General features: G+C 61.4%; 52 protein-coding genes (2 of these 52 running past the window's edge). 25 read left to right on the top strand and 27 right to left on the bottom strand.

Translation table 11 applies throughout. From position 1 onward, the window contains the following. Nucleotides 1-351: the 3' end of a LysR family transcriptional regulator gene (locus tag C6V82_RS11130; protein ID WP_102587269.1), read on the top strand. The gene continues 564 nt to the left of window position 1, outside the view; the window shows 351 of its 915 coding nt (coding positions 565-915); the start codon falls outside the window, past its left edge; the stop codon is at nucleotides 349-351. Nucleotides 352-362: 11 nt separating this feature from the next. Here the strand turns inward: C6V82_RS11130 and C6V82_RS11125 are convergent, their stop codons facing one another. From C6V82_RS11125 to C6V82_RS18120, 3 genes are all read right to left on the bottom strand, one after another. Further along, nucleotides 363-1166 (bottom strand): M90 family metallopeptidase, encoded by an 804-nt coding sequence (locus C6V82_RS11125; RefSeq protein WP_102587077.1) that lies wholly within the window; start codon nucleotides 1164-1166, stop codon nucleotides 363-365. A gap of 4 nt (nucleotides 1167-1170) precedes the next feature. Continuing rightward, nucleotides 1171-2742: a bifunctional GNAT family N-acetyltransferase/carbon-nitrogen hydrolase family protein gene (locus C6V82_RS11120; protein ID WP_102587076.1), complete on the bottom strand. Its 1572-nt coding sequence runs from the start codon at nucleotides 2740-2742 to the stop codon at nucleotides 1171-1173. A gap of 64 nt (nucleotides 2743-2806) precedes the next feature. Beyond that, nucleotides 2807-2959: a hypothetical protein gene (locus C6V82_RS18120; RefSeq protein ID WP_180978230.1), complete on the bottom strand. Its 153-nt coding sequence runs from the start codon at nucleotides 2957-2959 to the stop codon at nucleotides 2807-2809. A 160-nt stretch (nucleotides 2960-3119) separates the two neighbouring features. Here C6V82_RS18120 and denD point away from each other — a divergent pair, with 160 nt between their 5' ends. Next, nucleotides 3120-4121 carry a D-erythronate dehydrogenase gene (gene denD, locus C6V82_RS11115; protein WP_102587075.1) on the top strand — a complete coding sequence of 334 codons (1002 nt, stop codon included), beginning with the start codon at nucleotides 3120-3122 and terminating at the stop codon, nucleotides 4119-4121. Further along, nucleotides 4121-4999, top strand: a complete 879-nt coding sequence (locus C6V82_RS11110) for an NAD(P)-dependent oxidoreductase (protein ID WP_219724475.1) — start codon at nucleotides 4121-4123, stop codon at nucleotides 4997-4999. Before denD ends, C6V82_RS11110 begins: the two co-directional genes overlap by 1 nt. A 1-nt stretch (nucleotide 5000) precedes the next feature. Here C6V82_RS11110 and C6V82_RS11105 read toward each other — a convergent pair whose 3' ends face one another. From C6V82_RS11105 to betC, 3 genes are all read right to left on the bottom strand, one after another. After that, nucleotides 5001-5891 carry a DMT family transporter gene (locus C6V82_RS11105; RefSeq protein WP_102587073.1) on the bottom strand — a complete coding sequence of 297 codons (891 nt, stop codon included), beginning with the start codon at nucleotides 5889-5891 and terminating at the stop codon, nucleotides 5001-5003. Nucleotides 5892-5999: 108 nt separating this feature from the next. Next, nucleotides 6000-7643 (bottom strand): BCCT family transporter, encoded by a 1644-nt coding sequence (locus tag C6V82_RS11100; RefSeq protein ID WP_102587072.1) that lies wholly within the window; start codon nucleotides 7641-7643, stop codon nucleotides 6000-6002. A 142-nt stretch (nucleotides 7644-7785) separates the two neighbouring features. Beyond that, nucleotides 7786-9309, bottom strand: coding sequence for a choline-sulfatase (betC, locus tag C6V82_RS11095; RefSeq protein WP_102587071.1), 1524 nt, complete (start codon nucleotides 9307-9309; stop codon nucleotides 7786-7788). Between the two features lie 112 nt (nucleotides 9310-9421). Here betC and C6V82_RS11090 point away from each other — a divergent pair, with 112 nt between their 5' ends. Beyond that, nucleotides 9422-10327 carry a choline sulfate utilization transcriptional regulator gene (locus C6V82_RS11090; protein ID WP_102587070.1) on the top strand — a complete coding sequence of 302 codons (906 nt, stop codon included), beginning with the start codon at nucleotides 9422-9424 and terminating at the stop codon, nucleotides 10325-10327. A gap of 51 nt (nucleotides 10328-10378) precedes the next feature. Here C6V82_RS11090 and C6V82_RS11085 read toward each other — a convergent pair whose 3' ends face one another. From C6V82_RS11085 to glcD, 4 genes are all read right to left on the bottom strand, one after another. After that, on the bottom strand, nucleotides 10379-10780 hold the full coding sequence (locus tag C6V82_RS11085; protein ID WP_102587069.1) for a GlcG/HbpS family heme-binding protein: 402 nt from the start codon (nucleotides 10778-10780) through the stop codon (nucleotides 10379-10381). 59 nt (nucleotides 10781-10839) lie between these two features. Then, the gene (glcF, locus tag C6V82_RS11080) at nucleotides 10840-12117 is read right to left on the bottom strand and encodes a glycolate oxidase subunit GlcF (protein WP_102587068.1); all 1278 of its coding nucleotides are present in this window, start codon (nucleotides 12115-12117) and stop codon (nucleotides 10840-10842) included. A 62-nt stretch (nucleotides 12118-12179) separates the two neighbouring features. Next, nucleotides 12180-13274: a glycolate oxidase subunit GlcE gene (gene glcE, locus C6V82_RS11075; protein WP_102587067.1), complete on the bottom strand. Its 1095-nt coding sequence runs from the start codon at nucleotides 13272-13274 to the stop codon at nucleotides 12180-12182. A 17-nt stretch (nucleotides 13275-13291) separates the two neighbouring features. Further along, a complete protein-coding gene (gene glcD, locus C6V82_RS11070; RefSeq protein ID WP_102587066.1) occupies nucleotides 13292-14791 on the bottom strand; it encodes a glycolate oxidase subunit GlcD in 1500 nt (499 codons plus the stop codon). Nucleotides 14792-15007: 216 nt separating this feature from the next. Here glcD and glcC point away from each other — a divergent pair, with 216 nt between their 5' ends. Continuing rightward, nucleotides 15008-15787 carry a transcriptional regulator GlcC gene (glcC, locus tag C6V82_RS11065; protein ID WP_102587065.1) on the top strand — a complete coding sequence of 260 codons (780 nt, stop codon included), beginning with the start codon at nucleotides 15008-15010 and terminating at the stop codon, nucleotides 15785-15787. Between the two features lie 18 nt (nucleotides 15788-15805). Here glcC and C6V82_RS11060 read toward each other — a convergent pair whose 3' ends face one another. Beyond that, a complete protein-coding gene (locus tag C6V82_RS11060; protein ID WP_102587064.1) occupies nucleotides 15806-16489 on the bottom strand; it encodes a GntR family transcriptional regulator in 684 nt (227 codons plus the stop codon). A 287-nt stretch (nucleotides 16490-16776) separates the two neighbouring features. Between C6V82_RS11060 and C6V82_RS11055 the strand changes: the two genes are divergently transcribed. The 10 genes from C6V82_RS11055 (at nucleotide 16777) to C6V82_RS11010 (ending at nucleotide 29231) form a co-directional block, all read left to right on the top strand. Next, entirely contained in the window at nucleotides 16777-17238 is a 462-nt protein-coding gene (locus tag C6V82_RS11055; RefSeq protein ID WP_102587063.1) for a GlcG/HbpS family heme-binding protein, read from the top strand. A gap of 517 nt (nucleotides 17239-17755) precedes the next feature. Then, on the top strand, nucleotides 17756-18736 hold the full coding sequence (locus C6V82_RS11050) for a TRAP transporter substrate-binding protein (RefSeq protein WP_102587062.1): 981 nt from the start codon (nucleotides 17756-17758) through the stop codon (nucleotides 18734-18736). A 78-nt stretch (nucleotides 18737-18814) separates the two neighbouring features. Next, the gene (locus C6V82_RS11045; RefSeq protein ID WP_102587061.1) at nucleotides 18815-19405 is read left to right on the top strand and encodes a TRAP transporter small permease; all 591 of its coding nucleotides are present in this window, start codon (nucleotides 18815-18817) and stop codon (nucleotides 19403-19405) included. Between the two features lie 9 nt (nucleotides 19406-19414). After that, on the top strand, nucleotides 19415-20701 hold the full coding sequence (locus C6V82_RS11040) for a TRAP transporter large permease (RefSeq protein WP_180978229.1): 1287 nt from the start codon (nucleotides 19415-19417) through the stop codon (nucleotides 20699-20701). Between the two features lie 74 nt (nucleotides 20702-20775). Then, nucleotides 20776-21579, top strand: a complete 804-nt coding sequence (locus C6V82_RS11035) for an enoyl-CoA hydratase (protein WP_102587060.1) — start codon at nucleotides 20776-20778, stop codon at nucleotides 21577-21579. Between the two features lie 89 nt (nucleotides 21580-21668). Continuing rightward, nucleotides 21669-22856 (top strand): CaiB/BaiF CoA transferase family protein, encoded by a 1188-nt coding sequence (locus C6V82_RS11030; protein ID WP_102587059.1) that lies wholly within the window; start codon nucleotides 21669-21671, stop codon nucleotides 22854-22856. A 78-nt stretch (nucleotides 22857-22934) separates the two neighbouring features. Next, the gene (locus C6V82_RS11025) at nucleotides 22935-24143 is read left to right on the top strand and encodes a pyridoxal-phosphate-dependent aminotransferase family protein (RefSeq protein ID WP_102587058.1); all 1209 of its coding nucleotides are present in this window, start codon (nucleotides 22935-22937) and stop codon (nucleotides 24141-24143) included. 35 nt (nucleotides 24144-24178) lie between these two features. Further along, nucleotides 24179-27175, top strand: a complete 2997-nt coding sequence (locus C6V82_RS11020) for an FAD-binding and (Fe-S)-binding domain-containing protein (RefSeq protein WP_102587057.1) — start codon at nucleotides 24179-24181, stop codon at nucleotides 27173-27175. 147 nt (nucleotides 27176-27322) lie between these two features. Then, nucleotides 27323-28339, top strand: coding sequence for a low-specificity L-threonine aldolase (ltaE, locus tag C6V82_RS11015; protein WP_308430828.1), 1017 nt, complete (start codon nucleotides 27323-27325; stop codon nucleotides 28337-28339). Between the two features lie 238 nt (nucleotides 28340-28577). Further along, entirely contained in the window at nucleotides 28578-29231 is a 654-nt protein-coding gene (locus C6V82_RS11010; RefSeq protein ID WP_102587056.1) for a GntR family transcriptional regulator, read from the top strand. Nucleotides 29232-29310: 79 nt separating this feature from the next. Here C6V82_RS11010 and C6V82_RS11005 read toward each other — a convergent pair whose 3' ends face one another. The 10 genes from C6V82_RS11005 to C6V82_RS10960 form a co-directional block, all read right to left on the bottom strand. Further along, nucleotides 29311-30231: an amidohydrolase family protein gene (locus tag C6V82_RS11005; protein WP_102587055.1), complete on the bottom strand. Its 921-nt coding sequence runs from the start codon at nucleotides 30229-30231 to the stop codon at nucleotides 29311-29313. Next, on the bottom strand, nucleotides 30228-31124 hold the full coding sequence (locus C6V82_RS11000; protein WP_102587054.1) for an NAD(P)-dependent oxidoreductase: 897 nt from the start codon (nucleotides 31122-31124) through the stop codon (nucleotides 30228-30230). The genes C6V82_RS11005 and C6V82_RS11000 overlap by 4 nt, the downstream gene beginning before the upstream one ends. A 48-nt stretch (nucleotides 31125-31172) precedes the next feature. After that, complete coding sequence (locus tag C6V82_RS10995; RefSeq protein ID WP_102587053.1) at nucleotides 31173-32447, bottom strand: TRAP transporter large permease; 1275 nt, start codon at nucleotides 32445-32447, stop codon at nucleotides 31173-31175. A 10-nt stretch (nucleotides 32448-32457) separates the two neighbouring features. After that, complete coding sequence (locus C6V82_RS10990; protein ID WP_102587052.1) at nucleotides 32458-32925, bottom strand: TRAP transporter small permease; 468 nt, start codon at nucleotides 32923-32925, stop codon at nucleotides 32458-32460. 75 nt (nucleotides 32926-33000) lie between these two features. Next, nucleotides 33001-33990, bottom strand: a complete 990-nt coding sequence (locus C6V82_RS10985; protein WP_102587051.1) for a TRAP transporter substrate-binding protein — start codon at nucleotides 33988-33990, stop codon at nucleotides 33001-33003. 263 nt (nucleotides 33991-34253) lie between these two features. Continuing rightward, nucleotides 34254-34778, bottom strand: coding sequence for a TRAP transporter small permease (locus tag C6V82_RS10980; RefSeq protein WP_102587050.1), 525 nt, complete (start codon nucleotides 34776-34778; stop codon nucleotides 34254-34256). 1 nt (nucleotide 34779) lies between these two features. Continuing rightward, nucleotides 34780-36075: a TRAP transporter large permease gene (locus C6V82_RS10975; RefSeq protein WP_102587049.1), complete on the bottom strand. Its 1296-nt coding sequence runs from the start codon at nucleotides 36073-36075 to the stop codon at nucleotides 34780-34782. A gap of 75 nt (nucleotides 36076-36150) precedes the next feature. Further along, on the bottom strand, nucleotides 36151-37125 hold the full coding sequence (locus tag C6V82_RS10970; RefSeq protein WP_181247810.1) for a TRAP transporter substrate-binding protein: 975 nt from the start codon (nucleotides 37123-37125) through the stop codon (nucleotides 36151-36153). A gap of 285 nt (nucleotides 37126-37410) precedes the next feature. After that, the gene (locus C6V82_RS10965; protein WP_102587047.1) at nucleotides 37411-38418 is read right to left on the bottom strand and encodes a 4-hydroxythreonine-4-phosphate dehydrogenase PdxA; all 1008 of its coding nucleotides are present in this window, start codon (nucleotides 38416-38418) and stop codon (nucleotides 37411-37413) included. 26 nt (nucleotides 38419-38444) lie between these two features. Further along, complete coding sequence (locus C6V82_RS10960; protein WP_102587046.1) at nucleotides 38445-39749, bottom strand: L-fuconate dehydratase; 1305 nt, start codon at nucleotides 39747-39749, stop codon at nucleotides 38445-38447. Between the two features lie 159 nt (nucleotides 39750-39908). Here C6V82_RS10960 and C6V82_RS10955 point away from each other — a divergent pair, with 159 nt between their 5' ends. After that, a complete protein-coding gene (locus C6V82_RS10955; protein ID WP_102587045.1) occupies nucleotides 39909-40853 on the top strand; it encodes a LysR family transcriptional regulator in 945 nt (314 codons plus the stop codon). Between the two features lie 52 nt (nucleotides 40854-40905). Here the strand turns inward: C6V82_RS10955 and C6V82_RS10950 are convergent, their stop codons facing one another. Together C6V82_RS10950 and C6V82_RS10945 are read right to left on the bottom strand one after the other, a co-directional pair. Continuing rightward, nucleotides 40906-41790 carry an NAD(P)-dependent oxidoreductase gene (locus C6V82_RS10950; protein WP_102587044.1) on the bottom strand — a complete coding sequence of 295 codons (885 nt, stop codon included), beginning with the start codon at nucleotides 41788-41790 and terminating at the stop codon, nucleotides 40906-40908. 34 nt (nucleotides 41791-41824) lie between these two features. Next, entirely contained in the window at nucleotides 41825-43276 is a 1452-nt protein-coding gene (locus C6V82_RS10945) for an NAD-dependent succinate-semialdehyde dehydrogenase (RefSeq protein ID WP_102587043.1), read from the bottom strand. 601 nt (nucleotides 43277-43877) lie between these two features. On the opposite strand from C6V82_RS10945, the gene C6V82_RS10940 reads away from it, so the two are divergent. From C6V82_RS10940 to C6V82_RS10915, 6 genes are all read left to right on the top strand, one after another. Continuing rightward, nucleotides 43878-44849, top strand: a complete 972-nt coding sequence (locus C6V82_RS10940; RefSeq protein ID WP_102587042.1) for a Bug family tripartite tricarboxylate transporter substrate binding protein — start codon at nucleotides 43878-43880, stop codon at nucleotides 44847-44849. 115 nt (nucleotides 44850-44964) lie between these two features. Beyond that, nucleotides 44965-45435, top strand: a complete 471-nt coding sequence (locus C6V82_RS10935; protein WP_102587041.1) for a tripartite tricarboxylate transporter TctB family protein — start codon at nucleotides 44965-44967, stop codon at nucleotides 45433-45435. A gap of 15 nt (nucleotides 45436-45450) precedes the next feature. Beyond that, nucleotides 45451-46962 (top strand): tripartite tricarboxylate transporter permease, encoded by a 1512-nt coding sequence (locus C6V82_RS10930; protein WP_102587040.1) that lies wholly within the window; start codon nucleotides 45451-45453, stop codon nucleotides 46960-46962. A 44-nt stretch (nucleotides 46963-47006) separates the two neighbouring features. Then, the gene (locus tag C6V82_RS10925) at nucleotides 47007-47795 is read left to right on the top strand and encodes an enoyl-CoA hydratase/isomerase family protein (RefSeq protein ID WP_102587039.1); all 789 of its coding nucleotides are present in this window, start codon (nucleotides 47007-47009) and stop codon (nucleotides 47793-47795) included. A 29-nt stretch (nucleotides 47796-47824) separates the two neighbouring features. Then, the gene (locus tag C6V82_RS10920) at nucleotides 47825-49009 is read left to right on the top strand and encodes a CaiB/BaiF CoA transferase family protein (RefSeq protein ID WP_102587038.1); all 1185 of its coding nucleotides are present in this window, start codon (nucleotides 47825-47827) and stop codon (nucleotides 49007-49009) included. Between the two features lie 87 nt (nucleotides 49010-49096). Beyond that, the gene (locus tag C6V82_RS10915) at nucleotides 49097-49621 is read left to right on the top strand and encodes a gamma carbonic anhydrase family protein (RefSeq protein ID WP_102587037.1); all 525 of its coding nucleotides are present in this window, start codon (nucleotides 49097-49099) and stop codon (nucleotides 49619-49621) included. Between the two features lie 115 nt (nucleotides 49622-49736). Here C6V82_RS10915 and C6V82_RS10910 read toward each other — a convergent pair whose 3' ends face one another. Next, complete coding sequence (locus C6V82_RS10910) at nucleotides 49737-51437, bottom strand: L-lactate permease (RefSeq protein WP_102587036.1); 1701 nt, start codon at nucleotides 51435-51437, stop codon at nucleotides 49737-49739. A gap of 356 nt (nucleotides 51438-51793) precedes the next feature. Between C6V82_RS10910 and C6V82_RS10905 the strand changes: the two genes are divergently transcribed. Together C6V82_RS10905 and C6V82_RS10900 are read left to right on the top strand one after the other, a co-directional pair. Then, entirely contained in the window at nucleotides 51794-52501 is a 708-nt protein-coding gene (locus tag C6V82_RS10905) for a glutathione S-transferase N-terminal domain-containing protein (protein WP_102587035.1), read from the top strand. 227 nt (nucleotides 52502-52728) lie between these two features. Continuing rightward, the gene (locus tag C6V82_RS10900) at nucleotides 52729-53085 is read left to right on the top strand and encodes a phasin family protein (RefSeq protein ID WP_102587034.1); all 357 of its coding nucleotides are present in this window, start codon (nucleotides 52729-52731) and stop codon (nucleotides 53083-53085) included. Nucleotides 53086-53192: 107 nt separating this feature from the next. Here C6V82_RS10900 and C6V82_RS10895 read toward each other — a convergent pair whose 3' ends face one another. Beyond that, nucleotides 53193-53837, bottom strand: coding sequence for a phosphoribosyltransferase (locus tag C6V82_RS10895; protein WP_102587033.1), 645 nt, complete (start codon nucleotides 53835-53837; stop codon nucleotides 53193-53195). Nucleotides 53838-54039: 202 nt separating this feature from the next. Here C6V82_RS10895 and C6V82_RS10890 point away from each other — a divergent pair, with 202 nt between their 5' ends. Next, the gene (locus C6V82_RS10890) at nucleotides 54040-54903 is read left to right on the top strand and encodes a hypothetical protein (protein WP_102587032.1); all 864 of its coding nucleotides are present in this window, start codon (nucleotides 54040-54042) and stop codon (nucleotides 54901-54903) included. A 258-nt stretch (nucleotides 54904-55161) separates the two neighbouring features. Here the strand turns inward: C6V82_RS10890 and C6V82_RS10885 are convergent, their stop codons facing one another. Together C6V82_RS10885 and uraD are read right to left on the bottom strand one after the other, a co-directional pair. After that, the gene (locus C6V82_RS10885; RefSeq protein ID WP_229843166.1) at nucleotides 55162-56562 is read right to left on the bottom strand and encodes a uracil-xanthine permease family protein; all 1401 of its coding nucleotides are present in this window, start codon (nucleotides 56560-56562) and stop codon (nucleotides 55162-55164) included. 286 nt (nucleotides 56563-56848) lie between these two features. Continuing rightward, nucleotides 56849-57025 carry the final stretch of a 2-oxo-4-hydroxy-4-carboxy-5-ureidoimidazoline decarboxylase gene (gene uraD / locus C6V82_RS10880; protein ID WP_102587031.1) on the bottom strand. 351 nt of this gene lie beyond the right edge of the window, so 177 of the gene's 528 nt are visible here — the last part of the coding sequence; its start codon lies off the right edge, out of view — the gene reads right to left on this strand; the stop codon is at nucleotides 56849-56851.

Raw genomic sequence — 57025 nt, 5'->3', positions numbered from 1 at the left:
TGTCTGTTGCTGCGCGAGAACGACAATGACTTCGCGGTATGGCGCTTCCAGCGGCGCGACGACCCCGAGCGCGAGCAGGCGGTCAAGGTCTCGGGGCCTTTGGCCAGCAATGACGGTGAGGTGATCGTGGGGCTGGCGCTGGACGGCCATGGGGTGGCGATGCGCTCATGGTGGGATATCCATGAGCATCTCGCCAGTGGCGGACTGGTGGAACTGTTGCCCGAATGGCAGGGCGTGCGTGCGGACTTCCATGCCGTCTACCAGCAGCGCCGGCATGTGCCGGCACGGCTGCGTGCCTTTATCGATTTCCTGGAGGAGGGGATGCGCGGTCGGGTACCTGAGAGACCTTGAGCCCCCGAGGCTCAATGATCGACCGGCAGGCGCGTGAGCGGGTCCTGGCGGAAGTAGCGCGAGAGTAGCTGATATAGCGCCGGGTAGGCGCCGTCGAGCTGGTCCGGGGCGCTGAAGAAGGCTTCGCAGCACACCGCGAAGCACTCGCCGGGATGGCTGGCCGCGTAGTCGTCGATGGGGGTGGGTTCATCCCTGGCGAGGCGTGCCTGGAGATCGTCCCAGACGCCCTGGAATATGGCGTGCCAATCCCTGGGGTCGATATCGCGCGGCAACGGCGGGAAGCCATCGGTATCCAGCGAGTTGCCCATGTCGAGCTTGTGGGCGAACTCATGGATCAGCACGTTGAAGCCGGTGAAATCGCCGCTCTCCATGAGGTCCGGAAAGGCCACCACCACCGGGCCCTGGTGGGAGGTTTCGCCGGCCCGCTCATCGACGTATTCGTGCATCACGCCGAACTCGTCCATCTCCTCGACTCGGCGGTTGAAGGCCTCGGGCAGGATCAGCACTTCATGAACGTTGGCGAAGGCGTCGACATGCTCGGCGTCATCCCAACCAAGGGTCAGCAGGCAGACCTGGCCAGCCAGTACGAGCTGGGCCGGCTCGTCGAACACGCTGTTCTCGGCAAACTCGGGATGCAGGCTGAGCCGCTTGGTACCCAGGAACTGCCAGGCCCGTTTGCCGAGCCTGGCGGCGTCGGCGGCATCGAGTGTGGCCAGCAGGGGCACGCGCTGGCACGCCTCCCGCCAGGCCGCTTCCGGCAACGGGCGACGGAAGGCGAGGCCACGGCCCCCCAGGCGGCGCAGCCGGCCAAGCATCGCCTCAGTTCTCCTCGAGGTTGGCCCCGGACTTCCACGACCAGTCGCGCCAGCGCAGGTCGAACAGGTCCTTGCGGCGATCCTTGAGGTTGGTCACCGAGCCCTCGTTGCGCACCACGGTGAGCCGCGTCAGGTCCAGGTCGGAGAACATGATCATCTCGGTGTTGGGGGTGGTTTCGGCGAGCACCGCATCGTGGGGAAAGGAGAAGTCCGAGGGCGAGAACACCGACGACTGGGCGTACTGGATGTCCAGGCTCTCGATGGAGGGCACGTTGCCGACGCTGCCGCACAGCACCACGTAGCACTCGTTCTCGATGGCGCGGGCCTGGGCGCAGTGGCGCACGCGCAGGTAGCCGTTCTTGGTGTCGGTCCAGAACGGCACGAACAGGATATCCATGTCCTGATCGGCCAGCAGCCTGCCGAGTTCCGGGAATTCGACGTCATAGCAGATCAGTATCCCCACGCGGCCGGCATCGGTGTCGAATATCCGCAGGTCGTCGCCGCCTTCGATCACCCAGTCGCGACGCTCCTGTGGCGTGATGTGCAGCTTGGCCTGGCACTCGATCTCACCGTCGCGGTGGCACAGGTAGGCGACGTTGTAGAGCCGGTCATCCTCACCCACCTCGATCATCGAACCGGCGACGATATTGATGTTGTAGGAGACCGCCATGCGTGACAGCTCGCTCTTGAAGCGCTCGGTGAAGCCGGCCAGGAAGCGAATGGCGGCGACCTGGTCCTGCTGGGCGGCGCGATCCTGCAGGCCCATCAGCGGGGCGTTGAACAGCTCCGGGAAGACCGCGAAGTCGCTCTTGTAGTCCGACAAGGCGTCGACGAAGTACTCGATCTGCTGCAGCACCGCTTCCACGGAATCGAACTCGCGCATCTGCCACTGCACGGCACCGACCCGCACCTGGGTCTTGCGCGTCTCGAGCACCATTTCCGCCGGCTCGAACAGGAAATTGTTCCACTCGAGCAGGGTGGCGTAGCCCTCCGACTTGTCGTCCTCGGGGAGGTAATCGCGCAGCAGGCGCTTGACCTGGAAGTCGTTGGCCAGCTGGAAGGAGAGGATCGGGTCGTGGATCTCCTTGCGGGTCACACGATCGATGTACTGGGTCGGCGACAGCTCGTCGGAGTGCTGGTGATACTGGGGAATCCGCCCACCGGCGAGAATGGCGCGCAGGTTGAGCGAACGGCACAGCTCCTTGCGGGCATCGTAGAGTCGCCGGCCCAGCCGGTAACCGCGGTAATCGGGGTGGATCAGTACGTCGAGCCCGTACATGGCGTCGCCGTCTGGCTTGTCGAGGATCACCTCGCGCTTGCCGATCAGGTCGTCATACTTGTGGGGGTTGGTGAACTCGTCGTAATCGACGCGCACCGTGAGCGCCATGCCGACCAGCTTGCCGTCGTCCTCGATGCCGATCTGGCCATCCGGGAAGGCCTCGATCAGGTTGTCCATGGTGTGCTTCGACCAGGAACCGCCGATGTCGTGATAGATGGCATCCATCAGCGATTCAAGCTGGGGATAGTCATCCAGCGTCAGGTTGCGAAGTGTGAGGTGCAGGTCTTCGAGTGACATGGTGCATCCTTGTCTGGCGTATCTGGCAAGTCGACCATTCTAGCATGTCCCCGGGGGGCCGAGGTCAGCCGACCAGGTTCGCCAGCTGTGCCCGATCGACTACCACGACCCGCCGGTAGCGCACCCGAATCCAGCCCAGCCGCGCCCATTGGGCGAGCTTCAGCAAGCGGTCGATGGTGTCGTCGGGAAGCGCGTCGAGCAGGACATCCTTGCGCAACCGATCTCGCATACGGGGCAGACCGGAAGCGGGGAAAGTAACAGGAATTGTCATTCTGGTGACAGTTCGCGATAGGCTTGGCTGGTATCCATATGGGTTCATTGAACCTGTCGCCCGGGCCGTGATGCAAGCACCGGGTGACGTATGCCTGGAGCCCAGCATGCAACGTCCATTACGTGTTCTGATCACCGGTGGAACCGGTTTCATCGGCAAGCGGCTCGCGCGCCACCTGCTTGACCAGCCGACACTTGCCCTGGAGGGCGAGGCACCGCGAGAAATCGGCAAGATCACCCTGCTCGATGCCTTTCCCGCCGACGATCTTCCCGACGACCCACGTCTCGACGTGCGGATCGGCGAGATCGACGACAGCGCACTGCTCGAGGAACTGACTCGCGAGGTCGACCTTGTCTGGCACCTGGCGGCGGTGGTCAGCTCCGCCGCCGAGGCGGACTTCGATCTGGGCATGCGCGTCAACCTGCACGGCCTGCTGGCGCTGCTCGAGGTGCTGCGGGCCCAGCCGAAGCCCGCCCGGCTGGTCTATGCCAGCGGGTTCGCGGTATTCGGCGGCCCGCTGCCGGAGGTGGTGGTCGACGATACCCTGCCGACACCGGTCTCTTCCTATGGCACTCAGAAAGCCATTGGTGAGATGTTGGTCAACGATTATTCCCGGCGGGGCTTCGTCGACGGGCGCACATTGCGCCTGCCGACCATCGCCGTGCGTCCGGGCAAGCCGAACAAGGCCGCCTCGACCTTCGTCAGCTCGATCATCCGAGAGCCCCTGGTGGGTGAGCGCGCGGTCTGCCCGGTCACCCCCGAGACCCCGGTCTACATCACCTCGCCGCGTCGCGTGCTTGACGCCATGCTGCACGCCATGAGTCTTGACGGTGAACGCCTGGGCCAATCGCGTACTATTCCACTGCCCGGGCTCACCGTGACCATCGCCGAGATGGTGGCGGCCCTTGAGAGCGTGGCGGGACCCGCCGCCCGCGAGCTGATCGAGTGGCACGCGGATGCGGAAATTCAGCGGATTGTCGCCAGCTGGCCATCGCGAGTCGAAGCCCCGCGGGCTGCCGAACTCGGCTTTCATGCCGACGGCGACATCGAGTCGATCATACGTGCCCATGTCGAGGACGAGGGCATCACACTGACAGGAGACCAATGATGAGCGAGACGATTGGATTCATCGGCACCGGGCTGATGGGCGGCCCGATGGCCAAGAACCTGCTGGCGGCGGGCCATCGGGTGCGGGTGTGGAATCGCTCGCCGGAGAAGCTGCAAGACCTGGTCCAGGCGGGTGGCGAGGCGTGCACGAGCCCACGCGACGCCGCCGAGGGGGCCTCGCTGCTGATCTGCATGTTGAGCGATGGCCCAACCTGCGATGCCGTGATGTTCGATGATGACAACGCGGCCTGCCCGGGGCTGGCGTCAGGGGCCACCCTGATCATGATGAGCTCGATTCCGGTCGAAACCGCCATCGCTCAGGCCGAACGCTGCGCGGCGGGCGGGCTTGGCTATCTCGATGCGCCGGTATCCGGTGGCCAGCGCGGTGCCATAGAGGGCAGCCTGGCGATCATGGCCGGCGGCGAGGCGAGTGTCTTCGAGGCCGCACGGCCGGTGTTGTCCGCCATGGGGCGGCCGGTGCATGTGGGGCCCGCCGGGACCGGGCAGCAGACCAAGCTCGCCAACCAGATGATCGTCGCCGGCACCATCGCCACGGTCGCCGAGGCGCTGCTGTTCGCCGAACGTGGCGGGGCGGACCCGGCCAGGGTCCGCGACGCGCTGGCCGGCGGTTTCGCCGACTCCACGATCCTGAACCAGCATGGCCTGCGCATGATCGAGGAGAATTTCACCCCCGGCGGCCCGTCGAAGTATCAGTGGAAGGATACGCGTACGGCACTGGCCCGCGCCCGCGCGCTGGGGCTCGACCTGCCGGTGGCGAGTGTTGCCGATGCCCTGTATGCCGACCTGGTCGAGCACGGCGATGGCGACCTCGATCACAGCGCATTGATTCTCGAATTGCGGCGCCGCAACGCGCTTTGATTCAGGCGCGGCTGGCCGAAAGCGGCCGAGTCAGCGTCTGCGCCATGATCACCCCGGCCAGCACCAGTGCCCCGCCGATGAAGTGGAACAGCGCGACTCGCTCGCCGAGTGCGACCATGGCGATCAGCGCACTGAACAGCGGCATCAGGTTGATGAAGATGCTGGCCTGGCTCGCGCCGATCTGGCGCACCGCGCGCATCCACAGGTAGGTGGTGATGATCGAGGCGGGAATGCCCGCGTAGAGGATCAGCCACGCGTTCTGGCCGTCCACCGGGGTCATCGGCCCCAGCAGGTAGCCCGGCAGCAGGAACAGCACGGCGAAGCAGACCTGCACGTAGAGCACGACCCAGGGCGGGAGATCCAGTGGCCAGCGCTTGAGCATCACCCCGTAGAGCGCATAGCAGGTGGCGGCCACCACCATCAGCAGGTCGCCCAGGGCGACTTCCAACTGAAGCAGCGAGAGTGGGTTGCCGTGCCCCAGCAGCACGGTCACGCCGAGCAAGGCGATGATGCCGCCCAGCGAGCCGCCGAGGCTCGGTGACTCACGCAGGATCAGGGCACTGAGCAGCACGGTGAGCAGCGGCACCATGGCGGCGAGAATGCCCATGTTGGTGGCCGAGGTGGTCTCGGCGGCCACGTAGGCAAGGCCCTGCCACAGCGCCATGCCGATCAGGCCGAGTATCGCAAGCTTGGGCCAGTGGCGGCGGATGGCATCGCGATGCTGCCAGGCGGATGGCAGCACGAAGGGAGTGAGCACGGCCAGCGCCAGCACCCAGCGCAAAAAGGCGATGCTGCTGGGGGCGATGGTGCCAACCGTCAACTGGTTGATGGTCATGTTCCCGGACCAGATCAGCACGGCCCCGAGGGGTGGAAGAAAGGCGAGCAGCGGCATGACGACCTCTAACGAGCAAGAGCCCCGAGACGATCGGGGCTCTTGTGTGTTGGTGATGACGTCGAATGATACGCGGCAAGTGATGAGGACGCTAATGAGGTCTTTGCGTCAGGTTGCCTTTCTGCGCAACTCGCCATTGAGTGCCACGATGATGGTGTAGCACATCAGCAGCATGACCACGGAGAAGGGAATCGCCGTCGCCGTCACCCCCGCCTGGAGCGCCGACAGGCCGCCACCGATCAACAGCACAATGGCGATCAGGCCCTCCACCGTGGCCCAGAACATGCGCTGGGGCCGCGGGGCGTCGATCTTGCCGCCGGCGGTGATGGTATCGATCACCAGAGAGCCCGAGTCAGACGAGGTGATAAAGAAGATCAACGCCAGGATGATGCCAAGGGTCGACATCAGACCGGTCAGCGGCAGCTCATTGAGCATGCCGAACAGCGACAGTTCCGGGTTGTAGCTGTCGATCACGTATTCCTTGACCAGGCTGGCGCCGGGGTTGGCATAAAGCTGATCCAGTGCGGTGGCACCGAACACGCCCATCCAGATGAAGATGAACAGGCTGGGAATCAGCAGCACGCAGGTCACGAACTCACGAACCGTGCGCCCACGCGACACCCGGGCGATGAACATGCCGACGAACGGTGCCCAACTGATCCACCAGGCCCAGTAGAAGATGGTCCAGGCCTGGCGATAGGCATCGTCGTCACGACCGAAGGGGGCCGAGAGCGGCACGAATTCCTTCGCGTAGGTCACAAGCCCCGTCCAGAAGCCGCTCAGGGCCACCAGGGTGGGGCCGGCGAACAGCACGAAGAAGAAGAACAGTACCGCCAGCACCATGTTGACTTCGGAGAGTTTCTTGACGCCGCCTTCGAGGCCGCGCCAGACCGAGACCAGCGCCGCCGCGGTCACCAGGAGTATGATCACGACCTGGGTGCCGGTGGTGACGTCCAGGCCGAACACGAAATTCATCCCCGCGTTGGCTTGTTGTGCGCCGAGCCCGAGCGAAGTGGCCAGGCCGAACAGGGTGGAGAATACCGCCAGGATGTCGATCACATGGCCCCACCAGCCCCACACGCGGTCGCCGAGGATCGGAAAGAACGCCGAACGGATCGAGAAGGGCAACCCCTTGTTGTAGGTGAAAAGGGCGAGTGCCAATGCCATCACCACATAGACGGCCCAGCCATGTATGCCCCAATGCAGATAGGTACCGGCAATGCCCAGGGCGCTGGCGTCGGCGATTGCGTCGGGGTTGAGTTCACCATCGCCGCCGAAGGGCGAGGTAACGCCCAGTGGCAAGGACACGTTGGCGTGGTAGACGGGTTCGAGCACCCCGAAGAACAGCAGCCCGATGCCGATACCGGCGGCGAACAGCATGGAGAACCAGGACAGGTAGCCGTAATCCGGCCGTGCATCCGGCCCGCCGAGCCTGACGGAACCATATGGCAGGAAGACCAGTGCAATGCAAAACAGCACGAAGAAGTCCACCACGATCATGAAGTACCAGTCCAGCGTCCCGGTGGAGAACGCCACGATGGACTGAAACATGCTTCCCGCGCGTTCCGGGAACATCAGGGTGAGCAGGATGAAGACCACCGAGGCCAGCGCCGAGACGACGAACACCCGGTTGTGGATATCGAAGCCGATCGGCCCCAGCTGGCCTTCGATATTGTCCTGGCCGACGACGTAGTCCGTCTGCATATCCCCCGACATGGGAGGGGACGACGACGGGTCGTTTGGACTATTCATGAGTCACTTCTCCTTGTTGTTGGCAGTGCAGCGCTATTGGACAGCGCTATTGGAGGTGAATCGTGGTGCCGCCCTTCGATCCTACCATCTACGGTACGAAAGATTTCCGCGGCGCTTATCACGGTCGCGCGCTTGCCGGTCATCATGCGTCGACTTCGGGGAAGCGCGCCCGCCGCTCGAGATCGTCGAGGTCGATAGTATTGCGCATGTACTGGGTACTGGCATCGAACACCGGCTGGTGGTCCCAGGGCGTGACCTTGCCTTTCATCAGCGCACGCGACACCAGCTTGCGCCGCCGCTGGCTCGCGATCACCTCGGCATGCAGGCGATCGTAGTCCCAGTGGCTTGCGATCTCGTCGCGGAAGGCCTTGCAGCGGTCCTGGTGCTCTGGTGCCGTCGCCAGGTTGGTCAGCTCCAGCGGGTCGGCCGTAAGGTCGAAGAGCTGGTCCGGGTCGGGGGAGCTGTGCACGAACTTGTAGCGGCCACGACGAATCATCAACAGCGGGGCAATCGCGCCCTCGCCGAGGTATTCACCGATCACTTCGTCATGGCCCTGGCCACCGGTGAGATGCGGCAGCAGGCTGCGCCCGTCCACGGGGACCGCGTATTCCGGGGCCTGGCCGCCGCCAGCGAGCTCGGCGAAGGTCGGCAGCAGATCCATGGTCGATACCGACTCGCTGACCCGGCCCGGCGCGAAACGGCCCGGTGCATGGACGATCATCGGCACCCGCGCCGAATCCTCGAACCAGCTCATCTTGTACCAGAGGCCGCGCTCACCGAGCATGTCGCCGTGGTCGCCCGAAAACACGATGATGGTGTCCTCGGCCAGGCCCGTCTCCTCCAGCGCCTTGAGCACCGCGCCGACCTGGTCGTCGACATAGCTCAGCGCGCCATAGTAGGCGTGACGGGCATTGCGGATCTGTGCGTCGCTGACGCCCCCTTCCTCGAGCTGGTAGACATGGCGCAGCCGTTGGGAGTGCGGATCCATCAGCTCACGAGAGTAGGGCACCCGGGGCATGTCGATGGCGTCATGCTCATAGCGGTCCCAGTACTCGCGGGGAATGGTGTAGGGGTCATGGGGATGCGTCATCGACACCGTCAGACAGAACGGGCGCGTTTCACCGTTGCGCGCATAGTCGTAGAGAAAGCGCTGGGCGCGAAAGGCGACCTCATCGTCGAAGTCGAGCTGGTTGGAGCGCACGCAGGGGCCGGCCTGAGTCACCGATGCCATGTTGTGGTAGTAGCTCGGGCGCTCGTCGACATTCTCCCAGTCGACGAACCAGCCGAAGTCGGCGGGGTAGATGTCGGTGGTCAGTCGCTGCTCGAAACCGTGCAACTGATCGGGGCCGCAGAAGTGCATCTTGCCCGACAGCGACGTGAAATAGCCGGCGTCGCGAAGGTAATGGGCATAGGTGGGAATGTCGGCGGCGAATTCGGCGGCGTTGTCGTAGGCGCCGATCCGGGATGGCAATTGACCGGCCATCAGGGTAAAGCGGGATGGCGCGCACAGCGGGGAATTGCAGTAGGCGGAGTCGAACACCACGCCCTCGGCGGCGAGTCGCGACAGATGCGGCGTCTTGACCACGGGATGCCCGTAGAACGGTAGCTTGCTGGCGGTCATCTGGTCGGCCATCAGGAACAGGATATGTGGCTGCTTGGCGGGCATCGAGGGGGCCTCCGGGAGAACTGCGCGGCGTGTTTTGTCTCACGCTAGTCTCCCTGCTGATGCCAGGTGCTGTAAACTCAGTGGATTTTTATGCAAGGTATAAGGTGAGCTAATGTCGTTGATCGGCCGTACGGTATCTGCACAGGGGCTTCGCGTGTTCGAGGTCGCCGCCCGGCACTTGAGTTTCACCGCCGCCGCCCGTGAGCTGCGTTCGACCCAGTCGGCGGTCAGCCAGCAGATCCGTGCGCTCGAGGAGCAACTGGGCATCCCGCTGTTCGAGCGGATCTACCGTGGAGTCAGGCTCACCGAGGCCGGGCAGGCACTGTTTACAAGCGTCCAGGACGGGTTCGCGACCATCGAGCGGACCCTCGACCGCCTGCATCGCCAGCATCGGCACCGTCGGCTCAATATCCTGACGGACTTCTCGTTTGCCGCTTACTGGTTGCTGCCGCGCCTGCCGCAGTTCCGCCACAGTCATCCGGATATCGACGTACGCCTCACCACCCAGCAGGGCACGCTGGACTGGCACGACCAGGACGTCGATGTAGCGCTGCTGTTCTGCAACGAGCGCATGCTCGTGGAAGCGCCGCGGCTGTTCGGCGAGGAGGTGTTGCCGGTCTGCAGCCCGGCGTTCCTGGAACGCCATGGGCCGATCGACTCGCTGGCACGGCTTGCCGAATTGCCCTTGATGGCGCTGTTCGCCGAAGACCAGCAACCCTGGCTCGACTGGCCCGAATATTTTCGGCAACTGGCCGACATGGACTATGCGCAGCCCGCCGAGTTGACCTTCAACAACTACACCCTGTTGATCCAGGCGGTGATCGCCGGGCAGGGGATCGGGCTTGGATGGCGGGGACTGATCGATGATCAGTTGGCAAGCGGTGTGCTGGTCGGGCTGGAGGAGATGCGCCTGGCGACACCTCGCGGATACGGATTGATCGATGTGCGCCCCAGCGAAACCGGGAGTGCCAAGCAGGCGCTTTGCCACTGGCTGCTGGAAGGCGTCCATCGGGCTTGACGCTGCAGGTCCCCGCCGGCCAGCGAAGCTCGGCCGACGGGGGCAATCCGATCAGCCGATGGCGGCGATACCGGCCTTGGCGATCTGCACGTCCTGGTCCGGCTTGACGCCGGAGATACCGACGGTGCCGGCCATCTCGCCGTCGATGATCACCGGCACGCCGCCGGCCAGCATGCCCTGCAGCGGGGCGGACAGGAAGGCGTTGCGTCCGCCATTGATCATGTCCTCGAACAGCGCTGTCTCACGGGCACCCAGTGCGGAGCTACGAGCCTTTTCGCTGGCGATGCCGGGGGTCATGGCGGGAGCGCCATCGAGGCGACGCAGGCCAAGCAGGTGGCCGCCATCGTCGGCGACGGCGATGGTCACCTTCCAGCCGTTGGCCTCGGCCTCCTGCTGGGCGGCGTCGAGAATGGCATTGACGTCGTTGAGGGTCAGAACGGACTTCGTCTTCATGGTGTTACTCCTTTGTGTTGTGACTTGTAAGTCGTGAGTTGTAAGTCGTGAGTTGTGGCTTACGCGTTATGAGTGGCGAGCGGTGACTCCTGTGTCGAGATCGCCTCATCGACGATTTCTATCCAGTGTCTCACCGGGGTGCGGTTGGCGCCGGCCAGGTGGGTCTGGCAGCCGATGTTGGCGGTGACGATGACATCGGGGTGTCCTGCCTCAAGGGCGTCGAGCTTGTTGTCGCGCAACTGCGTCGATAACGCCGGCTGGGTAATCGAGTAAGTGCCCGCCGAGCCGCAGCACAGGTGCGAATCGCTCACCGGGGTGAGGGAAAAGCCGAGCCGGCTGAGTACCTCTTCCACGGCGCCGCCGAGCTTCTGGGCATGCTGCAGGGTACAGGGACACTGGAAGGCCAGCGTGCGGCTTTCTTTCAGGGTCAGGTTGTCGAGGGGTTCATCACGCAGGATCTCGACGAGGTCCAGGGCAAGTTCGCTGACCCGAGCGGCCTTGGCGGCATAGTGCGGGTCATCGGCGAGGATGTCCGCGTACTCCTTGATGAAGGCCCCACAGCCACTGGCGGTCTGGATGATCGCCTCGATACCAGCCTCGCCGTGCTTGTCGATATGCGGCCACCAGGCATCGATGTTGGCCCGCGCCCGGGCGCGGCCTTCTTCCTGGGCGTTGAGGTGGAAGTCGATGGCGCCGCAGCAGCCGGCTTCCGGTACGGGTGTGATGCCGATGCCTAGCCGGTCGAGTACCCGTGCGGTGGCGGCGTTGGTGTTGGGCGATAGCCCTGGTTGCACGCAGCCTTCCAGGATCAGCATCTGGCGGGCGTGGCGCTTGCCCTCGGGGCGCACGCCGGCGTCGACGGGAGCAGGCGGCATCTTGTCGCGCAGGGCGCCCGGTACCAGCGGCTTGAAGGTCTGGCCGAGCTTGAGCAGCGCCTGGAAGCGCTTCGGCTCCACCAGCGCCTTGCGCAGGCCATAGCGCAAGGCGCGGTCGCTTGCCTTGCGAGGCACTCGGCGTTCGATTTCGGCGCGGCCGATGTCGAGCAGCGTGTGATACTCGACGCCTGAGGGGCAGGTGGTCTCGCAATTGCGGCAGGTCAGGCAGCGGTCTAGATGCAGACGGGTCTCTTCTGTGACCTGGTCGTCGTCGTCCCGGCTCTCGAGCATCTCTTTCATCAGGTAGATGCGGCCACGCGGACCGTCGCGCTCGTCGCCGAGCAACTGGTAGGTCGGACAGGTGGCATTGCAGAAGCCGCAATGCACACAGCTGCGCAGCACCCGGTCGGCCTCGCGGATGTGTGGCTTCTTGAGGTCTTCTTCGGAAAAGTGCGTCTGCATCGACGTTCTCCAATGACGCGTTTCAAACGGCTCGTTCAGAAAGCTCGTGACCTGCGCGGAACTCAGAATTCCGCATAGAGCCGGCCAGGATTGAAGATCCCGTTGGGGTCGAGCTCGCGTTTGAGGTTCTGGTGGTACTTGGCCACGACCGGGTCGAGAGGGGCAAACGGCTCGACGTCTCCCTGGCCTTCAGGGTGGCCAAGGCAGGTAGCGTGACCGCCCGCGCGCGCGGTGGCCTCGCGAATGGTCTCGGCGGGGAGCAAGCTTCTCAGCCAGCGCTGGGTGCCTGCCCAGTCGTACAGCAACTCGCTGTCGGTGGTAGTCGGCAGTGCCAGCGTGGGCGTGTGGTGAGGCATCGAGAGTCGCCACAGTGGGCGCGGGTCGTCTTCGGAGAAGAACGCCAGGCGCTGTTCACGCAGCGCCGTCCAGAAGCGCTCGTCCAGCGCGTCGCCGCCCAGGCGCTCGGCACATGTCGCCACCGAGCTGGGTCCGCCCTCGAGGCGCAGGTGCAGGGCGCCATCGAGCCAGGCGGCGGCGGTGATCGGCAGTGGCTTTCGGCCCCACTCGGCGAGCTTCTCCATGGCCTCGGCAAGCGGCATGTCGAGGTGCAGGCTTCGCGAAGCGCCAGGCAATGGCAGCACCTTGAGAGTGACCTCGGTCAGCAGGCCCAGGGTGCCCTGGGCGCCGACCATCAGCCTCGAGAGGTCGTAGCCAGCGACGTTTTTCATCACCTGGCCGCCGAAGCGCTGCTCGACGCCTTCACGGTTGATCACCCGGGTGCCGAGCACGAAATCGCGCACACTGCCGGCCCAGGGTCGCCGAGGGCCGGAAAGCCCGGTGGCGACCATGCCACCAACGGTGGCGTCGTCACCGAGGTGGGGCGGCTCGCAGCCGAGCATCTGGCCTTGCTCGGCAAGCACGGCCTCGAGGTCGGCCAGCGGCGTGCCGCTGCGCACCGAGACGATCAATTCCACCGGGTCGTAGTAGGTGATGCCGCGATGCCCGCCGGTCGCCAGTGGCTCGCCTGCCACGCGCCGACCCTGGCGGGCCTTGGTGTCGCCGCCGACGATGCGCAGTGGCGTGCCACTGGCATCGGCGGCGCGAATGCGCTCGGCGAGCTCCTGGGTGGCGTCATGGGAGGGAAGGGTGTCTGTCATGATCGGTTCCTGTCTCCTCAGAAGCGCGGCAGGTCGGGGTGGGGGAGCTGGCCCTTGTGCACATGCATGGCACCGAATTCGGCGCACCGCGCAAGCGTCGGGATGTTCTTGCCCGGGTTGAGCAGGCCACTTGGGTCGAAGGCCGCCTTCACCGCATGGAAGGTGGTGATCTCGTCGGGGCGGAACTGGGCGCACATCTGGTTGATCTTTTCGCGGCCGACGCCGTGCTCGCCGGTGATGGTGCCGCCGACCTCGACGCACAGCTCGAGAATCTTGCCGCCGAGTTCCTCGGCCTGATCGAGCTCTCCCTCGTGGTTGGCATCGAACAGGATCAGCGGGTGCATGTTGCCGTCACCGGCATGGAAGACGTTGGCCACGCGCAGCCCGTAAGCCTCGGAAAGATCGGCGATGCCCTTGAGCACGCGGGGAAGCTCGCGGCGCGGGATGGTGCCGTCCATGCAGTAGTAGTCGGGCGACATGCGGCCCACCGCCGGGAAGGCATTCTTGCGACCGGCCCAGAACTTCGCACGTTCGGCCTCGTCGCGGGCCTGCTGGATACCCGTGGCACCGGCAGCCTCGAGCACCCGGCGCACCGTGTCGCAGTCGTCATCGACATCCGCTTCGACGCCATCGAGCTCGCACAGCAGAATCGCCTCTGCCTCGACGGGATAGCCGGCCTTGACGAAGTCCTCGGCGGCCTGGATGGCCAGCTTGTCCATCATCTCGAGGCCACCGGGGATGATGCCGGCGGCGATGATCTCGCCGACCGCGCGGCCGGCCTTCTCGACATCATCGAAGCTTGCCATCAATACCTTGGCGGTTTCCGGCTTGGGCAGCAGCTTGACGGTGATCTCGGTGACCACACCGAGCATGCCCTCGGAGCCGGTGAACAGCGCCAGCAGGTCGAAGCCCGGGGCGTCCAGCGCCTCGGAGCCCAGCGTCATGCGCTCGCCCTCGATGGTCATTACCTCGACCCGCATCACGTTGTGCACGGTGAGGCCATACTTCAGGCAGTGCACGCCACCGGCGTTCTCGGCGACGTTGCCGCCGATCGAGCAGGCGATCTGCGACGACGGGTCCGGCGCGTAGTAGAGGCCATGCGGGGCGGCGGCCTCGGAGATCGCCAGGTTGCGCACCCCTGGCTGGACGCGGGCGATGCGTGCATCCGGGTCGACCTCGAGGATGCGGTTGAAGCGCGACATCACCAGCAGCACGCCCTGCTCCAGTGGCAGCGCGCCACCAGACAGCCCGGTGCCGGCGCCACGGGTGACCACCGGCACACCGAGGGCGCGGCAGCGCTTCAGCAGCGCCTCGACCTGGTCGAGGGATTCCGGCAGCGCGACCAGCATCGGCAGTACGCGATAGGCCGAGAGCCCATCGCACTCGAAGGGGCGCAGGTCCTCTTCACGGTGCAACAGAGTCAGGCCGGGTACGGCGCCCTCGAGGTCGGCCAGTACATTGGCCTTGTCGTTGACGGGCAGCTCGCCGTCGAGCCTGGCGTCATAGAGGATGTTCATGTCGATTCCCCCCGCGAGGTGTGAAACGTCCGATACATGATGGTGAAGCGACAATCTGTGGTCTTGCTGCCCGTCTGTCCAGTCTGTGGTGTACTGGTCGGACCAGTAATTCGTCTACCGGCATGGATCATTATGGAAAATATTTTCAACTGGTAGTGTTTCAGCCTAATCTCGAATCACCTACATTGCCAACAGATAGCGCAAGCGAGAGACATCATGGTTTTCGGAAGCGATCAAAGGCTCGCCGGACAATGTACGCCCGACAGCGTCGCGGCTCGGTTGGAACAACTGATCCTCGACGGGATCTTTCGCCCTGGCCAACTGCTTCCCTCCGAGCGTCGGCTGTGCGACAAGCTTGACGTCTCGCGCTCCTCGTTACGTGAAGGGCTGCGGATTCTGCGCAGCAAGGGGATCATTGACACACGCCAGGGGAAGGGGTCGATGGTGGCCGACCTGTTGCCGGGGCGTGACCACAGCCCCTTGATGCACCTGTTCCATGATCACCCGCGTACCCTCTATGACCTGCTGGACGTGCGCGCGTTGCTTGAGGGCGAGTCGGCGAGCCTTGCGGCAAGCCGGGGGACGCCGGCGGATCGCGTGATGATCACCCGGCACTATCACGAGATGGCCGATTACGTGGAGAGCGCCAAGTCGATCGACGTGGAGCGCCTGGCAAGGCTAGATCATGCCTTCCACCTGGCTATTTCCCAGGCGTCGCACAATCCGGTGCTGGTCCATACCCTGCAGAGCCTGACCGACCTGTTGCTCAGCTCGGTATTCGCCTCGGTGAAGAATCTTTACCACCGCCCAGGTCCCCGCGACATGATCAATCGCCAGCATGCACGGCTTTATCAAGCTGTGGTGCAGGGCAAGCCGGTGCTTGCGCGGCGCGTGGCGCTTTTGCACCTGACCAGCATCGGCGAGAGCCTGCGAGAGATCGAGGCCGAGGATCAGCGGCTGGAGCGATCCGCCATGCGCCTGGAAGAGTGGCAGTGAGTGTCATGCTGGCTCGACTCAGGCATTGGCTTGTTTCAATAGCGCCTCGTCTTCGATCACTCCTGCAAGTGACACCACTTCGAGCTTGTTGCATAGGTGGTCGCGCAGAATCTGGCCCAGTCGCTTGCCGTCGCGAAGCTTGAGCGCCGCCACCATTTCCTCGTGGTCCTCCACCGCCTTGCTCCAGAACTCGTCGGTCATCTTCTTCGAGTAACGCACCCGCTTCACTCGCTGGTTGAGGTTGTTGTACATCTCCATCAGCGGCTCGTTGTTGGCGGCGGTCAGGATGCTCTCGTGTATCTGCTGGTTGACCGCGAAGTACTCGGCAAGCTCACGCTTGCGGTAGTGCTCGAGCATGCGCTCGTGCAGAGCGCAGATCGCCTCGATTCCCGCATCGCTGATCTGCTGGCAGGCCAGTTCCCCGGACAAGCCCTCCAGGGCGCTCATCAGGTCGTAGGTGTCCTTGACCTGCTTGATGGACAACTGTATGACCCTGGCCCCGCGGTTGGGCAGCAGGTCCACCAGACCTTCCGTGGTCAGCACCTTGAGCGCCTCGCGCAGCGGGGTGCGTGACACGCCAAAGCGCTCGCAGAGATTCTTCTCGGAAATACGCTCACCCGGTTCGAGCTCACCGTGCTCGATCAATTCGCGCACGCGATCGGCGACTTCCAGGTACAGGTTGCGATGCTGAATCTTGCTCATGGGTGAGTTCCTTGTTGGCGGCTGCAATGCCCAGCGTCCTTGCAGGTCTTATACCGCATCCGTCATCAGCCGCCCAACGGTGCAGGCGGTTGACTATCAATTGAATGGCGCAACGTCCATTGAACCAGGCAACTTGTTGGAAGAGTGGCAATCTTGTGACCCTAGCACAAAGGGCATTATGCATTCAAAATACACCAAGGTTGCGTCTTGCCGGTGATCATTCCCTCTGGCATGCGCTCGACGCGGCTGCTTCGATCATCTCAACGACAATCACAGGAGTATCGCCTATGGCCGGCAAGGTCTTCCGTAGTCACGTTCAGCTCACCCGCGCTCAGGCAAGAAAAATACTCGACGGCGCCTTCGCCAAGGCCCGCGAGGCGGACATGGAGCCGCTCACGGTGGTGGTGCTCGACGGTGGAGGCCACATTGTGGCAGGCGAGCGTGAAGATGGCTGCGCACCATTGCGCTTTCCGGTGGCTCAGGGCAAGGCGTTCGCCTCGCTTGGCAACGGCGCGGCAAGCGGCGTGGTCGGCGCGCGCAATGCTGAGCGCCCGGCCTTTCTCGCCAGTGTCGCCGCCGCGTCGGGTGGTCATTTCATTCCGGTGCCCGGCGGGGTGTTGATCCTCGATGATGAGCAGTGCGTGATCGGCGCCGTGGGGGTCAGTGGGGCTTCCTCCACCGAGGATGAGGGGTCCGCCATCGCTGGCATCGAGTCAGCGGGGCTTGGCTGGGGGCTCGAACCGACCTGATCGCAATGATTCAACGGGCGACTGAACCTTGTCGTCCGTTGCCTCCCTCCTTCGGCAATGATCCGCGCCGCATGGCTGGGCGGTGGCCCATTGTCTCCCATCGCGACTTCGCAGATTCCGATCAACCGCTCTGTTCACCTGTTTTCATCACTCGTTCTTGATCATCGTCTGTCGCTCCCCCTTTGGCCCTTTTCTCATCACGTTTCTCATCATTCTGTGTGTCCCCGGCACTCATCCTAATTATGTTTGGTGTTAGTTATCATTTTGAAATTTAAAGGATATTGCCGTGCTCATATGCTGCGTCGACTAAAGTTTAATACCTAGTTATGTATTTTGAATACAAATTGGGCGTGCGGGTCAGGATGGGCAGGGCGCCCCATGGCGACAGCAAAGCAGGCTGGGCCTGGCCAGGATGATGGTCACCAAGGTGACTGTCTTCCATGAGAAGAACGCCATGCGGGGGAGGGCCCTCGATGGTGAAAGTCGGATAACAACAAGTCGATAACGGAGTGCGTCAATGAAATTCCTGAAAACAGCTCTCGCCACCACCGCGCTTGCCATCGGTGTCAGTGCCGGCAGCGCCAGTGCCGACGAGATCGAAGTGAAATTCGGCCATGTGGGCGGCCCGGGCTCATTGTTCGAAATCACCGCCAATCGCTTCGCCGAACTCGCCAACGAGCGCCTGGAAGGTGTCGCCGAAGTCAACGTCTACGGCTCGAGCCAGCTGGGTGGCGATTCCTCCATGTTGCGCCGTCTGCGTCTGGGTACCCTGGACCTTTCCCTGCCGTCGACCATCATGAGTTCCGAGGATGATCGCTTCGCGCTGTTCGAAATGCCTTACCTGATCGCCGACCGCGAGCACATGAAGAAGGTGCGTGAAGAGGTCGTGAAGACGGATCTGTACGACGCCGCCGAAGAGCGTGGCTTCAAGATCATCGGTGTATGGGAGAACGGCACGCGTCACATCACCAACAATGAGCGTCCGATCAACACTCCCGACGATCTCGATGGCATCAAGCTGCGTACTCCGAGTGGCGTGTGGCGTGTCGAGATGTTCAATAGCTATGGGGCAAGCCCCTCGCCGATGTCGCTTTCCGAAGTGTTCGTAGCGCTTCAGACCGGGGCGATGGATGGCCAGGAAAACCCGCTGATCCAGACCTACTCCTCGCGGTTCCACGAAGTTCAGGATTACCTGTCCATTTCCGGCCATGTCTACACCCCGGCCTATGTGACCGCCGGTGCCAGCTGGAATCGCCTGCCTGAGGAAGTGCGTGACGTGCTGCAGGACGTTGCCACTGAACTCGAGGACTTCGCGCTTGAAGAGGGCGCTCGCCTGGACGAAGAAACTCTCGAGAAGATGAAAGCCGAGGGCATGCAGGTCAACGAGGTCGACACCCAGGCCTTCATCGATGCGTCCCAGGGCATCTACGACCAGTTCGGCAGCGAAGTCGATGGTGGTCAGGAGATGATCGAAACCGTCAGCTCACTGCGTGAGTAACGGTATCGCCGCAACATGATGCGGGTGCGGCCGTCGCCAAGGGCGAAGCCGCGCCCCTTCCATTTCCTGGAGACTGCAATGAGTTCCTACACCCAGTTCAAGAATGCCTACTGCAGATTTCTTGAAGTGCTGGTCATCATCATCATGATTGGTCTGGCGTCGGTGGTGGTCATCGGCTTCACCTCCCGCCTGCTCGGTTCGCCACTCAGCTGGTACGACGAGCTGGCCGCCACGGGGCTTGCCTGGTTGACCTACTACGGTGCCGCCCTGGGCGCCGCCAAGGGTGCACACATCACTTGCCCAAGTGTGCTCAACATGTGTCCGCCCTCCGTACGGGTGCCGGTGGCGCTGGTCGCAGAGGCTATCACCATCATTTTCTTCATCTTTCTGGGCTATGCCGGCTACCAGGTCATCCAGATCCTCGAAGGCGTCAATATGGTCAGCTTGCCGGCGATATCCCTGCAGCTTACCCAGTCCGCGATTCCGATTGGTTCGGCGTTGTTCATCATCGGCGAACTGCTGCGCATCCCTGACGTGATCGAGAGCGCCCGTGGCAAGGGGTTCATCGACCATGAGCTCGAGGAGGCCGGTATCGACGTCGATGACGTCCAGGCCGCCAGCTCCCAGACGGCCGGCAACCAGACAGCCAGCCCCCAGACACGAGGATAGGGAGTCGTCATGACCATTCTCTACATGTTCGTCGGCCTGATCGGGCTGATCTTGATCAACGTGCCGGTCGCCGTGGCGCTTGCCATTGTCGGTGCCGTTGCCACCTTCATGTCCTACGGCATGATGGCCCTGCCCAATGTCGGCATGACAATGTTCGAAGGGGCGACCAAGTTCCCGTTGATCGCCATCCCGCTGTTCATCCTGGCCGGTGCCATCATGAACGCTTCGAGCATCTCGCGGCGTCTGATCGACCTGGCATCGGCAATGGTCGGGTTCATCAAGGGTGGCCTGTCGATGGTGACCATCGGTGCCTCGATCTTCTTCGCCGAGATATCCGGTTCCGCGGTGGCGGGCGTATCGGCCATCGGCAGCATCCTGATTCCGGCCATGCGCAAGAAGGGGTACTCCAAGGAGTTCGCCGCCTCGATCACTTCGTCGGCGTCGAGCCTGGCGATCATCCTGCCGCCTTCCATCCCGATGATCCTGTACGCGGTGATGTCCGGTGAATCGGTGGTCAAGATGTTCGTCGCCGGTATCTTCCCGGGGCTGCTCGGCGCCTTGGGCCTGGCTGCCATGTGCTACTACCTGGCGTCCAAGCATGACTTCCCCTCGGAGGGCAAGTTCCAGGCCTCCAAGCTGTGGAAGGCCTTCAAGGACGCGATCTGGGCACTGCTGATTCCGGTGATCATCCTCGGCGGTATCTTCGGTGGCTTCGTCACGGCGACCGAGGGCGCGGCCCTGGCCGTGGTGGTGGCGATCTTCATCAGTGCGGTGGTCTATCGCGAATTCACCATCAAGACCTTCCTGAATTCCTGCCTGAGTGCCGGTGTGTCGACGGCGGTGGTGATGCTGCTGGTGGCGGCCTCCGCGGTGGTCGGCGGTTACCTGACCGAGACCCGTATCCCGCAGGAAATCGCCATGCAGATCAGCGAGCTGACCAGTAACAAGTACCTGATCCTGGCGCTGCTCAACATCATCTTCCTGATCCTCGGCATCTTCCTGCACTCCGCCGCGGCGATCATCCTGGTGGTGCCGATCGTGTTACCGCTGGTCATCGAGGTGGGTATCGATCCGCTGCACTTCGGCCTGATCGTGACCTTGAACCTGGCCATCGGCCAGCAGACCCCGCCAGTGGCGAGCGTGCTGATCGCCTCCTGCTCGATCGCCAAGTCCGACATCTGGGCCACGACCCGTACCAACCTGTGGTTCATCGGTGTGCTGTTCGCGATCCTGATGATCAACACCTATATCCCGGCCTTTGCCCTGGCGCTGGTCAACCTGGTGTACGGCACCTGACAAGGCGTGCCCCGCTGGCTGGCGACCATTGGCCAGTCAGCGGGGTGGCATGGGATGCACAGCGGAGAGGATCAATGACCGCAACCTCACGTAACACGACCGACAGCCTGCGCTACGAGGAGCGTGACGGTGTGGCCTGGATCGGCTTCAACCGTCCGGAGAGCCGCAATGCCATGACCTGGGAGATGTACGACGCCCTGGAAGCGCACTGCGACCGCCTGGCGACCGATGCAAACGTCCACGCCGTGGTGCTGCATGGCGTAGGGGGCGAGGCGTTCGTCGCGGGTACTGACATCGCTCAGTTCGCCGACTTCGACAAGCCCGAGGATGCGCTCGGCTACGAGCAGCGCATCGATCGGGTGGTCGGCAAGCTCGAGGCGCTGAACAAGCCGACCATCGCGCTTATCGAGGGCGCTTGTGTCGGCGGTGGGGCGGCCCTGGCACTGGTCTGTGATTTGCGCTTTGCCACGCCCGGGATGAAGTTTGGCGTGCCGATCTCGCGCACCTTGGGCAACACCCTGTCGATCACCAATGTCACGCGGATGATCGACATGATCGGGGTGGCCCGCACCAAGCAGGCGCTGATGCTCGGCACCCTGTTCAGTGCCGAGCAGGCCAGTGAAGCGGGGTTGCTCAATGGGGTGTTCGAGGCCGATGCGATCACCGATGAAGTGGCCGCTGTCGCTTCTGAACTCGGTCGGCGCGCACCGCTGACCCTGCAGGCCTCCAAGGCGCTGGTGGGCCGCGCGCTCGAACAGCGACGTCTCCACCGTGAGGCCAGCGACGACTGGATCACCACCTGCTACATGAGTCGCGACTTCAAGGCGGCCGTGGACAAGTTCCTCAACAAGACGCCCTTCGAATGGACCGGCCGCTGAGCCTGGCTGTCGCCATCAAGGCGTATGACCTGTCGACTGCCCGTGCAGCGAGCGCAACGCGCTGAAAGAGAACAACTGGAGTGGAGCGAATGCTGCCCTTACAGAACGTAAAAGTGCTGGATATCTCCCAGATCATGGCGGGACCCTACTGCACCATGGTACTGGCCGACATGGGCGCCAACGTGATCAAGGTAGAGAAGATCAACGGCGGTGACGACAGCCGCCAGATGGGCCCTTACGTCAACGACGAGTCGACCTGCTTCTCGCAGATCAATCGCAACAAGAAGAGCATTTCGCTGAACCTGAAGGACGATCGGGCCCGGGAGATATTCTACCGGCTGGCCGCCGATGCCGATGTGATCGTCGAAAACTATCGCACCGGTGTCACGAAATCGCTGCAGATCGACTACGACACCATCAAGGCCATCAACCCGGGCATCGTCTACTGCTCGATCTCCGGGTATGGACAGACCGGCCCCTACAGCCACCGCGGCGGCTTCGACCTGGTCGCCCAGGGCATGACCGGGTTGATGTCGATGACCGGCGAGAAGGGCGGTCGCCCGCTGAAGACCGGTATCGCCGTTTATGACATCGGCGCGGGTCTGACCGCGGTCTACTCGATTCTTGCCGCCTATATCCACAAGACGAGTACTGGCGAGGGCCAGCATATCGATATCGCCATCACCGAGTGCGGCCTGCCCTGGTTCACCTGGGAAGCGGCGGCTTATTTCGCCGAGGGCAAGGTGCCCGAGCCCACCGGTTGGCGGCATCGCGTCTCGGCGCCCTATCAAGCGGTCAAGGCCGGTGACGGTTACCTGATGCTGGGCTGTGCCAACCAGCGGACCTGGGAGCGCTTCTGCCAGGACGTGCTGGAACGCCCTGACCTGATGGATGACCCGCGCTTTTCCACCAACTTCGACCGTGGTCAGCATGTCGAGGAGCTCGAGGCGTTGCTCGAGACGATCATGGTCGAGCGCGATACCGAGTTCTGGCTGACCCGCTGCGACAAGGCCGGGGTGCCCGCCGGGCCGATCAATGACTTTGCCCAGGCCATGCAGGATGAGCACTACCTGGCCCGAGGCATGGTGGAGGAGATGGAGCATCCGGTGATCGGCAAGATGAAGACCATCGGCTTTCCGAGCAAGTTTTCGCGCACGCCATCGCAGATCAGAAGCCCCGCGCCGCTCTTCGGCCAGCACACCGACGAGGTGTTGACAGAGCTCGGCGTGTCCACCGAAGACCTCGACACCTTGCGTGGCGAGGGCTGCATCAAGTAGGCCCTTGTCCGCGGCATTATTTTTTTGACAATAAAATTGAATACATAATCAAAAATACTATTTGATTCGGAGATACCCATGCTGAAGCTCGATTTCCACCCGTCCGGCCGCCATTTTCTGCAGATCCCGGGGCCGTCCCCGGTGCCGGATCGCATCCTGCGTGCCATGAGCCTGCCGACCATCGACCACCGTGGACCGGAGTTCGGGGCGCTGGGACTCGAGATCCTTGGCAAGATCCAGCGGATTTTCAAGACCGAGAACCCGGTGATCATCTATCCGGCGTCCGGCACCGGTGCCTGGGAAGCGGCGCTCTCCAACACACTCTCGCCGGGTGACCAGGTGCTGATGTTCGAGACCGGACACTTCGCCAGCCTGTGGCACAAGATGGCGCGCCGCCTGCAGCTCGAGCCCGAGTTCCTTGGCCTGCCTGGCTACGAAGGCTGGCGCCACGGTGTCCAGGCCGAGATGATCGAGGCGCGTCTGAAAGAGGATCGCGACCACCGGATCAAGGCCGTGTGCGTGGTCCACAACGAAACCTCCACCGGCGTGACCAGCGACATCGCCGCCGTGCGCCGCGCCATCGATGCCGCCGGACATCCGGCGCTGCTGCTGGTCGATACCATCTCGGGCCTGGCCAGCGCCGATTACCGCCATGACGAGTGGGGCGTGGACGTGACCATTTCCGGCTCCCAGAAGGGCCTGATGCTGCCGCCGGGCATCAGCTTCAACGCCGTGTCCGGCAAGGCCATAGAAGCGAGCCGCCACAACACCATGCCGAAGAGCTTCTGGGCGTGGGACGAGATCCTCGAGGCCAACAAGAACGGGTACTGGCCCTACACCCCCAACACCAACCTGCTCTACGGGCTCAACGAGGCCCTGGACATGTTGCTGGAAGAGGGTCTGGACAATGTGCTGGCGCGCCACCAGCGCTGGGCCGCGGGCGTGCGCAAGGCCGTCGAGGCCTGGGGCCTGGAAGTGCAGTGCCAGGATCCGGCCGTCTACTCGCCGGTGTTGACCGGGGTGGTGGTGCCGGAAGGCGTCGATGCCGATGCGATCCGCAAGATCATCTACGAGCGCTTCGACCTGTCGCTGGGCATGGGACTTGGCAAGGCCAAGGGCAAGATGTTTCGCATTGGCCACCTGGGCGACTGCAACGATCTGACTCTGATCGCCACCCTGGGCGGTTGCGAGGCCGGCATGCAACTGGCTGGGGTCGAGCTCAAGGGCAGTGGTGTCTGCGCGGCACTCGAGTATTTCGCCAACCACCCGCTCAACGCCAACCACTGACCATTGGCCTCGATCTGGACGGCCAGGAGGGAAGCATGACGTCCCTGAAGGACATTACCCGGTCACGGGATGCGCGGATCAAGCCGGTGACCGAGCTGGCGGCTCGGCTGTCTCGCGAGCTGCAAGGCGAGGTGCTCTTCGACCAGGCCTCAAGGGGCCGCTATTCGACGGATGCCTCGATCTACCAGGTGACACCTGTCGGGGTCGTGATTCCCCGCCACCAGGATGACCTGAAGCTTGCCCTGGACATCGCCCGTGATGCCCATGTGCCGGTGCTGGCGCGCGGCGCCGGCACCAGCCAGTGCGGCCAGACGGTTGGCGAGGCACTGGTGATCGACAACACCCGCTGGCTCAACAAGGTGGTGGAGTTCGACGCCGAGGCGCGCACGGTGGTGGTGGAGCCCGGCATCGTGCTCGACCACCTCAATGCCTGGCTCAAGCCGCATGGCCTGTGGTACCCGGTCGATGTATCCACCAGTGCTCAGTGCACCATCGGCGGCATGGCTGGCAACAATTCCTGTGGCTCGCGCTCGATCCGCTACGGCAACATGGTGCACAACGTGCTGGGCATCGATGCCTGGCTTGCCGACGGCAGTGGTGCAAGCTTCGGTTTCATCGACGAGCTCGGCGACGAGCACAAGGCGCGCCATCTGGCCGAACGGGTAAAGGCGATTGCCGAGCGTGTCGACCCGCAGATTCGCGAGCACTTTCCCAAGGTGCTGCGGCGGGTAGGCGGCTACAACCTGGATATCTTCAATTGCCAGAACCCCAAGCCCTATGACCAGGATGGCCGCGTCAACCTGGCGCACTTGCTGGTGGGCTCGGAGGGCACCCTGGGGGTCAGCCGTCGCATCAAACTTTCGCTCTCACCGCTGCCCGAACACAAGGTACTGGGAGTGGTGAACTTCCCGACCTTCTACCAGGCGATGGATGTTACCCAGCACATCGTCACCCTCGACCCCACCGCGGTGGAACTGGTCGACCGCACGATGATCGAGCTGTCGCTCGAGAACCCGGCATTTCGTCCGGTAATCGAGAAGGCGCTGATCGGCAAACCCGAGGCGATTCTGCTGGTCGAGTTCGCGGGCCAGGACCGTGACGCCCAGCTGGAATCCCTGGAACGCCTGAACGCATTGCTGGCCGACCTGGGGCTTCCCGGGTGCGTGGTCGACATGCCGGAGCCCGCCGAACAGAAGGCCTTGTGGAACGTGCGCAAGGCGGGGCTCAATATCATGATGAGCATGAAGGGGGACGGCAAGCCGGTCTCCTTCATCGAGGATTGTGCGGTGCCGCTCGAGCACCTGGCCGAGTACACCGACAAGTTGACCGAGGTGTTCCACCGCTATGGCACCGAGGGCACCTGGTATGCCCATGCCAGTGTCGGCACGCTGCACGTGAGACCGATTCTCGACATGCGCCGTGACGGTGCCGAGAAGATGCGCGAGATCGCCGAGCAGGCATCGGCGCTGGTGCGCGAGTACAAGGGTGCCTACTCCGGTGAGCATGGCGACGGGCTGTGTCGCGGCGAGTGGGTGGCCTGGCAGTTCGGAAGCACCGTCAACGATGCCTTCAAGGAGGTGAAGCAGCTCTTCGACCCCGAGAACTTGTTCAACCCGGGCAAGATCGTCGATACCCCGAAGATGGACGACGAGCGCTACTTCCGCTTTCCCTCCTCCTACCAGACGATTCCGCTGACCCCGGTGTTCGACTGGTCACCCTGGGACGTCAAGCGCGATCCGTTGACCGGCGAGCAGAGCGCCCCCGGCACCGGCGGGGATGCCACCCAAGGCCTCGCCATGGCGGTGGAGATGTGCAACAACAACGGCCACTGCCGCAAGTTCGACGCCGGCACCATGTGCCCGAGCTATCGAATCACCAAGGATGAACAGCACCTGACCCGTGGCCGTGCCAATACCCTGCGTCTGGTCCTCTCCGGCCAGCTCGGCGACGAAGGGCTGGCAAGTGATGATGTCAAAGAGGCGCTTGACCTGTGCGTCTCGTGCAAGGGCTGCAAGCGCGACTGTCCCACCGGCGTCGACATGGCCAAGTTCAAGATCGAGGCGCATACCGCACGAGCCCGGGCCAAGGGGCTGTCATGGCGCGATCGCATGGTCGGTGAAATGCCGCGCTACGCCCCCTGGGCAAGCCGATTCTCCGGGTTGCTGGGGGCCGCCGAGCGCGTACCGTTCGTTTCCAGGCAGGTCAAGAAGGCGCTAGGGCTCGCCCAGCAGCGAAGCTTTCCACGCTTCTCCGGCAACTTCCTGGCCGAGCGGCACGGACAGGTGGCGCTGGCCCCCCGCGAGGTGTTGCTGTTTGTCGATACCTTCAACAACTACATGGAGAGTGACAACGCACGCGCTGCCAAACGTGTGCTCGAAAAGGCCGGCTACCGCGTGCATCTCAACGTCAAGCCTGGCGAGCGGCCGCTGTGCTGCGGCCGTACCTACCTTTCGGCTGGGCAGTTCGACAAGGCCAAGGCCGAGGCGAAGCGCAGCCTCGATCATTTGATGCCGTTCGTCGAGCGTGGTGTGGTGATCGTTGGCCTGGAGCCTTCATGCCTTTTGAGCATGCGCGATGAGTTCCTGCAGTACGGTTTCGGCGATGCGGCTCGACGGCTTTCCGAGTCGGCCCTGCTGTTCGAGGAGTTCCTGGTCAAGGCCCATGAGGCGGGCGAGTTGCCGCTCGACCTCAAGCCAGTGGAACATTCGCGTGCCATGCTGCACGGGCATTGCCATCAGAAGGCCTTCGATGCGTTGCGCCCGGTGGAGCAGGTGCTCTCCTGGATACCCGGTCTCGACGTCGAGACCATCGAATCCTCATGCTGCGGCATGGCCGGCAGCTTCGGCTACGAGGCGGAGCATTACGATGCCTCGATGAAGATGGCCGAGTTGTCTCTGCTGCCGGCGATTCGAGAGGCCGATGACGATGCCGTGCTGGTCGCCGACGGTACCAGCTGTCGCCACCAGATCCACGATGGCAGTGGCCGCGAAGCGGTACATGTGGCGCGCCTGCTCGAGCGGGCGCTTGCATGAGAGGCCGGCCATTGTGAGCCAAGGTACACCGGCAAGCATGACAAGGGGGCAGTGCGTCGCCCCCTTGTCATGCCTGCGTGGCTCGTTGATGCTGACACCGGGCTCTGATGTTCCCGCTCACTTCCACGCAACGAGGCATTCCCCCGCATGACCAGGATGATCGATCTACGCAGTGATACCGTGACCCGGCCGACCGAGGCGATGCGCGCGGCGATGGCCCGAGCCGACGTAGGCGATGATGTGTGGCGTGACGACCCGACGGTGGTCGCCTTCGAGGCCGAGGTAGCCGAGCGGGCCGGCATGGCGGCAGGGCTGTTCGTGCCTTCGGGTACTCAGGGCAACCTCACCGCACTGCTGGCTCATTGCCAGCGTGGCGAGGCGTTCATCGCTGGCCAGTCTTCGCACATCTACCGCGACGAAGGGGGTGGCGCGGCGGCCCTGGGAAGTATCCAGGCGCAGCCGATCGCCCATCAGGTGGATGGCACGCTCGACCTGGGCGCCATCGAAGGTGCCATCGTGGGGGAGGACATTCACCACACGCGAACCCGACTGTTGGCGCTGGAGAACACCTACAACGGCAAGGTGATGCCCGCAGCCTGGCAGGCCGATGCCACAGCCCTGGCGCGTCGCCATGGGCTGGCCACTCACCTCGACGGTGCGCGACTGTTCAATGCCTCCGTGGCAACGGGGCGTTCGCTCGCCGCGCTTTGCAAAGGTTTTGATTCAGTGTCGTTGTGCTTCTCCAAGGGGCTCGGTGCTCCGGTGGGTTCGGTGCTTATCGGCGATGCCGGCTTCATCCAGCGTGCTCGCCGCTGGCGCAAGACCCTTGGCGGTGGCATGCGTCAGGTGGGCATCCTGGCGGCGGGGTGTCGGCATGCGCTCGAGCATCACGTCGAGCGCTTGGCCGAGGATCATCACAGCGCCCGCCGACTTTCCGAGGGGCTGGCCGGCATCGATGAGGTCGAGGTCAAGGCCTGTGACACCAATATGGTTTTCATTGCGCTGCCCAGGGACCACTGCCAAGCGCTCGAAGCCTTCATGGCCTCGCGGGGGATTCTGCTGGCGGCGGGTCCACGCACGCGACTGGTCACGCATCTCGATGTAGGAGAGGATGACATCGAGTCCGTGGTGGCGGCATTCAAGACGTACTTCTCGCAGGTCTGATCGAGACAAGCAGGCCTGATGTGAAATAGTGATGAAGCCCTCGTGTCATTGATGCGAGGGTTTTTTCGTATGGGGATGCGAGTCCCGCGCGTGAGGGGGAATATGGGTTGTAGATCTGCTATAGTGAATTCATAATACTAAATTAACATGATCGTTAACGTATCGCCCTGAGAGCCGTCGAAGCGAGTTACCCGGTATTATGTCTACGTTTGAAATAATGTCTATTGGATGATTCATTATGGACAAGATAAAACTGAATACCCTGCATGGTGAAGTGGCCGAGCGTATTCGGGACATCATCAACCAGGGGGTTCTGGCGCCTGGCACGCGCGTACCGGAAAAGCAGCTGTGCGAACAGTTTGGGGTGTCGCGCACTCCACTCCGTGAAGCGCTCAAGGTGCTGGCGTTCGAAGGCTTCGTCGAGCTGCTGCCTAATCGTGGGGCGCGCGTGGCCAAGCTGACCAAGGCGACGCTCAGGAACACGTTCGAGGTGATGCAGAATCTCGAGGCACTGGCAGGCGAGCTGGCGGGAGCGCGGGTGACCGAAGAAGAGCTGACCAATATCGAAGCGTTGCACTACCAGATGCTGTCTCACTACAAGAGCGGCAACATGCAGGAGTATCTGCTGGCCAACCAGCAGATCCATGAGGCCATGGTGGTGGCATCGCAGAACGATGTCCTGATTGACGTCTACAAGAACCTCAATCATCGGGTGCGACGCGTTCGCTTTACCGCTGAGCTGAGCAACGATTACTGGTCGAGGGCAGTGGGCGATCACGAGGCCATGATAGAGGCTCTGCGCGCCAGGGATGGTCAGGCGCTGGGGGCCATCCTGCGTCGCCACCTCAGAGACAAGGTGGAGATATCGGCCCTCGAGGACATGGCTGAATAGACCGTCCTGCACCAACCGTCCTGCACCAAGTAGCCCCTGCCTGCTCGGCGTCAAACGCCGAACAGGCGATCAGATCCCTTCATGTGCCCGCCAGGGGCAGGTCCATGCGGTAGAAACGAACGGCATTGTCGTGGAATAGCTTGAGCCTTTCCGCTTCGCTGAACGACTCGGTGATGGCCATGAAACCATCGAAGAGGGTGGTGAAGGAGGCGACCAGGCTATCGACCGGGAAGTTGCTGGCAAACATGCAGCGTTCCGCGCCAAAACAGTCGATCGTCTCGAGCACCACGCGCCGGTTCAGTTCCACCGTCCAGGGGGAATCGGGAACGCCGATGCCGGAGATCTTCACCGCCACATTGGGCTGACGGGCCACTGTTGTCATGGCGTCGCGCCACCCCTGCAACCCGGCCTCGCTCCGATCCGCGGGAAGCCCGGTGTGATTGATGATGATCTGGGTGTCGGGATGGCTCGCGGCGAGGTCGGCCGCTTCATGAAAGTGCCACCATGGGCTCTGCAGGTCGAAGGAGAGGCCATGGGCGGCCAGCTGCGCGAAACCGCGACGCCAGGTCGGGTCACCCATGGAGCCTGGCGCGCCGGTTTCCACCTCGTTGGGCGATGACGCCGCGCGGGGCTTGTGGCGAATTCCTCTCACCCGTGAGTAGGCACAGTGCGCCGCCAGTACGTCCTCGACATCCGGTTGGTCGAGGCGTGCCTGGGCCACCATCACGCTGGGCAGCCCTTCCCGCTCGGCCAGTTCATGGACCCAACGGGTTTCCTGAACTGGCGTGGCCGGGTCCCACTCGGTCTCGATGAAGACCGACCCGACCACCCGATAATCCCCCGTATCTTGCCGGTAATCCTCGGGCAAGTAGTTTCGACGGATGGCGCTGTAATCGCCATAGCGAAACGGAATCATCGGCTCGTCACACAGCCATGGCAGGTAGTTGCGCTCCAGGTCCCAGAAGTGCTGGTGCGCATCGATGATGGGCAGTGCGGTCATGACGGGCGCTCCGGCGTGACACCTTCCAGAAGCGATACGATGGCGGCGCCATCCAGCTCTCCCTTGCCCTGGGAAACCAGCATGCTGTAGAGGGAGTTGGCGGTACCCGCCATGGGCATGGAAACATTCAAGGCATTGGCGGCGTCCTGCAGCATATGCAGGTCCTTGAGAATCTGCCGGGCGTAGCCACGCGGTTCGAAATCGTTCTCGACCATGCGGGGCAGGAGGTCGTTGAGCAGATTGCTGCCGGCATAGCCCGAAGAGAGTGCGTCGGGGATCTTGCTGACATCGATGCCGAAACGGTTGCCGAGGTTACAGGCTTCGGCGATCACGCAGTAGTTGGACAGCACCAGCGCCTGGTTGATCAGCTTGGTGGCTTGTCCGGCCCCTACCTCGCCCATGCGCGTGAATTTCCCGAGGGTGGCCATCAGGGGCTGGATGGCATCGATGGCGGCCTGGTCGCCACCGGCCATGATGGCCAGGCGGCCCTCGGCGGCGGCGCCGGGGCCACCGGATACCGGGGCGTCGACGAATTGCATGCCGCAACGCTCCAGCAAGGTCTCTGCCAGGCGCTTGGTGGTCTCGAGCTCTGTCGTGGAGTGATCGACCACAATCTTGCTCTGGCCCTTGGTCACCTCGGCGATGCCACCCTCGCCGAGGATGACCGCCTCCACGGCCTTCGTCGAAATCACGCATAGCTGGATGATCTCGGCGCGCTCGGCGACCTTGGCCGGCGACTCGGCAATCTCGACGCCGTTGGCTCTGGCGGCCTGGCAGCAAGCGTCGTCGATGTCGTAGCCGATGACGGAATAGCCACGTTCGATGAGACGCGAGGTGAAGCCGGCACCCATCTTGCCGAGGCCGATGAAACCGATAGTTGGCTTGCTTGTCATTTTGCTACTCCTTCTTGCTAGTAAAGTCGTTGTTCGTGGCCACGCGACTTAGCGCAGGAAGCCCGGTAGCCACAGTACGAGATCAGTTGCGAACGTAATGATGGCCAGAGTGATCAGCAGGGGGATGTAGAAAGGTATCAGCGCCTTCAGCAGTTGACGCAGCGACACCTGGGCGATCGAAGACACGAGGAACAACGACAGGCCCATGGGTGGGGTCAGCAACCCGATCATCAGGTTGAAGATGGCGACGATACCCAGGTGTACCGGGTCGACGCCTGCCAGCACCATCGGGGGCGCCACGATAGGCACGATCAACAGGGTCGCGGTGGTCGAGTCGAGAAAGATGCCGGCGATAAAGAAGATCAGGTTGGCGATGAGCAGCAGCATCAGTGGATCTTTGGATATCTGCAGTATGAATGCAGCAAACTGCTGGGGGATCTGCTCGACGGACAATATCCAGCCAAACATCGAGGCCGCGGCTACGATGATCAGTATTGCGCTCGTTGTCTTCAGCGTCGCCATCATCGAGCTGATCAAGTGTGACCAGGTCAGTTCTCTGTAGAATAGCGAGCTGACCAACAGCACATAGGCAGCGGTGACAGCCGCTGCTTCCGTTGGGGTAAACAAGCCCAACAACATGCCCGAGATCATCAACCCTGGGGCCAAAAGCGCTGGCAAGGCGGGTAGGAACGACTGGTACAGTTCCCTGGCAGTCGGCAGCCTTGGGGCACGAGGCATGTCATGCTTGATGGCCAGAATGGCCGCCGTGATCATCAGCAACGCCGTGCAGATCAAGGCCGGAACTATACCGGCGAGGAGCAGCTGCACGATGGAAACACTGGTGACGGACCCATAGACGATCAACGGAATACTGGGAGGGAATATCGGCCCCACGACCGCCGATGAAGCCGTGACCGCCGCGGAGAAGGGTGCCCCATAGCCGCGTTTCTTCATGGCTTCGATTTCTATCTTGCCCAAGCCGCCCACATCGGCAAGAGATGCGCCGGACATTCCCGAGAAAATCAGGCTCGAGAAGATGTTGACCTGTGCCAGCCCGCCTGGGGCCCGGCCCACCAGTGTATTTGCAAAATGGAAAATCCTGTCCGTGATGCCGGACTGGTTCATCAAATTGCCGACAAAGATGAAGATCGGCACGGCAACCAATGGAAAACTATCGAGGGAATAGGTGATCCGCTGACCGAGAAGCCCTATCGGGAAGCCTTCGATGAGGACATAGACCACAGAAGGAATGAGGATAGCGTAAACGACAGGGAATCCGAGCAGGAAGAAGACTAAAAAAAGAGCCAGTATCATGAAGCCCATTATTGTTTTCCTATATACCGATGCTGTGTTTGGGGCGAGGAGATCTTAATCCCTGACGGAAGTGCATGAAGGCGGCTCCGGCGAACCCGAGGAACGTGGTGCTGAAGAAGATCCAGTAGGGAATCTTCAGCACGGGGGTGGCCTTGTTGAAATTTGCCAGTACCGTGATGAATGCAGCATATGCGATGAACAGGCATGCAACGATCGACAGCAGGGCTATGATCTTGTAGAGCGGTATCTTAAACTTTTTGGGCAATGTCTCGCGTAGTTCAGCCATCTCGATGTTTTCACCGCTGGATATGGCCAGCGGGTAAGAAGAGAAAACCAGGCAGATAAGCAAGAAACGAGTGAGCTCTCCAGCTCCAGGAATGGAGAAGCCGAATACGGAGCGAGTAATGACTTGCAGGAAGGGAACCAATATCATTCCTGCTAGCAAGGCCAGGCAGAAAATTTCCAACAGTCTTTTTCCGGTTCTCATGCTTGTGACCCTATGCGGTAGGTAGTGGCAGCAAGGGCAACTGCCCTTGCTGCCAAGCTATTACTCTATTTCAGGTTACTCTATTTCCGAAATTTGCTCGATATAGGGTTCGAAGTTGGGATAATCTTCGTTGATTTGCGCAAGGACCTGATCGCGGAATGCATCCAGATCAAGGCCGTTCTCCTCAGTGATGAAGGTCATGCCCTTTTCCGTCAGCTCATCGACGAGGCTAGCCTCGCGCTCTATTGCCCATTGAAGAGATTCCTGGGCTTTCTCCTCGAGTATCCGTGTGATGGTTTCCTGATGGCCTTCATCCAAGGACTGCCATGTGTCCTCGTTGATGAACACGGCCAGTATGGAGTGCATGTGCCCGGTCATGGAAACATGAGACTGCACTTCATAAAGGCTGTTGGACATGAGCATGGTCAGGGGGTTTTCCTGGCCCACCACCAGCCCGGTCATCAATGAAGTCGGAAGCTCGGAGACCTCGACAGGAGTCGGGTCGGCGCCGAACCCATTCACCATGGAAATCCATATGTCGAGCGGTACGGCGCGGAAGGGCTTGCCTTCCAGGTCAGCGGGGGAGTGAACGGGGAAGTTGGCGGTAATGTGCCGTGCCCCGCGGTACATCCGGCCGATGATGCGCATGTCGCCCTCTTCGATGAGCCGCTCATTCATCTCGCGGATGACGGGTGACTGCGGGTCGGTGGCTTTCAACGCATGTTCTTTATCGCGATAGATGAAGGGGGCGTTGAATACGGCGATATCGGGGACGACCTGGGCGAGCGAAGCAAATTCGTGATGCGCCAGTGAGATCGAGCCAAGGGAGACACCGTCGACCATTTCCGCGACGCCGCCAAGCTGGCTTGCCGGGAACAGGTCGATCGATATTTCACCGTTGGTGGCTTCCTCGATGGCGGCTGATGCTTCTGACGCATAGCGTGTCTGCGAATCGCCTTCCGAACCGACATGCGCATAGCGCAGTGTTTCGGCTGATACCGAGGCGGCGGCGAAGCTAACGGCTAAAGTGGCAATTGTCAGAGCGAGCTTTTTCTTGAGAAACATCTTGTACCTCTCTTTGATGACGTGCCGTTAAGGCTGATTTTCATCGATTTTCCCTGAGCGTTCAGTTGCTCAGAGTGTTCTGGAATCATCCTGCACCTCTTGCCTAACCTGGCCGTGTCCTTGCTATGTAGAAAGATTCCAATGCTACGCTTTAATATTACGTCATTATGAACTCATAATTCATTTTTCCATCTTATGCTTTCGTCGTAAGAAAACTGCGCTGTTTGCTGGGTTCGCTGGCATAGTGTTCTCTGTAGTGTCTCCTATTCCAGCTCGAACACATCGGCCACTTCTCTCAGCACCACCACGGCGGACTGGAACATGATCAAGGCGCCACCAATGACGATGGACATGCGTGGCCAATAAAGCGAAAAGGTCTGGCTGGTGACCAGCTGGTTACGGCCGAGCTCGACCAACGCATGACCGGATTGATAGACCTTGAGGGCGAAGTACAGGATCAGCAGATGGATGGCGATGACGAACAGGCTTCTGAGTATTCGCGGCATTGCATCCAGCAGGATCTCGACCTTGAGGTGCGAGCCATGCCGGATGCACACGGCCGCTCCCCAGAGCGCCAGAATCGGCAGTTGATACGCGGCCACTTCTTCGATCCAGGCAAAGGGGGTGTGGATGACGTAGCGCAACAGGACTTGTGTGAACATCAGCAGAAATATGCTCGACAACACCACGACCAGGATGGCTTGAAGCGCTGAGTCGACCCAGCCGGCGAACCGGTCCACAGCAAGCACGAAGCGTTTGAACGAGTACCTGACGGTCTGGTGGCTCATATCAGATACCTCCGAAGCCAAGTGCGCGAGGGAGTGCCTCGCTGAGGACCGGAATCGTCACGATGAATGCGGTCAAAAGGACCTTGATCAGGATGAAGGGCCAGGCGTAACGACTGATTTCAGCCACCGACATCTTGCCCACCAGCGAGGCTGTCAACAGGGTGCCACCAAAGGGTGGAGTGAGGTGACCGACCCCCAGGGCCGAGATGATGATCATGGCTGTCTGAACATCGCTGTATCCCAGCTCCGTGGTGAAGATCGGGATGATGATCGGCCCAAGCAGCAGCAGATTCGAGTTGCGATCGATGAACATGCCGGCGATCAGCAGGACCAGAATGATCAGCGCCACGATACCTATCGGTGATTGTGTGATCTGCAACAGGAAGTCCACCACCTGTGTGGGAATGTTGCGGCGAACCACGACATAGGAAAACATCGCCGCGACGCCCACCAGAATCGTGATGGCGGCACTGGTGATAGCGGTTTGGCGCAGGATGGGGATCAGATCGCGAAAGCGAATGGTGCGATAGACCACCACCGTGACGACCAGCCCATAGGCCACTGCGACCGAAGCCGCCTCGGTGGCGGTGAAGAAGCCGCCGAGAATGCCGCCGACCACGATGATGGGCATCCCAAGCGGAATGGCAGCCTTGAGGAAGGCGCGGCCCAGCTGGCGCATGCCTAGCCACTCGTGGGAGGGAATGCCGTAGCGCCAGACCATGGCGTAGGTGACCAGGCAGAACAGCAGGGTCAGGGTCAGGGCAATGGTCAGACCGGCGGCAAACAGGGCGCCAATGGACACGCCGAATGCCGAGCCGTAGATGATCAGCACGATGCTCGGGGGAAACAGCGGGGACAGGGTGGCCGAGGCCGCGGTCAAGGCACCCGCGAACCCTCTGGGATAGCCCTCTTTCTGCATCGCTGGAATCATCACCGGTCCCATGGCGGCGACATCGGCATAGGCGGAGCCGGAGATACTCGAAAAGAACAGGCTCGAGGCGATGTTGACCTGGGCAAGCCCCGCCTTGAAGTGTCCGACCAGGGCACGGGCAAGGTCCATCAGGCGGTCGGTGAGCCCCCCGCGGGACATGATTTCACCGGCCAGCAAGAAGAGAGGAATCGCCAGGAAGGTAAAGGACGTCATGCCATCGAACATTCTCAAGGTGAGAATGCTCATCGTCGCATCACGGCCTGTTTCCCAGTAATGAATCAGTGAGGCCCCGGCCATCGCCATGAACACCGGCGCACCAATGACGATGAGACCGACCAGGGCCAAGAGCAAGAGTAGTGGTATCACGTGAACTCCCTACCACGATCATGAAGCCACTCCCCTTCCTGGAGGGAAGGGGAGTATCGGCCATGGGGAAACGAGTTAGTTGGAAGTGGAGCTCTTGCTACCGGCCACGCGCTCCCGGGTGCGTTCGAGGGCAGCCATGGTCGCCTCGATATAGGACTCGGGGACCTCCTCTTCAATGAATTCACGAGCGGCCGGGATGGCAATGTCCTGCCACTGGCTCAGCTCGTCGGCGGTGGGCACATAGATTTCCTTGCCGGCCTCGGCCATCTTCTCCAGGGCCGCGTTATCATCCTGGTAGCTGATGACGTTGCTGGTGGCCGCCGCGATGATGGCGGCTTCATCCACCGCCTGGCGGTGTTCGTCCGAGAGGCCCTCATAGAAGGCGTTGTTGGATACCAGCCACAGGTATTCGTACATATGGCCGGTGAGCGAAACATAGTCGGCGACTTCCATCAGTCCTGCGTCCCATGCCGACGACAAGCCACCTTCCATGCCGTCGATCAGCCCGCTCTGCAGGGCCGAATAGCGCTCGGGTGCCGATACCGTCACGATCTGTGCCGCGCCAAGTGCCTCGAATAGCTCCTGATGGAGTGGCACCGCCTGGGTGCGCATCTTGATGGCTTCCTCACTCAGGTCGTCTGGTGTGCGGATTGGCCCTCGCGTGGTGTACAGGTGGCGAATCGAGTTTTCCATTAGCGCCAGCAGGCGCATCGTGTCGCCACTTTCCTTCAGCAGTTCGTCACGCGTCAGCTGGAAATATTCGGGGTCCTGGGGCAGTTCCCAGAAGACGCTGCGCTCGGTGAACAGGAACGGCCAGCTGTGAACCTGGGCATGGGGAAAGATACTGGCAATGCCGCCAGCGCCGGGAAGGTTGAACTCCAGCTCGCCCAGGCGCAATTGGTCGGTGATCTCGCGATCTCCCCCCAGGGCCCCGTGGCGCACCAGGTTGATGGTCAGTTCGCCACCTGTCGCGGCTTCAACATGGTTCTTGAAGGCTTCCGCGGCCTCGACACCATAGTTCTGGTGTGGGTGAGCCAGCGTGGCCTCCATACTTTGAGCCAGGGTCAAAGGGCTCATTAATGCTGTGGCGGATAGCGTCATGAGGAGTGTTGTGGCGTGTTTTCTCATTGTCGTTGTTCTCCGTATGTTGTGGTGCCATGTGTCGTGGCTTCTTGTGCCGTTCACCCAGTCGCCTGAGTGCTGCCTCCTTGCGGGAACCTGTGGAGTGTTGTGTCTTATCGCGGAATCCTAGAACACTATGAACTCATAATTCATTATTGTGTGTTGCACTTTCGTCGGACACTCCGTGGTCTTGTGATCGGCCTTATGACCGGCCTAGCGGCCGGCATGATGCCGCCCCATGCGACAGGCGATATCGAAGGCGTGGCGCATGGCGTCGACGTTGGCATTGCCCTGTCCCGCGATATCGAAGGCGGTGCCATGGGCCGGAGTGGTGATGGGGATCGGCAGCCCGCCCTGTACGGTGACGCCGCGTTCGAATCCCATGAGTTTCAGGGCGATCTGTCCCTGGTCGTGATACATGGTCACGATGCCATCGAACTCTCCGTCCCTTGCTCGCCGAAAGATGGTGTCGGCGGGGAAGGGGCCATGGGCTGGGTAGCCGGCGTCGCGGCAGGCGTCGATGGCCGGTGCAATGATGTCGATCTCTTCGCGGCCGCAGGTTCCCCCTTCGCCGGCATGAGGATTCAGTGCCGCCACGCCGATACGCGGCTGCTCGATGCCCGCGGCCACCAGGGCGCCATGAATCAACCGGGTGGCGCTGAGGATGCGCTCAGGCGTCACATGGGATGCCGCCTCGGCAAGCGGGATGTGCGAGGAAATGCGCGACGTCCAGAGGTTGCCCAGGGTGTTGAATTCACACACCGGGGTCTCGACCTTCAGGTGGTCGACGAAGAAGTGGAGTTCGTCCTCGTGCTTCAGCCCGCCTTGTTTCATGGAGAGCTTGTTGAGCGGGGCGAAGCAGATCGCATCGACATGTCCATCACTGGCGCCATCCATGCACAGCGTAAGCACCTCGAGTACCGAGGCGCCACACAGACCATTGACCTGGGAGTATTCGACCTCCTCCGGCTTGATGGTCGATGTCGGTAGCAGCACCGGACCTGTCTGGTCGCGCGCCTCGGCAAGGCTTGCGATTTCAGGGAGCTCATGGCGGAGGCCGGCCACCCGCTGACCTTCCTCCCACAGCCAGCGGTCACCCACGACCACGATGCTGGCCTGGCCCACTGCATCGCGGTCCGCCAGCAGTCTGGCCACCAGTTCGGGCCCGATGCCGGCCGGGTCGCCGAGGGTCAGGGCGATACAAGGTTGTGTTTGGGGCATGTGACTAACCTCCTCGATGTTTGGGTTCATGACTCCTGCCAGGCCTGGCCGTCGGGGTAGACATGGCGGGCCAGCGACTCCGGATGCATGGTGATGCTGTAGCCGGGCGCCGTGGGTACCTGGTAGCGGCCATCGCGAATCACCACCGGGTTTTCGAAATGCTCGTGCAGGTGGTCGACGTATTCGAGAATGCGCCCGTCGAGCGAGCCCGAGACGGCGATGTAGTCGAACATCGAGATATGCTGGACGTACTCGCAGAGGCCGACGCCGCCGGCATGGGGGCAGACCGGTACGCCGAACTTGGCGGCCATCAGCAGCACCACGATGACTTCATTGAGACCCCCCAGGCGGGCGGCATCGATCTGGCAGTAGTCAATGGCCTCGGCCTGCAGCAGTTGCTTGAACATGACCCGGTTATGGCAATGCTCGCCGGTGGCGACGCCGATCGAGCCGAGGCGTTGGCGGATCGCGGCATGCCCCAGGATGTCGTCAGGGCTGGTCGGCTCCTCGATCCACATGGGATCGAATTCCGCCAACTGGCGCATGTTGGCAATCGCTTCGTCGACATCCCACATCTGGTTGGCGTCCATCATCAGCGGGTGCTCCCAGCCGATCTCTTCCCGGAGAATCTGGGCGCGCCGGCAGTCCTCGGCGAGATCGCCGCCCACCTTCTGCTTGAAGTGTGTCCAGCCCTCCGCCAGGGCTTCGCGCGCGAGGCGGCGGACCTTGTCATCGGGGTAACCGAGCCAGCCGGCCGAGGTGGTATAGGCGGGATAGCCCTGCGCGCGCATTTCCTGTTCGCGGCTGGCCTTGCCAGCGGCATTGCGCCGAAGAATGGCCAAAGCCTCCTGGGGTGTCAGGGCATCACTGACGAAGCGGAAGTCGAGGCAGTTGACGAGCTGTTCGGGCGACATGTCGACGAGCAGCTTCCATACCGGTTTCTGCTCCGACTTGGCCCATAGGTCCCAAATGGCATTGACGATGGCGGCGGTGGCCAGATGAATGGCGCCTTTTTCGGGGCCGGTCCAGCGAAGTTGGCTGTCGCTGGTGGTCAGGTGTCGCCAGAAGGTGCCCATGTCGGAGGTGATGGCCTCGAGGCTGCGGCCCTCGACCAGGTAGGCGAGTGACTCCACCGCCTTGACGCAGATCTCGTTACCACGCCCGATCGTGAAGGTGAGTCCGTGCCCCTCCAGCCCATCACCGGCGTCGGTGTGCAGGGTGACATAGGTGGCCGAATAGTCCGGCGCGGCATTCATCGCATCGGAGCCATCCAGGGACCTGGAGGTGGGGAATCGGATGTCCTGGACGTCCAGATGGGTAATGACGGTCATCGGCAATGCTTCCTTGGTGTGGGTATGACTGGCTCCAGCCTAGTCCCGCCAGGCAATAACCTGCCAATCGAAAATTGTCTGGTAGCGATCACCTGTGGTTATCATGTGGCGTATCGACATAACGTCGCTTCGGGTCTAATGCGGTGGCGGGGGAGCTCCATGGACAAGTTGACATCCGCAAGCCTTAACAGCTGGTTGCGTTTCAAGCATCTGCAGTTGCTGGTGAATCTCGAGCAGAGTCGCAATATGCACACGGCCGCCAGGCAGATGAACCTCAGCCAACCGGCGGCGAGCAAGATGCTGCGCGACCTGGAGTCCTATTTCGGCTTCTCGATCTTCGAGCGTCAGCCTCGTGCCATGGTCACCACCGACCTCGGAAAGGCCGTGGTGAGACATGCGGAGCGCCTGTTGAACGAGGCCCAGCGTCTGGTCGATGACGTTCAGGTCCTGCGCGAGGGCGGATACGGCCATCTGGTGATCGGTGCGATTCCCGCAGCGGCCCCCGAGATCCTGCCCGCCGCCATCGCCGCCCTCAAGCAGCGGCGGCCAAGGCTGTCGGTGAGCATCGATGAACAGAGCAGCGATCGACTGCTGCTGGAGCTCGAGTACAAGCGTCTCGACCTGGTCATCGGTCGCTTGACGCATGTCAGCCAGCACAATCTTTTCGATTTCGAGCCACTGCTCGAGGAGCCGTTGCGTGTCGTTGCACGACGAGATCACCCCCTATCCGGCGTCGACGATGTGGCACTCGATGGCTTGAGCGGCTGGCCATGGATCCTTCATCCGCTGACCAGCCCCATGCGAGGGGTCTTCGAGGAAGCCCTTGCCGACGCCGGGATTCCCTCTCCCGCGAACACCATCGAGACCACCTCGACTCAGTCGATTTTGCAGTTGCTGCTGGCCTCCGACATGCTCGCCATCCTGCCGCGATCGGTACTTCGCAGGCCGCTGGCCAGCGGCCAGTACATCACGCTACCGATCACCGTCGGCAAGCCCCTGGACTACTACGGCATCATCACCCGCAAGCATGAACCACTCTCTCCGGCGGCGGCCGAATTGATCGATGAGCTGAGGCAGCAAGTCCAGATGGCGTTCGTGCAGTGACACGGTTCCTGTGCTACGTACGACTTGGGTTTCATCTCGCTCGTCAATGGGTTCAGCGTTTCCCCAGGATGCTGACCAGCTCAGGCACCGTTGACTGGGCATGCCCCGAGGACTCGGCGTCATCCAGGACCTGGTAGATGCCCGCGGCGGCGCCCTGTGTCGCGCTGGTATCCCGAGCCATGGCCAAGTAGTAGCCGATGTCCTTGTGCGCATTGGCGATGCTGAAGCGAAAGCCACTGTCGTCCCGCGAGAGAATATAGGGACGCAAGCGTTCCAGGACGGTTCCCGCGCCACCGCCCTGGGCCAGTACGTCGACCAGCACGTCTGCCTCGATACCGCCTTGTTCGGCACAGGCAGCCGCTTCCGCCAGCACCGTGGAAAAGCCGATCGAGACGAAGTTATGCAGCAGCTTCATCTTATGGCCCGAGCCCACCGGCCCGGCATGCGTGATGTTCTCGGCATAACTCTGCAACAGAGGTAGCTGGGCTTCGAAGAGTTCTCGGTCACCCCCTACGATCAGGTTGAGTCGTCCCTCCGCGGCCTCCTTGGGGGTACGGGTCATGGGCGCGTCCAGGAAACGACCGCCCGCCGCCTCCACGGCCTCGGCGATTCGCAGGGTTGAGCTGGGTATCGCCGTCGAACAGTCGATCACCACCATCCCCGGGCGAAGTCCCTCCAGCACGCCGCCGTCGCTGAACAAGACGTCTTCGACCTGGGGGGTGCCGGTCACGCAGAGGATGATGACGTCGGAGTGGGCGGCCAGTGCCGCCCCGCTGGAGTAGGCGGTCGCGCCCTTGGCGACCAGGTCCTCGACCGGCTGGTTGCCGGGATGCTCCAGAAAGTTCAAGGACCAGTCGTGGCGCTGCAGACTGCTGGCGATGCCATGCCCCATCAACCCGACGCCGACCATGCCGATCCGCTGTTGCTTCTCGCTCATAGGTTATGTCCTGTGTGGTTTGCCCGGCCGGAATTCAAAGGCCACCCATGCAGAGATACTTGATCTCGATATAGTCATCGATGCCGTACTTGGAGCCTTCGCGACCGATGCCGGACTCCTTGACCCCGCCGAAAGGCGCCAGCTCGCTGGAGATGATGCCCTCGTTGATACCCACGATGCCGCATTCCAGGGCCTCCGCCACGCGCCAGACGCGCCCCACATCACGGGTATAGAAGTAGCTGGCCAATCCCAGTGTGGTGTCATTGGCCTGACGGATCACGTCATCCTCGTCGCTGAAGCGCAACAGCGGGGCGACCGGGCCGAAGGTTTCGTCGTGCATGAGTATCGAGTCGGGGGAGACGTTGGTCAGGATCGTCGGCTGGAAGAAGTTCCCCTTCAGCGCGTGGCGTTCACCACCCAGATACACGCTGGCGCCCTTGGCTTTGGCATCCTCGATGTGTTGCTCCACCTTTTCGACGGCCGCCGGGTTGATCAGGGGGCCCAGCGCGACACCCTCATCGAGGCCGCTGCCGACCTTCTGAGCACTGACAGCACTGGCCAGCCGCTTGGCAAAGTCATCGTAGACCTTGTCGTGAACGAAGATCCGGTTGGCGCAGACACAAGTCTGGCCGGTGTTGCGAAACTTGGAGGCCATGACCCCGGCAACCGCCTGGTCGAGGTCGGCATCCTCGAAGATGATGAAAGGCGCATTGCCACCCAGCTCCATCGAGACCTTCTTGACGGTCTTTGCGCATTCACTGAGCAATACCTTGCCGACCTCGGTGGAGCCGGTGAAGGAGAGCTTGCGAACGCGTGGGTTGGCGGTCAGCTCGCCACCCACGACGCCTGCGCTCCCCGTCACCACATTCAGCACGCCGCGGGGTACGCCGGCCCGCTCGGCGAGTTCAGCCAACGCCAAGGCCGAGTATGGGGTACTGGAAGCGGGTTTTACGACCACGGTGCACCCTGCCGCCATGGCGGCGGCCGCCTTGCGCGTGATCATGGCGTTGGGGAAGTTCCACGGGGTGATGGCGGCGACAACCCCGACGGGCTCCTTGGTGACGACGATGCGGCGATCACTGGCGTGGGCCGGAATCACATCGCCATAGACCCGCTTGGCCTCTTCGCCGAACCATTCGATGAAGGAGGCACCGTAGGCGATCTCCCCCCGGGCTTCCTGAAGCGGCTTGCCCTGCTCCAGGGTCAGGATGTGGGCCAGATCCTCCTGGTGCTCCATGCACAGATCGAACCAGCGCCGCAGGATCGAGGCGCGCTGCTTGGCCGTCTTGGCCTTCCACTCGGGAAGGGCGCGATCGGCGGCATCGATGGCCGCACTGACCTCGTGGCTGTCCAGCTTGGGCACGGTACCCAGGCGCTCATTGGTGGCCGGGTTGGTGACGTCGATCACGGCCTGGGTCTGGGCATCCGTCCATTGCCCGTCGATGTAGCAATGCTGGCGGAACAGAGCGGAGTCATTCAGCTTCATGTCGGTTTCCTGATAGTGAATTCACGGGCATTGAATGGCGTTGCAGCCGCTCCACCGAGGATTATCAGCAGAGCGTATTGAGTGATGAGTCGGCGGGTCACAGGGTTACACGTTACTCAGGCAGTGGGACGCTTCATCATCGGGCGGTCGTCATTGGCTGCTCATCTCGGCTATCGGCTCTGGGGAATATATGGCCTTAATGTGCATTATGAATTCATTGCTATGTATTATACTTTAGGCGACATGAAAGCCCCATGCATGACCTCGAATGCCTGCGGGAAAGCCACATGGGTCGGTGTGCTGTATCTCGATAATATCAATTAATATCATCAAGTTATTTATTTAATTCTGGTCTATGGCTCAGTGGCGAGTGGGGTGAGGCATGGGTGAGAGGCGGGAGTCGACCAAAGTCTATGTTGCTAAAAATGAATTATGAGTTCAAAAATGCCGAAGCCTGGGAGTAAAAAGTAACAAGGTCGCGAACCTTGCTTTGCTAACCGAGGCAGGCTGTCAGCGAGTTGTCATCGCTACAGCTCGCACTCACCCGCCCCGAGGGTGAGTAAGGGCAAAGCCACAACACAATGATAATTTGGGTGAAGCAATGACCATGATGAAACAATTCGGTAAGGCCGCGCTGTCAGGTGCGGTGGGTATCACGCTTATCAGCGGTAGTGCCTACGCTTGGGAACCCGAGCGGAATGTGGAATTCATCGTTCCCTACAGTGCCGGTGGTGGTAGTGATATCAACGCCCGTATGCTGGTGGAAACCCTCCGGCAGAACGATCTCGTCGACGAGACGATCCTGGTCAACAACCGCCCCGGTGGCTCTGGCGCTGTTGGCAATAGCTATACCTACAACAAGGGCGACGACAACCACACCATCATGACCTTCAATGGCGGTCAGATGATGAGCATGGTGACCAATGACGCCAATGTTCAACTGGAGGACCTGACACCTCTAGGCACGCTTGCGCTGGATACGCTCCTGCTGGGCGTTGCAGCCGATAGTGAAGTCGAAAGCCTTGAAGACCTGGTCAAGATGGCGGAAGAGGATTCGGATGGCATCTCGATTGGCGGTGCTGGCCGTGGGGGCGAAGATCATCTCGCCTTCGCCATGATCAACTCCAGCCTGGGTGCGGATTTCCAGTATGTGCCCTTTGGCGGCACGGGTGAGGTGACATCGGCCTTGCTGGGTGGGCACATCGACGCCGCCGTCTACAAGCTCGGCTCACGCATGGACCCGAATCAGGTGCGCAGCCTTGCAGCGCTCTCCGAGGATCGTCTGGAAGCCCCTTACGATGATGTGCCGACCTTTGCTGAGCTAGGTTATCCAGATATTCAGTTGATGATTTTCCGGGGTTATGCAGGTCCCCCCGAGATGTCCGATGAGGCCATCGCTTATTGGGAAGGTGTGCTTGAGCAGGCATCCGAGAGCGAGCAGTGGAATGCCGATTACATCGAGAAGAACAACCTGATCGGAACCTTCATGGGCGCCGAAGAGAGCGCCGAGTTCTATGGCAGAGAGAAAGCCAGGTACTCAGAGAAGTTCAAGGAAGTGGGTATCATCGAGTGATGTTTCGGGCGGCCCTGTGCGATGTTTGCTGCCAGTGGCCGCCCTTTTTTGATTCCGCATCCTTTCAAGCGCTTGAGTGCTCAAGGCTTTCATGGGAATTTTTGGAGAAATAAACGTGGAAGTAGAGAAATCTCCTGAAGAAGATCGCCTTTCCCTGTTGCCGGCTTTAGTCACCATTGGCATCGTGGTGATGGGAGTTTGTTGGGCAGCATTCGGCATCTTCAAGTATGGCGTCTGGGTGAATAATGGCCCTGGTGGTGGGTTCTTTTCAGCGGTAGCCGGTATTGGAGCCGCTTCGCTTGCGGCTTATGAGTTCTTTTTTTCTCCCGTCAGGGCCAGGCCCATCGGTGGAAAGAGTCTTTGGCCGGCCGGTGCCATGGGCTTGGCGATATTGTCTATTCCCTTTCTCGGCATGGTCCTCTCCATGTCGGTCTTCATCTTGCTATGGATTCTTGTGGTCGAGAAAAAAACCTGGCGACAATCCATTCTCACCGGTGTTGGCGCAGGAGTGGCACTGTACCTGCTGTTTGGCCTGTGGCTGAAGGTTCCCTTTCCTCAAGGCTTGTTGCTTGAGCTGTTGCAATAATAAGGTAAGAGTCACATGGATATCCTTCAATCCCTGTTGTCAGGGTTCGCGACGTCGCTGACCTTCTCCAATATATTCGCCGCTCTTGTCGGGGCTGGCTTGGGTATCGTGATTGGGGCGATACCTGGCCTAGGCTCCGTCACCGGTGTTGCCTTATTGTTGCCGCTGACATTTCAAATGGATCCTATCACCGGCATCATCATGCTGGGTGCTGTATATTATGGCTGCATGTATGGCGGTTCATACAGCGCTATCATGCTCAATATTCCGGGTGATGCACCCGCTGTCGTAACGGCCCTGGATGGTTATCCGTTGTCAAAGAACGGTCAGGCCGGAAAAGCGCTATTTACCGCGAACATTTCCTCCTTCATTGGCGGCACCATCGGCATCATCATGCTGACGTTCATGGGCGCAGCGTTGGCAAAGATCGGGCTGATGTTTGGCCCGGCGGAAGTTGCGGCACTGGTCATCCTGGCACTCTGTTCCATTGGCTGGTTGTTGGGGGATAGCCCCAGGAAGGGACTGATCTCCACGTTCATTGGCATCATGCTGTCGATGGTCGGTATCGGTTTGGCGTTTGGTCAGCCAAGGTTCACGTTTGATTCGATGTACTTGTTGAATGGTATTTCCTTCATCCCTTTGGTCATCGGCATGTTTGGCTTTAGTCAGGTGCTGGAGATGATGGTCAACAGAGTGGATGCCGCGGGCTTGATGACCAAGCTTTCGCTTCGCGAGAGCTTGCTGGACCGTAGCGAGGTGCGCCGTATCATCCCCGTTTCCTTGCGCTCGGGCGTGCTGGGTAACCTGGTCGGTATCCTCCCGGGAGCGGGGGCCACGACTGGGTCTTTCCTGGCCTATGTACTGGAAAAGAAGGTGGGACGTCACGGTGCCGAGATGGGGACCGGCAGGATCGAGGGGGTGGCGGCTTCCGAAGCAGGAAACAATGCCGCCGCCGCCGGCTCTTTCGCTCCTCTGCTTTCCCTGGGTATTCCCGGCTCTGGAACGGCAGCGGTGCTCCTTGGCGGTTTGATGATGTGGGGCGTGCAGCCAGGCCCGATGCTGTTCCAGAATAGCCCGGACTTCGTTTGGGGACTGATTTCCTCCATGTACCTGGGTAATGTCATGGCGGTGCTGGCGGCACTCGCCATCATTCCCTTCCTGGTGAAATTGTTACGAGTTCCCCCGGCCTTCATGATACCGGTCATTGCCGTGGTCTGTGTGGTGGGGTCCTATAGCGTCAACAACAGCATGTTCGATGTCTGGTTCATGCTGGGGGCAGGCGTAATAGCGTTCTTCATGAATGTTGCCAAGTATCCGGTAGCTCCTCTGCTGCTGGCATTTGTATTGACTCCCAGACTGGAAACGAGCCTGCGGCAGGCGCTGGATATTTCGCGTGGCGACCCCTCAATCTTCCTCGGCAGCCCCATTGCGGCAACGCTCTTGTCCATCACTCTGCTTTTCATTCTGTATCCGATGATCTCAAAGCTGGTAAAGGCATCGATAAAGAAAAAGCAGCTCGCAAAATAATGCGTTTACTAATAATCAAGAGTCGGTATTAAGGAGTGTAGGTGATGAACTCGACGGATGAGCTGGTATATGAAAGAGAAGGGCGCGTTGCCTGGTTGCTCTTCAACCGCCCCAAGGTGCGCAATGCCATGACCTGGGGAATGTATGACGCTCTCGAGAGAACCTGTCATGAGCTGAATGACGATCCTGAGATCGATGTCGTGGTGCTGCGGGGAGTGGGTGGTGAAGCCTTCGTGGCGGGTACTGATATCAAGCAGTTCAGTGCGTTCTCCGAGGCGCAGGATGCCCTGGATTATGAGCGCCGTATCGATAGGGTAATGGCCACTCTGGAGGCCCTCAAGAAGCCCACGATTGCGCTGATTGAAGGCTTTTGTATCGGTGGTGGCGCGGCCATCGCCATGGCGTGCGACTTTCGTTATTGCACACCAGATCTCAAGTTTGGCGTCCCCATTGCCAGGACCCTGGGCAACTGTGTCTCGATGAATAACGTCTCTCGCATGGTGGACCTGGTGGGGCCAGCAAGAGCCAAGGAGGTCTTGATGCTGGCCAGCATCATCAAAGCCGACGAGGCGAAACAGGCGGGCCTGGTGACGGGGGTGATCGACCACCAGGACATCGAAGGCGAAGTCAGGAAAGTCATTGAAAAGCTTCAGAGCTTTGCCCCATTGACGATTCGAGCATCCAAGGAAGCCATTCGACGCTTCCAGAAGTACCACGTTCCTGAAGATGGCCAGGATGACGACCTCATCGCGCTTTGCTATACGAGCGAGGATTTTCATGGCGCTGTCGATGCATTCATCAACAAGACACCACACGCCTGGCGCGGAAGATAATTCCCTATTGGATCAAGAGGTATAGAAACATGCTTCCCTTGACGAACATGAAGGTTCTGGATATTTCACAAATCATGGCGGGTCCCTACTGCACGATGGTGCTGGGTGACATGGGGGCCGAGGTCATCAAGGTCGAGAAGAATGGCGGTGACGATAGTCGACAGATGGGGCCTTATGTCAATGATGAGTCCACTTGCTTTGCGCAGATCAACCGTAACAAGAAGAGCATCTCGCTGAACCTTAAGGAAGAGGAAGGGCGGGAACTGTTCTATCGCCTTGCCGAAACCGCCGATGTCATCGTCGAGAACTATCGTCCCGGTGTCGCCAAGTCGCTCGAGGTCGACTACGAGACCATCAAGTCACTCAACCCTGGCATCATTTATTGCTCGATTTCCGGCTATGGCCAGACAGGGCCGTACAGCCACAAGGGAGGGTTCGATCTCGTCGCTCAAGGCATGTCTGGCCTCATGTCCATGACCGGAGAGCCGGGGCGTCGTCCATTGAAGACGGGTATTGCCGTCTACGACATCGGCGCCGGCATCACCGCGACCTACTCCATTCTGGCGGCCTATATCCACAAGATGAACACCGGTGAGGGGCAGTTGGTGGATGTGTCCATCGCCGAGAGTGGCCTGCCCTGGTTCACCTGGGAGGCAGCCGCCTACTTTGCCGAAGGCACGATCCCCGAGCCGACTGGCTGGCGTCACCGGGTATCGGCTCCCTACCAGGCGATCAAGGTCAGGGATGGCTACATCATGCTCGGCTGCGCCAACCAGCGCACCTGGGAGAGGCTGTGTCATGAGGTCATCGATCGTGCGGACCTGATCGAGGACCCACGGTTTACCACCAACTATCTGCGTGGCCAGAACGTCGAGGTTCTCGAGGAGATACTGGAAGAGATTTTCGCAACCCGTGACAAGCACGAATGGCTGGAGGCTTGCGACAAGGCAGGGGTGCCGGCGGGCCCTATCAACAATTTCGCCGAGGCCCTGGATGACCCGCACTATCAGGCGCGCGGCATGATTCAGGAGATGGACCACCCGGTCATCGGTACGATGAAGACGATCGGCTTTCCCGGTAAGCTTTCACGCACGCCTGCGCAGATTCGTCGCCCGGCGCCACTCTATGCTCAGCATACCGATGAAGTGCTGGAGCAACTGGGCATCGACAAGTCGCGTTGCGATGCGCTTCGGGAACGTGGCGTTATCAAGTGATCACGATGACCTCCCTGGCGGCGCTGAGGGTGCACTTTTCACAGGCCTGATCGATACGGGCCGAACTCAATCACGATGGAGAAACCCATGGCGATCTATCAATATGGTGAACAGGTTCCGGTCATCGACGAAAGTGTCTACGTGGCCGAGACCGCCGATGTGATCGGGCACGTTACCCTCGAGCGCAATGCCAGCGTGTGGTATCAGGCGGTGCTGCGAGGCGATACCGACCATCTGGAGATCGGGGAGGGGAGCAATATCCAGGATGGCGCGGTGCTGCACGCCGACCCCGGCTACCCTCTTAAGGTGGGTCGCGACGTGACGGTGGGGCACCAGGCCATGCTGCATGGCTGCACGATTGGCGATGGCAGCCTGGTCGGCATTCAAGCGGTGATCCTCAATGGCGCGGTGATTGGCAAGAACTGCCTGGTAGGCGCGGGCGCGCTGGTCAAGGAGGGGGCTGAATTTCCCGATAATTCGCTGATCGTCGGAGCCCCGGCGCGGGTGGTCAGGGAGCTTTCGGAAGAGCAGATCGCGGGACTTGCCGCAAACTCGGCAAGTTATGTGGAGCGCCGCCAACAGCACGCAACCAAGCTGACCCGTATCGGCTGATTTGCGTCCGGCTCCACCAGGCGCGCATCCTGAACGCTTGTAACGACACCGCCCCCATGGCATGGCCATGGGGGCGGTGTCGTTACACGTATCGCAAGCTAAGTGGCCCGATAGATCAGCCCAGAGCAAGCAGCGGGTCGGAGATGCCGATCACGTAGAAGGCGATCAGCGCGATCAGACCGGTGAACACCAGGTAGTAGATCGTCGGCAGGATGGTCTTGCGGATCGTGATGCCCTCGCGGCCCAGCAGGCCGACGGTGGCGGATGCCGCAACCACGTTATGGATGGCGATCATGTTGCCCGCGGCGGCACCGACGGCTTGCAGCGCGACCATGAAGGCCGTCGAGACGCCAAGCTGTTGAGCGACGTTGAACTGGAAATCCGCAAGCATCAGGTTGGAGACGGTGTTGGAACCGGCGATGAAGGCGCCAAGGGCACCCACGGCCGGGGCGAAGAACGGGTAGACGCCGCCCACGCCGTCCGCCACGAATTGCGCCATGGCCACCGGCATCGACACCAGGTCGGCCGCATTCACGCCCGAGTTGATCAAGATACGCACCATCGGGATGGTGAAGATCAGCACGAAGCCAGCACCGAAGATGGTCCGCGAGGATTCACTGAAGGCGGCCTTGAGCTCGCCAGCGCGCATCCGATGCAGCAGAGCGGTGATCAGTACCACCATCAGCAGGATGCCACCCGGCAGGTAGAGAGGCTGAATGCTGCCGGAGACACCGGCTTCACCGAGGATGTCGCCCCAACCGAAGCTGAACGAGGTCAGCAGGTTCTTGAACGGCTCGATGGTGCGCGATGCCACCAGAATCAACGCCAGCAGCACATAGGGCAGCCATCCCATGAAGGTGGTTATCGGGGTCTTGCCGGCGATGTCGTCAAGCTTGATCTCGAGCTTGCCGATCCACTCGTCCGGCCAGGAGCTGCTTTCCGGGAAATCCCAGGTGTCCTTGGGGATCAAAAAGCCCTTGCGTGCCGCCGGTACGACGATCGCCAGACCCACCATGGCGCCGATCATCGAGGGGAATTCCGGGCCGAGCAGAACCCCTGCCAGCATGTAGGGCACCACGAAGCAGATCCCGGCGAAGATCGCGAACGGCGCGATCGACAGGCCTTCCTTCCAGGAGCGGTTGGCGCCGAAGAAGCGCACCATGATGACCACCATGATCAGTGGCATCAGGATGCCGACGATGCCGTGGATGACCGCGACTTCGCCGGCGATCAGCCGGAAGTATTCCATCCAGGTGGAGCCACCGGCTTCCAGCGTCTCGGTAATGCCCTCACGGTTGATGCCACCGGTGACACCCACCACGATTGGCGTACCCACGGCACCGAACGACACCGGTGTGGATTGGATCATCATGCCGACCACCACGGCGGCCAGCGCCGGGAAGCCCAGCGCAACCATCAGCGGAGCGGCGACGGCGGCGGGGGTACCGAAGCCGGAGGCGCCCTCGATGAAGCAGCCGAACAGCCAAGCGACGATGATCGCCTGAACGCGACGGTCCGGGCTGATGCCCGAGAAGCCATTGCGAATCGCAGTGATGCCCCCGGAGTGCTTCAGGGTGTTGAGCAGCAGAATCGCACCGAAGATGATCCACAGGATCGAGACCGTCAGGATCAACCCCTGAAGCGTCGAGGCCATGATCCGGGTGAAGCTCATTTCCCAGGCGAAAAGCCCAATCAGTGCGGTGACGATAAACACGATCGGCATGGCGGTTTTCGCTGCCATGCGCAAGCCGATCAGTAGCACTCCGGCCAGTACCAGGGGTACGAAGGCGAGAAGTGCGAGAGTGGTTTCATTCATGAGGCAGTTTCCTCGGGTTGTTTTCGGTTTCGCTCCCAAACGATGCGAAGAACCTGTCGACCGGTTTGACGGACGGGCGAAAGATAAGCCGTCGTTTGGAGTGTGACTAGTGTTGGAAAATTGGTATTACCAATAATGAGATGCCGATATTGGCATTTATCAGGACATTAAAAAAATTAAAATCAGTTAGTTACATGCGATTGACGGACTGCTTCCGTCGCGGTGGGGAGGCGTATGATTAGACTAAAGGACAGGTGATTGACGTCGTGCTGGCCCGTTTCATGACGTTGATTGGCGCTGGCTGGCAAAGCTGGCACACTCGATTCCCGACCTTTGGACTGCCAGGAGACACCACCATGACCCGAGTGCTATTTGATCTCTGCGGTATCGACGAGGGGTTGCGGTTCTCGCCCTACTGCTGGCGGGTCAAGTACGCGCTGGCCCACAAGGGACTAGAGGCTGAGATGCGGCCCTGGCGCTTCAGCGACAAGCAAGCGCTGGCATTCGCCGATTACGATAAGGTGCCGGTGCTAACCGATGGCAATGAGGTGATTACCGACAGCTACGACATCCTGCGCTATCTCGATCGAACGTATCCCGAGGCGCCGTTGTTTGGCGATGCGCTGGCGCAATCCCGTGCGCACTTCATCCGGCACTACGCCGAGAGAAGTCTGGCCCCCGCCATGATGCGTACCATCGTCATGGATCTCTTCAATGCCGTTCACCCCGACGACCGCGACTATTTCCGTGAAACCCGTGAAAAACGCTTCGGGCGTACCCTGGAAGAGTTCCACTCGCCGGCCAAGGGGCTTGCCCAACTGGATGCGGCGCTGGAACCTCTACGTGGTTGCCTGAGCGCGTCCGACTTCATCGATGGCGATGCGCCTGCCGCCGCCGATTACCTGGTGTTCGGCAACTTCATGTGGGCGCGCTGCGTCTCCAGCGCCGACCTGGTCTCCAATGCCGACCCGGTGTATGGCTGGCTGGAACGCATGCTCGACCAGTACCAGGGCCTTGGCCGCAATGCTCTGCGTATCACCGATGTCGAAGGGGCCTACCGCTGAGCGCCTGCCCGATGTGGACGTCGTGATGCCTCCCGTGGCAGAGGAGTTGCATTTCCGGTAGCCACGAAAAAATCCGCGCCTGAAATGTTGCGATGCACAAAATTGCCTGCTATGTTGCAGTGCAATACAGGGTCTTTCGCTTTCCGCGTGCTGTCCCTGTCCATTGAAGCAGGCGTCTGGTTGCAGGCGTCTCTTCAGCATCATCGCAAGGTTGACGGAGGTGTTTCATGAGCAAGGCGACTACCGAGAAAGCCACTGAGCAGTTCGAAGGACTGTTTGTCGAGCCAGCACGTGCCTACGGCGCGTTGACCCTGGAGTACACCGAGAAATTGGTGTCCACTCAGATCGATGCCGCTCGTGCCTATACCGACCTGAGTATCGCCCAGGCCCGCGCATGGGTTGATGTGCGTGATGCCGATGGTTTCAAGAAGGTCTTCGAGGGTCAGCAGAAGGCCGCTCAGGACCTGGGCGAGCGCGTCAAGGGCGATTCCGAGAAGCTTGGCACCCTGGGCCAGGAGTTTCTGCAGAAAAGCCAGAAGCTGGTCGAAGAAAGCATGAAGAGCGTGACCGCAGCGGCTAAATAAACAAGCCGAGCGCACCGTATCAAACAACGGGCCGCCCCATCGGGGCGGCCCGTTGTCGTGTGTAGGCGCCATGAGCAGGAGGCGTGGGTATCAACTATGGATAGGCGTCATGGCTTGCTTGGCGGGTCATCGGCCAAAGGTTGGCCGATCAGGGCCAGGACCTCGTCATCCTCCACCTGGCCAAATTCGGCGAAGTACTGGCCGACCGCATGGAAGTCGCGTGGCGACTCCAGGCAGACCACCTCGTCGGCAAGCTTGCCGAGTCGCTCGAGTGTATCAGGCGGCGCGACTCCCAGGGCCGCGATCAGCCTGGATGGCTTGCGCTGGCGCAACGTTACCAGTGCCGCCGCGAGCGTGGCGCCGGTGGCGCTGCCATCATCCACCACCACCAACACGCGCCCGGCGGGGTCGATGGGGGCTCGTACCGGCGTATAGCGGCTCCGGCGCTGGGCGATCAGGTCGCGCTGGTGGTCGATCTCGGCGGCAAGCCAACCCTCCCGGCAGCGGCGTGCCGACTCCTCGAGGTGCACGCTGCCATCCTCACTGACCGCGCCGATGGCATACTCCGGGTTGCCCGGCGCACCGATCTTGCGCACCAGCACGACGTCCAGCTCACCCCCCAACGCATCGGCGATGATGCGTCCCATCGGTACCCCACCCCGAGGAATGGCCAGCACCAAAGGCCGCTGCCCACGAAGCCGGCCCAGTCTCTCTGACAATTGACGTGCGGCGTCCTGGCGATCTCGAAACATGGCGTTCACCCCCGTATCCGCTTTCCCGCACTTCCAGTGTAGCCAGATGCCGAGTGGGCGGGTGTGTGCCGTGCGTTGAAGTGAATTCGTCAGTGTTTTCAATGGAAAGTATTTCCAGTATACATTTTGATTGGTTATCGTAGACGGGTTGCGCCGGTCAGGCGCACCTCCCCGACAACACCAACAATCTGGAGAGATCCACATGCCCGTTCGAACTTCCCGGTGGCTGATCACCTCTGCAACCGTCTGTGCCGCGCTCGTCACCGCCGACGCGCAGGCAGCCACCTGGAGTGATACGTTCATCGGTTATCGCTTCGGAACGCAGTTCACCGAGCCGAGCAACCCACGGGACGTACAAAAACATGTGCTGCAGCTTGGCCATGCCAGTGGCCACTCCCTGGGGCAGCACTTCATCAATCTGGAACTTCTGCAGTCGGATAGCGCCGATCCTGCCAGCGGCAGTGACAGCGGGGCTACCGAGGCCTATCTGGTCTATCGCCACCAGTGGCATGCCGGCAAGGTGTTCGATGCGCCAGTGGCATTCGGCCCGGTGCGTGACATGGCGCTGACCGCGGGGTTCGACCTCAACACCAAGAACACCGCCTTCGCCCCGCGCAAGCGTCAACTGGTGGTGGGGCCGACGTTCAAGTTCGATGTGCCCCGTGGTTTCCTGGACCTGAGCCTGCTCTACAGCCGTGAATGGAACCATTGCGGCCTGGATGCCTGCGGTCTTCCCGGCAATCGCAACAGCCTCTCCTTCGACCCCTATTACCAGCTGAGCCTGGCATGGGGGCTGCCATTCGAGGCGGGGGCGCTACCCATGAAGTTTCAGGGGTTCTTCAACTTCAATGGCGAGAAGGGCGACGACTATTTCGGGGTCGCCACCGAGCCGGAGCAGTTGATGCGCACCTCGTTGATGCTGGATGTCGGCCAGCTGGCCTGGGGCGAGGCCAACGAACTGTGGGTGGGCGCCGGTTATGAATACTGGCGCAACAAGTTCGGCAACCACGACAAGCCAGGCGTGGATACCGATGTGTTGACCTTCAACCTTGAGTGGCACTTCTGATAAGCCAGACGTCGGTCACTGCCGATCCGCGATGACCGGCAACGAATGAGCCGAGCAGGAAGACGGGCCAGCCACATCGATGTGGCTGGCCCGTTTGCTTGGTGAGCGAGCACGGCGCTGAAGCGGCAATCGAGAGGCTGTATCAGCCAACGAAAGAAAGCGCCGCCGGAGAGAGTCCGGCGGCGCTCGTGTGGGCAATGCCCGATTGAAGCAATGGTTTCAAAGTAATGGTTTCAAAGTAATGGCGCTGATGACGGGTCAAGAGTTGGCGTTACGCTTCTCAGCCTCTGCTCTGGCCGCGGCCTCGTGTTCGTCCCCGGTAGGCTGGCGCTTCGGCTTGCCTGGCAGGATGGCATCCAGCAGCAGTGCGGCGACGGCGGCCGGCACCAGGCCGGATTTCAGCAGCAGGCCGGCCTGGCCTGGCATGGTTTCCGAGATGGCTTCCACCGCCGGCAGGCCGATGCCTAGGCTCAGTGACACCGCAATGATCAGCATGGCGCGCTGGTCGAGCTCGCACTCCTGGATGATCTTCAAACCCGCCGAGGCGATCATGCCGAACATCACGATGCCGGCGCCACCGAGAACCGCGTGTGGCATGGCGGCCACCAGGCCACCGAGCTTCGGGAACAGGCCCATGGCGATCAGCAGCAGGCCGCCGATGGTCACCACATGGCGGCTGACCACGCCGGTCAGGGTGATCAGGCCGACATTCTGCGCATAGGCGGTGTTGGGCAGGGTGTTGAACACCGCGGCGAAGGAGGTCGCCACGCCATCGGCCATCACGCCGCCGGACAGCTCGCGATCCTTGGCCGGGCGACCCGCGCCGCCGGTGGTGATCGCCGAGATATTGCCGATGGTCTCGAGCCCCACCACGAACATGATCAGCACCATGCCGATGATCGCGGTCATCGAGAAGGTCATGCCGTATTCGAGCGGCTTGGGCACCGCGAACCAGGGCGCGTTGATCAGGTTGGTGAAATCGACCATACCCAGCCCCATCGCCACCAGGTAGCCGGCCAGCAGCCCGAACAGGATCGAGGAGGCCTTGATGAATCCGCGGCCAAGCTGGTGAACGGTGATGGTGACCACCAGCACGAACAGCGCCAGCAGCAGGTTGGTGGGGGAGGCGAAGCCTTCGGAACCCACGCCACCGGCGGCGTAGTTCAGGCCCACGGGCATCAGGGTGATGCCGATCAACAGCACCACGATGCCGGTGACCACCGGCGAGAACCAGTGACGGATCTTCTTCAGGAAGGCCCCCAGTACGATCTGCATCAGCCCGGCCACGAAGGAGGCCCCCAGCACCGCCGGTAGCCCGAACGCCTTGGCCAGCGGCAGCGCCACCGGCAGGAAGCCGAAGCTGGTGCCCTGGACGATGGGCAGGCGTGCGCCGACCGGGCCGATACCGATGGTCTGGATCAGTGTCGAGACACCGGCCACGAACAAGGCCACCTGGATCAGGAATATCTGCTCGCCGGCGGTGGCGCCGATCACCCCGGCGATGATGATCGGCGGGGTCACGTTGCCGGCGAACATCGCCATGATGTGCTGAAGACCTAGCGGGATTGCCTTGGAAAGCGGCGGCATCGCATCAGGATTCTGATTGATGGTGCGCGACGGGTTCCGGGTGGGATGCGGTACGGAATGTGTATCGGTCATGGTCAGGCTCGCAGCGGTTGTTGTGTGTTGTGCCGTGCGCGGTGCTTTCTGAACACCTTTGCTGCCAATAAATGTACACAATCATATTTATTTTGAAAGACAGAAATTTCATTATCTTGTGTGTAAAAATAAAAATTCATATAAAACAGAATCTTGAAAACAATATGCTGACCATTTGGTCAGTAAAAATGCCTGTTCTGAGCCCATGAAAAACGCGCCACAGGCATCTGTGACGCGTTCGATATTTTGGCTGTCGGCGTTGAGTGGCGAATCATGCCGACACTTTTCAGCCCTCGGCGCGCGCCTCGAGACGGAACCGGGCAATCCTGTTGATCTGTTCCACTGCGGTGCGGCGCTCCTCGTCGAGATCATTCTCCAGGCGCACGTCGAAGGCATCGAGAATCGCGAAACGGTTGCTGCCCTTGACCGCCATGATGAACGGAAAGCCGAACTTCGCCTTGTA

The sequence above is a fragment of the Halomonas urumqiensis genome (assembly GCF_003028575.1).
In the GTDB taxonomy this organism is placed as follows: Bacteria; Pseudomonadota; Gammaproteobacteria; order Pseudomonadales; family Halomonadaceae; genus Halomonas; species Halomonas urumqiensis.
Note: the sequence above shows the minus strand (reverse complement) of the source record. Positions and strands in the feature narration are given on the sequence as shown.

Excerpts from the sequence above, each read along its gene's own strand:
- C6V82_RS11005 (WP_102587055.1), bottom strand. The coding sequence starts at position 30,231 with ATGACCGCACTGCCCATCATCGATGCGCACCAGCACTTCTGGGACCTG.
- C6V82_RS10940 (WP_102587042.1), top strand. The coding sequence starts at position 43,878 with ATGACCATGATGAAACAATTCGGTAAGGCCGCGCTGTCAGGTGCGGTG.
- C6V82_RS11055 (WP_102587063.1), top strand. The coding sequence starts at position 16,777 with ATGGCCGGCAAGGTCTTCCGTAGTCACGTTCAGCTCACCCGCGCTCAG.
- C6V82_RS11040 (WP_180978229.1), top strand. The coding sequence starts at position 19,415 with ATGACCATTCTCTACATGTTCGTCGGCCTGATCGGGCTGATCTTGATC.
- C6V82_RS11125 (WP_102587077.1), bottom strand. The coding sequence starts at position 1,166 with ATGCTTGGCCGGCTGCGCCGCCTGGGGGGCCGTGGCCTCGCCTTCCGT.
- C6V82_RS11010 (WP_102587056.1), top strand. The coding sequence starts at position 28,578 with ATGGACAAGATAAAACTGAATACCCTGCATGGTGAAGTGGCCGAGCGT.
- C6V82_RS10930 (WP_102587040.1), top strand. The coding sequence starts at position 45,451 with ATGGATATCCTTCAATCCCTGTTGTCAGGGTTCGCGACGTCGCTGACC.
- C6V82_RS11060 (WP_102587064.1), bottom strand. The coding sequence starts at position 16,489 with ATGAGCAAGATTCAGCATCGCAACCTGTACCTGGAAGTCGCCGATCGC.
- C6V82_RS10955 (WP_102587045.1), top strand. The coding sequence starts at position 39,909 with ATGGACAAGTTGACATCCGCAAGCCTTAACAGCTGGTTGCGTTTCAAG.
- C6V82_RS11110 (WP_219724475.1), top strand. The coding sequence starts at position 4,121 with ATGAGCGAGACGATTGGATTCATCGGCACCGGGCTGATGGGCGGCCCG.
- C6V82_RS11025 (WP_102587058.1), top strand. The coding sequence starts at position 22,935 with ATGCTGAAGCTCGATTTCCACCCGTCCGGCCGCCATTTTCTGCAGATC.
- C6V82_RS11035 (WP_102587060.1), top strand. The coding sequence starts at position 20,776 with ATGACCGCAACCTCACGTAACACGACCGACAGCCTGCGCTACGAGGAG.
- C6V82_RS10900 (WP_102587034.1), top strand. The coding sequence starts at position 52,729 with ATGAGCAAGGCGACTACCGAGAAAGCCACTGAGCAGTTCGAAGGACTG.
- C6V82_RS10970 (WP_181247810.1), bottom strand. The coding sequence starts at position 37,125 with ATGGAGGCCACGCTGGCTCACCCACACCAGAACTATGGTGTCGAGGCC.
- C6V82_RS10920 (WP_102587038.1), top strand. The coding sequence starts at position 47,825 with ATGCTTCCCTTGACGAACATGAAGGTTCTGGATATTTCACAAATCATG.
- betC (WP_102587071.1), bottom strand. The coding sequence starts at position 9,309 with ATGCCCGCCAAGCAGCCACATATCCTGTTCCTGATGGCCGACCAGATG.
- C6V82_RS11120 (WP_102587076.1), bottom strand. The coding sequence starts at position 2,742 with ATGTCACTCGAAGACCTGCACCTCACACTTCGCAACCTGACGCTGGAT.
- glcC (WP_102587065.1), top strand. The coding sequence starts at position 15,008 with ATGGTTTTCGGAAGCGATCAAAGGCTCGCCGGACAATGTACGCCCGAC.
- C6V82_RS10950 (WP_102587044.1), bottom strand. The coding sequence starts at position 41,790 with ATGAGCGAGAAGCAACAGCGGATCGGCATGGTCGGCGTCGGGTTGATG.
- C6V82_RS11000 (WP_102587054.1), bottom strand. The coding sequence starts at position 31,124 with ATGACAAGCAAGCCAACTATCGGTTTCATCGGCCTCGGCAAGATGGGT.
- C6V82_RS11020 (WP_102587057.1), top strand. The coding sequence starts at position 24,179 with ATGACGTCCCTGAAGGACATTACCCGGTCACGGGATGCGCGGATCAAG.
- C6V82_RS11085 (WP_102587069.1), bottom strand. The coding sequence starts at position 10,780 with ATGAAGACGAAGTCCGTTCTGACCCTCAACGACGTCAATGCCATTCTC.
- glcE (WP_102587067.1), bottom strand. The coding sequence starts at position 13,274 with ATGACAGACACCCTTCCCTCCCATGACGCCACCCAGGAGCTCGCCGAG.
- C6V82_RS11105 (WP_102587073.1), bottom strand. The coding sequence starts at position 5,891 with ATGCCGCTGCTCGCCTTTCTTCCACCCCTCGGGGCCGTGCTGATCTGG.
- C6V82_RS10910 (WP_102587036.1), bottom strand. The coding sequence starts at position 51,437 with ATGAATGAAACCACTCTCGCACTTCTCGCCTTCGTACCCCTGGTACTG.
- C6V82_RS11100 (WP_102587072.1), bottom strand. The coding sequence starts at position 7,643 with ATGAATAGTCCAAACGACCCGTCGTCGTCCCCTCCCATGTCGGGGGAT.
- C6V82_RS10985 (WP_102587051.1), bottom strand. The coding sequence starts at position 33,990 with ATGTTTCTCAAGAAAAAGCTCGCTCTGACAATTGCCACTTTAGCCGTT.
- C6V82_RS10945 (WP_102587043.1), bottom strand. The coding sequence starts at position 43,276 with ATGAAGCTGAATGACTCCGCTCTGTTCCGCCAGCATTGCTACATCGAC.
- C6V82_RS10995 (WP_102587053.1), bottom strand. The coding sequence starts at position 32,447 with ATGGGCTTCATGATACTGGCTCTTTTTTTAGTCTTCTTCCTGCTCGGA.
- C6V82_RS10990 (WP_102587052.1), bottom strand. The coding sequence starts at position 32,925 with ATGAGAACCGGAAAAAGACTGTTGGAAATTTTCTGCCTGGCCTTGCTA.
- C6V82_RS10960 (WP_102587046.1), bottom strand. The coding sequence starts at position 39,749 with ATGACCGTCATTACCCATCTGGACGTCCAGGACATCCGATTCCCCACC.
- denD (WP_102587075.1), top strand. The coding sequence starts at position 3,120 with ATGCAACGTCCATTACGTGTTCTGATCACCGGTGGAACCGGTTTCATC.
- C6V82_RS10925 (WP_102587039.1), top strand. The coding sequence starts at position 47,007 with ATGAACTCGACGGATGAGCTGGTATATGAAAGAGAAGGGCGCGTTGCC.
- ltaE (WP_308430828.1), top strand. The coding sequence starts at position 27,323 with ATGACCAGGATGATCGATCTACGCAGTGATACCGTGACCCGGCCGACC.
- C6V82_RS10885 (WP_229843166.1), bottom strand. The coding sequence starts at position 56,562 with ATGACCGATACACATTCCGTACCGCATCCCACCCGGAACCCGTCGCGC.
- C6V82_RS10890 (WP_102587032.1), top strand. The coding sequence starts at position 54,040 with ATGCCCGTTCGAACTTCCCGGTGGCTGATCACCTCTGCAACCGTCTGT.
- C6V82_RS10965 (WP_102587047.1), bottom strand. The coding sequence starts at position 38,418 with ATGCCCCAAACACAACCTTGTATCGCCCTGACCCTCGGCGACCCGGCC.
- C6V82_RS11030 (WP_102587059.1), top strand. The coding sequence starts at position 21,669 with ATGCTGCCCTTACAGAACGTAAAAGTGCTGGATATCTCCCAGATCATG.
- C6V82_RS11050 (WP_102587062.1), top strand. The coding sequence starts at position 17,756 with ATGAAATTCCTGAAAACAGCTCTCGCCACCACCGCGCTTGCCATCGGT.
- C6V82_RS10915 (WP_102587037.1), top strand. The coding sequence starts at position 49,097 with ATGGCGATCTATCAATATGGTGAACAGGTTCCGGTCATCGACGAAAGT.
- C6V82_RS10895 (WP_102587033.1), bottom strand. The coding sequence starts at position 53,837 with ATGTTTCGAGATCGCCAGGACGCCGCACGTCAATTGTCAGAGAGACTG.
- glcF (WP_102587068.1), bottom strand. The coding sequence starts at position 12,117 with ATGCAGACGCACTTTTCCGAAGAAGACCTCAAGAAGCCACACATCCGC.
- C6V82_RS10905 (WP_102587035.1), top strand. The coding sequence starts at position 51,794 with ATGACCCGAGTGCTATTTGATCTCTGCGGTATCGACGAGGGGTTGCGG.
- glcD (WP_102587066.1), bottom strand. The coding sequence starts at position 14,791 with ATGAACATCCTCTATGACGCCAGGCTCGACGGCGAGCTGCCCGTCAAC.
- C6V82_RS11090 (WP_102587070.1), top strand. The coding sequence starts at position 9,422 with ATGTCGTTGATCGGCCGTACGGTATCTGCACAGGGGCTTCGCGTGTTC.
- C6V82_RS10980 (WP_102587050.1), bottom strand. The coding sequence starts at position 34,778 with ATGAGCCACCAGACCGTCAGGTACTCGTTCAAACGCTTCGTGCTTGCT.
- C6V82_RS11045 (WP_102587061.1), top strand. The coding sequence starts at position 18,815 with ATGAGTTCCTACACCCAGTTCAAGAATGCCTACTGCAGATTTCTTGAA.